We start from the raw sequence: 57671 nt of genomic DNA on the forward strand, positions 1-57671 counted from the left end.
CGCTTAAAGCCTGTGGCAAATGGATGCCGAATCCGCGCACCAGATCCTGGAAATAGGCGGACCAGCCGCTCGCTACAACTGAACAGGCCAGGCCGTATTCCAGAATTAAGTCCCATCCAAGCACCCAGGCAAACAACTCGCCAAACGTTGCATAACTGTAAGTGTATGCACTTCCCGAAGCAGGGATCATAGAGGCGAATTCAGCGTAACATAAAGCTGTTAACGCACAGGCAATCCCTGAAAAAATAAAGGACAGAATAATAGCCGGGCCTGCCGCCTGCGCAGCAACGATACCGGTCAAAACAAAAATGCCTGTTCCGATGACTGCCCCTACGCCAAGCATGGTCAAATCAAAGGGGCCAAGGGCTTTTTGCAGGCTCTTTTTTCCGCGGGCCTGCTTAAGCATGTAATCCATTGATTTTTTCCTGAATAATTCCATCTCGAAAATCTCCTTCTATTTGCAGCCAACCCAGTGATGAAGATGTGATCCAATAATTTTGCCAACGGAGAATTTTCAAATATTTTAAATCTGATTGTTACATCTTTTTATCTCTGAGTTGCATGCACCATTTGAGTTACCTTAGACATTCTACAAAATATGACATGATTTGTAAAGGACAGATAAAACAGAAAATTAAGTTTTGAGAAAGGCGAAAACACGAACATTTTATAGAAAAAATTCATTTTTCCATAAAAGAAAGCGCCATCAAGTGAATGATTGCATGCTGGACCATACGAATTCTTCCTTTTTTGGCTTCCAGGTATGGTATTATTTACAATTTTGTATAATTTTCGTCATTTTGTAAGGGAAAATATTTTTGCAGTGAAGAGAATCTCCGGCATGAATGAAAAATATGTTGCGCACTTGCAGAAAAACTGAAAGGAAAATTTAGAAAAAGCGCCAGCCACAAAACAGATTTCCATATTGCGCAGAAAGAAGACGGCTGACAAACGGTTCCTGATTCTATAAAATAAAAATAGTAAAGCGGAAGGGAGATGGAAAAATGAGGACGGCTATTGTGACCGACAGTACCGCTTATATTCCAAAAGAAGTACGCGAAAAATACTCGATTTACATGATTCCATTGAATGTGATTTTCGGGAAGGAAGAATACCGCGAAGAAATTGACATTACAGCAGAGGCGTTTTTTGAAAAAATGCGCACGGCGGACGAGCTCCCGACATCCTCGCAGCCGTCAATCGGCCAGTTTGTCGAACTGTTTGAACAGCTTAAAAAAGACTACGATGCCGCAATCAGCATCCACTTGTCCAAAAAAATCAGCGGGACATACCAGGGTGCCGTGGCCGCTTCCGGGATGGTGGAAGGGATCAAAGTTTACCCTTACAATTCCGGATGGAGCTGCATGGCACAGGGATTTTACGCGATTGATGCGGCGAAAATGGCGCTTGCCGGAAAAGAACCGGAAGACATCCTCGCCCGCCTCGATGAATTAAAAGCATCCACGAAAGCCTACTTCATAGTCGATGATCTCACCCACCTTCAGCGCGGCGGAAGGCTGTCCGGATCGCAGGCCGTTATTGGCAGCCTGTTAAAAATCAAGCCGCTTTTAACTTTTGTCGACGATGAAATTGTCCCGTTTGAAAAAATCCGCACCCAGAAAAAAGCGCTCAACCGGATTTTTGACCTGCTCGGCGAGGATGCCGCCAAAGGCTTGCCGCTGAAATGCTCCATTATCCATGCTAACCGGGAAGAACAGGCGCTTGAAATCAAAGATGAACTGGAAAAACGGTTTCCAAACGTCGATTTTTCGGTCAGCTACTTCGGCCCGGTCATCGCCACCCACCTTGGCGAAGGCGCGATCGGCGTTGCCTGGATGCTGAAATAAGAGCCAGGCTGTTCCAAATCGCTGGAACAGCCCGGCAAGATGGGATCGTCCGGGATAAACCTGGCATAACAGGCCCGGGGACAAGCCTTGAAACCTGCCGGGCAGCCAATACCTTTTGAGGATTTTAGCGATTAAGCGTATCCTCCCCGGGACAAGCCCTTAACCCCGCCGGCCAATCCGCGATTGAATAAGCAGTTGTAATCCATGCATCCGTACAGGCTTTTTCCCGAATCCGTTTGGAACCGGGCCGCCCCATTTGCCCACCTCCCCCGCAATTGACAAAGGAGTGATCACTTTGCCTTCTGTTTTCTCCGAACAGCTTCAACACCACCTCGCAGGGAGGATCCTGCTCGAACCGGAAATCCCTTTTTCGCCGGAACTGCTCGAACAGCACTTAAAACAAGGCTGGATCCGCGCTGAGCCGGCGATTCAGGGCGAATTCCCGCACTGTGTCTGCTTGCGCTGCGGCAACCGCGCGCCGCATCTTTTTGCCGAATTCCCTTGCGCCCACTGCGGGAAAACGAGCATCTATTGCCGGAACTGCCTGATGATGGGGCGGGTTACCGCATGCAAGCCGCTTTTCACATGGGCAGGCCCTGCGCCCGCATTCCACCCGCCCCGGCACCCGCTCCATTGGGAAGGGACCCTCTCTGAAGGGCAGCAGGCCGCATCCGAAGCGGTCAAAATAGCCATTCTCCAAAAAAATGAGCTCTTGGTTTGGGCGGTTTGCGGAGCAGGTAAAACAGAGGTCCTTTTTAACGGGATTGAAGCGGCGCTTGCAAACGGCGAACGCGTCTGCATCGCGACACCAAGGACAGATGTCGTCCTTGAACTTGCCCCCCGCTTCCGCCGCGTTTTCCCGGATATTCCGATTGCCGCGCTCTACGGCGGCAGCCCTGACCGCCATAAATGGGCGCAGCTCGTGATCTCCACTACCCACCAGCTGTACCGCTTCGCATCTGCTTTCGATGCCGTAATTGTGGATGAGGTGGACGCTTTTCCGTATACTTTCGATGAAACGCTGCAGCGCGCCGTCCAAAAAGCGGCAAAAGATAGGTGCGCCCGCATTTATCTTACCGCAACGCCGGGTGAAACATGGCAACTTGAATGCAAGACAGGTAAGCGCCCGTTTGTCACGATCCCGGCCCGCTATCACCGCAAGCCCCTCCCTGTTCCTGTATTCAAATGGGCAGGCAACTGGCGAAAAAAGTTTGAGAAAGGCAAGCTCCCGGTTCCGGTTGAAGCATGGGTAAAAAAGAGGCTTGAATCCGGAAAACAGGCGCTTCTTTTTCTCCCGAACATCCGCCTCATGAAAAAAGCAGAGCCGGTTTTTAAACAGCTGCATCCAGCGATTGAATCGGTGCACGCAGAAGACCCGGATCGGAAAGAAAAAGTGGAAAGGATGCGCGCCGGCAAAACGCCGCTTTTGCTAACAACGACCATTCTTGAACGCGGCGTCACGTTTCCGAATATTGATGTCTGTGTCGTCGGGGCGGAAGATGCTATCTTTACGGAAGCTGCCCTCGTCCAGATCGCGGGCCGAGCCGGAAGAAGCGCCGATTTCCCAAGTGGGGACGTGACGTTTTTCCATTACGGAAAATCAAATGCGATGGTGAAAGCACAGCGCCATATTCTCTCCATGAATGAAGAAGCGGGAAAGCGGGGGTTGCTCGATGCATGAATATTGCCTGTTCTGCCACCAGCCGCTTACCCGTAAACTGTCCTGGCACAATCTGATTTTTCCGCAGCCCGGGCCGCTTCTTTGCGAAGACTGCCGCGCGCAGCTTGAAAAAATTGCACCGCCCGTCTGCCCGAAATGTTCCCGGCCCCTTGCCAGGCTGGATGCTTCTTATCGGGAGGGGGATCTGTGCCTTGACTGCGCCAGATGGGAACAAGACCCAGAATGGGCGGGCGTGCTGGATGAAAACATTTCGCTTTATACGTACAACGATTTTTGCAAAGATATTTTTACCCGTTTCAAATTTCGCGGAGATTATGCGCTCGCCGCCATTTTTGCGGACGGCATCAAAGAGGTGCTTAAGTCCCGCACATTTGACTGCATCGTACCAGTCCCACTCAGCCCGGAGCGCCTTTCCGAGCGGCTTTTTAACCAGGCGGAGGCGCTCGCCCGTGCCGCCGGGTTCGAAACGGCAAACATTCTTCACCGCGTCCATGCTGAAAAACAATCGAAAAAAACACGGGCTGGCCGCATCCATCAGGCCCAAACTTTTTATATGGAAAAAGACATTTCAATCGAAGGCCGTTCCGTTTTGCTGGTGGATGATATTTATACGACGGGTTCGACCGTCCGCCATGCAGCAAAAGTGTTGCGTGAAGCGGGCGCCCGGAAAATTGTATCGTTAACCGCGGCAAGAAGTTAAACTCAACGGGATTTCTGCCGATATAAAAGATAGAAGACAATGTGCCGGAAAAAGGAGGCGGGCCGAATGGCGGAGTTGGCAAACTGCCCGAATTGCGGAAAATTATATGTTAAAAATCCCGTCCGCGATGTGTGCGAAGACTGCTATCGCGAGGAAGAGGCCGCATTTGAACGGGTTTTTCAATTCTTGCGGAAACGCGAAAACCGTGCGGCAACGATCGAGACAATCGTTGAAAAAAACCATGTTCCGGAAAAGCTGGTTTTCAAATGGGTGCGGAACGGCCGGCTTTTGATTGCGCATTTTCCAAATCTGGCATATCCTTGCGACCGTTGCGGCAAATTGATCCAGTCCGGAAAGCTATGCGAAGAATGTGCAAAAACGATTGCAAAAGATCTCGAACGTTTTGAAAAAGAAAAGAAATGGCAGAAAGAAATAAGAAAAAAGACTTATCACATCAAGTAAACATTGCGCAGCTTTATCCGATATAATAAACATAATGGAACGGAGTCCGTTTGAAAAAGGGGTGAGCTGAATGAAAATCAATCCGGTCAATACTTCAGGGATCAATCCGTATCAGCAGCAGACAAAGCGGGATGTGCGGCAAACCGCCTCTAGCACCCGGAAAACGGATAAAGTGGAAATTTCTTCAGAAGCCAAACAGCTGCAAAAAACGTCCCGGCTTGAGCAGGAACGGAGCCGGAAAATTGAGGCTTTAAAACAACAGGTACAGCACGGAACCTATCAGCCGGATGCGGAAAAAACCGCTGAAGGGATATTGAAATATTTTACAGGCAAGTAAGGAGTGGCGTAAATGTCTGCGGAAAAATTGATCCTATGCCTTGAAAAATTGCAGAAGCTCCATGAAAGCCTGTTCGCCCTTGCCGCCGAAAAAACCGAAGCGGTGAAAAAGCAGGATATCGGGCAACTGCAAAAGATCGTCCGGGATGAACAGGCCCATATCCGTGCAATCGGCGCACTTGAACAGGAACGGGAAACGCTGGCAAAGGCGCTTACCGGCGGCAACGGGACACTGTCGGACTGCATCGCGGCGGCAACCGGGGAAGCACGGACCCGGCTGGAAACGTTGAGGGGAAGCCTGATTGGCATCACAAGGAAGCTGAAAGAGCAAAATGAGCTGAACCAGATGCTCCTTTATCAATCCCTTCAATTTACCCAATTCATGCTGGATCTGATTTATCCGAAAAATGAACCCGCCACATACGGGCCGCCGTCCGGGCAAAAAGCGACGTCCGCCATGCCACGGTTTGACTCAAGGGCCTGAAACAATACGGAGGAGGAGCAAGGTGTCCACTTTCTTTGGATTAGAAACAGCAAAGCGGGCTTTAACGGCCCAACAGAATGCCCTGTACACCGTCGGGCAGAACGTGGCTAATGCCAATACCGACGGCTACACAAGGCAGCGGGTAAACTTGCAGGCGACAGACCCGTACCCCGCTGCTTCGATGAACCGCCCGGCCATCGCCGGACAGCTCGGGACAGGGGTGGAAGCGGGCGAAGTGCAGCGGATCCGCGACAAGTATCTCGATGTCCAATACCGGGAAAACAACAGTGCAGCCGGTTACTGGTCCGCCAAATCAGATGCATTAAGCAAAATGGAAGCCGTCATGGACGAAACCAGTACGGACAGCAGTTTGGCCAACACAATGGAAGCATTTTGGGAATCCCTGCAGGACTTAAGCACGAACCCGGAAGACGTATCTGCCCGATCGGTTGTTTTGGAACGCGGGCAGACGCTGACGGATACGTTCCACTATTTAAACAGCACGCTTTCCCAGTACAAAACGGATGTTGGCAGCGAAATCAGCGTATCGGTCAACGATATCAATTCCACTTTAAAACAGATCAGCGACTTAAACCAACAGATCGCTGTCCTGGAGCCGAACGGTTATTTGCCAAACGACTTGTATGACAAGCGGGACAGCCTTGTTGATAAGTTGTCCAATTATTTGAACGTAACCGTCGAAGTCCAAAAAAGCGGTGGAAATGCAAAAGCAAATGCGGACGGCATTTACAACATTAAAATGACCGCTGCGGATGGCACAAGCGTATACCTTGTCCAAGGTTCAAATTACAATGCAGTTGAAGTACAAGGGGGCACCGACAGCAACGGCGACGGTATCCTCGACGGCCCACCGGCAAACGGGGAAATGACCGGCATCACAATCGGCGGGAAAAATTTTGCTGTCGCGGATACAACCGGCAAGGTCACGTTCCCGCAAGGCAAACTGTTGGGACTGATTGACAGCTACGGTTATCAGTATGCCGGCGCAAACGGCACAGTGGAAGCAGGGGCTTATCCGAGTTTGCTCGACAGCCTGGACAAACTCGCCTACACATTCGGAAACGTATTAAATGCTGTCCACGAAAAAGGGACAGACCTTAAAGGGAATGCCGGGACTGCCTTTTTTACGTTCGGTACCTTAACGGACTACAAAGGGGCCGCGGGTCAAATTGCCGTCAACAGCAGCCTTACATACGACAAAATCGCCGCCTCTTCAAATGGCGATTCCGGCGACGGGCTGAATGCCATTAATCTTGCAAATGTGGTTACCTTTGATTTAAGCAGCCAATCCGTGCAGCTTGAAGGGATCAGTGGCAGGCTTAACATTGCGGCACTCGGTCTGCCGCTTGCATCCGGCACCATCACCAGCAATTACGAAGGCCTCATTGGAAAGCTCGGGGTTGATGCCGAACAGGCAGGCAATATGCAGACAAATACCGCTTCCCTTTTGGATTCGGTGGATATGAACCGGAAGTCCGTCAGCTCGGTATCGGTTGATGAGGAATTAACCAATATGATCAAATACCAACAAGCCTATAATGCTGCAGCAAGGATGATTACTATGACAGACGAAATGCTCGATAAAATCATCAACGGCATGGGCGTTGTAGGCAGATAGGCAGGTGAAAAACGATGCGTGTAACCCAATCGATGCTCGCCAATAATTTCTTAAACAATTTAAACACAAGCTATAGTAAACTCGCGAAATACCAGGAACAGCTGTCTTCCGGCAAAAAGATCAACAAACTCTCGGATGACCCGCTGTCCGCGATGAAAGGCATTTCCTACCGGAGAACCGTCGCCCAGGTGAAGCAATACGAAGACAACTTCGCGGAAGCCAGCACTTGGATTGAATCGACAAATGATGCTCTTGATGAGGCCAATCAGGTGTTGCAGCGGATCCGGGAACTGACAGTGGAAGGGGCAACGGACACGAAGACTCCGACTGACCGGCAGTCGATCGCCGATGAAGTGGAACAGCTTCGCGATCAGCTTGTCAATATTGCCAATACGAAAGTCAATGACAAATATATTTTTAACGGCACCCGGACGACGGAGAAGCCGATCAGTGGCGATATCAGCACGTTTGACGGCTCAACCAGCCTCGGCATGAACACCAATCCGGTAAAAATCGAACTGTCAAAAGGCATTTATCTGCAAGTCAATGCGAACGGAGCAAATGCATTTTCTGATGATCTGTTTAAAGACCTGAACCATTTAATCAGCGATTTAAAATCCGGCACATCGGCAAACGGCTTTGACAGCTATTTGGGCAAAATTGACGGCCATATTGACAATGTGCTGAGCGAACTGTCGGAGGCCGGGGCGCGGAGCAACCGCCTTGATTTGATGAAAGACCGCGTCACCCAGCAGGAAACAACGGCAACGAAGATCATGGCCGGCAACGAAGATGTGGATATCGACAAGGCGTACACGGACTTTTCCGTTGCATCCGGTGCTTATATTGCTGCGTTAAAAGTCGGCGCACAAGTGATCCAGCCGACATTGCTCGACTTTTTGAAATAATACGGGGACACCACCCTGCTTTGCCAGGTGGTGCCGTTTTTTTATCTGAATGTTTTTAAACCGGGCGGGGCAGGAGCGGAACGCCGGTTAGGAGCAGGAAAATGCTGGCGCTGCAAGATTTTTAGAAAGCGCAAAACAATATGACCATCGAAAGGAGAGAAGGCGGTTTTCCCCGGCAGCAAAAGCCGGGGACCCCTCGCTAAACATGATGAAGCTTCAAACAAAATACCACGGCAAAGTGGAAATAGAGGATGCAGATATATGGCTTTTTGAAGGCGGGATTCCGGGATTTCCGGATGAGAAATCCTTTGTGTTGCTGCCGCTTTTGGACGACGGTATTTATATGGTCCTCCAGTCAACGGCGTCCCCCTATGTCGCTTTTGTCGTCACAAGCCCGTTTTTGTTTTTCCGGGATTATGCATTTAACATTGACGATGCCACGCTTGAACAGCTGTCGATTGAAAAAGAGGAAGATGTGCGGGTTTATGCCATTTTGACGGTCCGTGATCCGTTTTCGGAAACAACAGCCAATTTGCAGGCGCCGCTTATTATGAACGAAAAGAATCATAAGGGGAAACAACTGATTTTAAACGACCGGCATTACCACACAAGGCATCCGCTCTTTGCGGACGGGTCGGGCAAGGAAAAGGGGTGAGAAGATGCTGATTTTATCGCGGAAAAAAGGCGAGTCAATCCAAATCGGCGATGACATTGAAATCACCATCGCCGCGATCCACGGCGACCAGGTCAAAATCGGCATCAACGCCCCGAAACATGTTGAAATTCACCGAAAAGAAGTGTACTTGGACATACAGGAAGAAAACGCGAACGCCGCAAAAAATATCGAAGGCCTGCTCCACCTGCTTGCCCAATCCAAGAAAGGCAGCGGGGGCGCGTGATATGGGCAGTTAAAAAAAGTCCGGGGACAATTTGGTTAGCGGTACTTTTTTGATTTTCAATACGGTGCCGGGCTTTTTTGGAGGGAATCGGGCTTGAAAAACGGGTGGGCAAATTTTAGTGCAGGCATGCTCGTGCGGAAGCGGGGAAAAATATAAGAAATGCTGCGGGCGGCAGGGCAGGCAGCAACAGGCCCCAGTATATTTTTGAACCTGTTACTGCACACAACGGGAAATCCTCCCCAAGACAACAGTATCCGCACTTCCCAGTCCCTCAAAAACCAATCCGCACGAAAAAATTTCTTTAAAACTATTAAATCAAATGTTTCCCCATCCGATATAAAGAGTGAGCGGGGGAACAGGGCGGCCGACCTCGAACCCCGTTGATAAATTTCGCCCACAAGGATGTGGGTGCACAACATTCAAGGAGGAAAAACAGATGATTATCAATCACAACATTGCAGCGTTAAACACGTTGAACCACTTAAATGCTGCGAACAACGCACAATCGAAAGCAATGCAAAAACTGTCTTCAGGGCTTCGTATCAACGGTGCTGCTGATGATGCTGCGGGACTCGCAATTTCCGAAAAGATGCGCTCCCAAATTCGCGGTTTGAACCAAGCTATTAGAAACGCACAAGATGCAAGCTCATTAGCTCAAACTGCTGAAGGTGCGTTAAACGAGACAACTGACATTCTGCAACGTATGCGTGAATTAGCTACTCAAGCTTCCAATGATACAAATACATCGGATGACCGTGAGCAAATCCAAAAAGAAATGAACCAATTGACTTCTGAAATTAACCGTATTGGGAACACTACAGAATTCAATAAGCAAAAATTATTGGATGGAAGTAAATCAGCTAACAAAACACAACCAGCACAAGCTGAAACACCTGGTCAAACACCTGGTCAAACACCTGGTCAAACACCTGGTCAAACACCTGGTCAAACACCTGGTCAAGGTTTTAAATTCCAAATTGGCGCTAATGAAAACCAAAGTATCACACTTGAAATTAATGATATGCGCTCAGTTGCATTGGGGATTTCGTCTACGACAAGTGGCACTGGATTTACAGCTAGTAAAACTGTTACAAATGGAACAAATAATACTCCAGAGGAATATGCTCTTGATGTCTCCTCAGCTGATAATGCATCAAATGCGATTACAAAAATTGACGAAGCAATTAAAAAAGTTTCGACTGAACGTGCAAATCTTGGTGCTTTTGAAAACCGTTTAGAACATACAGTCAACAACCTGACAACTTCGTCAGAAAACCTGACTTCTGCTGAATCGCGTATTCGTGACGTTGATTATGCTTTAGCTGCGTAAGCAGTGACAAGCACAGTCGTCCTAACTGGTAACGGTTAGAGATTATGACCGGGTGAATTGCTGGAAAACCCTGAGAGCTTTTCTTGCCACAACGAAGCTGGAAACAGCAGGCGTGAGGGCTTGAAAAAAGAAGAGATTGGGCAATCAGCAGCCAAGCTCCTGTCTCGAAAGAGTGGAGAAGGTTCAACGACTAGGATAAACCGCCTAAGGCGCGTGCTATGGCGATGAAATCCGTAGGTGAGGTGATGCCGTTCAACATTGCCAATCCGAAGTGCCCGGCTCCTTCAGAAAGCTGGAGGATGAAGATATAGTCTTGTCATTTGTGAAAGCAAATGTTCGCACGATGGCGAAAGAAATGTCTGAACAAATGAAGCAATCGATCCTTGCCCAAGCAGCACAAGCGATGCTGGCTCAAGCCAACCAGCAGCCACAGCAAGTATTGCAATTGTTGCGTTAATTTTAGGTTTAGCCAAGGAGGCCTTTTCCAGGGCCTCCTTTTTATATTTGATATTCCATTTCCGGCACTTTTGACCGGCGGAGCAGATTCCGATGTTAGAATGAAGAAACTGGACATTCACTTGGAGCCCGCATTTGGAATTCCATACATTTGATTTGGACAAAGTTCAGGTCAACGTGGGAACAATATAGACGAAGGATAAAAGCGATACCGCCGGCAGCCTATCAGCCTATCCGTGGCTGATGATGCTTTCTGCTGCGGATTACCGGAAAAAGACGATTGGCACGGACATTTTGCAGGAACTGGAGAAATGGGCGATGAATGAGCAGGAAGTATTCACGAAATCAAAGAGTGGGAAAGAGGGAGAGGCTTAAAGAATAGAAGAAAAAAGAAATCCGAAATGGTGATCACCTATGACAAAGGTCGGAAGAAAAAAGAGGAAGCATGTTTACCCCAATGCTTCCTCTTTTTAGCTGCTATATCTATCGATGGTTACGCTGCCACTTAACCGGATCCCGATCAAGCCGTTTCCGTTGCTTGCAATATTCTTTACTCCTCTTTCTCTTCCTTCCTGTCCATTGTCCCGTCTGTCAGTGTTTTGTCAGCCAGCTTCTTCGTTTTCTTCTTTTCATTTTCTTCTTCATTTTTCAACTGTTTATCGGACATGTTTCACACTTCCTTTTTTATATAGTATACCCTTGGATCCGCCATCCGAAACCATGGCGGCAATCGGAAAACCTGCCCGGATCTCGTTCCTGCGTGTTCCTGTTTCGATCCGTTTTAAAAATGTTCACTTTTTGACATGCCGCCATTTTGCAGGAATTCCGACAAAAATGTCGAAATCTTACGGGGAGGGCATTGCCCATATTGGGAGGGATTGCAATGAATCGGGAAGAATACGAAACGGTTTTATCCGTACACCGTGTACCTGTCTCATCATTACGTTCGGAATGCAACCCGGACGAGTTTCCGTTTGAAACGACAGATGATTTAGAAACGCTGCCGAATGAAATGATCGGGCAACAGCGGGCGGAACAGGCGATGGATTTCGGTTTGTCTGTCGAGCAGTCCGGTTACAATTTATTCGTCGTCGGGCCGTCCGGGACGGGCAGAATGACGTATACGCAACACAGTGTCGAAAAGCTCGCATCCGAACAGCCTGTGCCGGATGATTGGTGTTATGTCAACAATTTTGAAAATCCGGACCGGCCGCTTGTCATCAATTTGCCGGCTGGAAGCGGTCTCCGTTTTCAACGCAAGATGGAAACCCTTTTGATTGATATTGAACGGGAACTCCGCGCCACTTTTTCAAATGAAGAAACGGAAAAGAAGAAGCGGAATATCATTGACGCGTCGCAAAACCAGGTCGAGGCACTTTGGAGAGAAACGGAAATGTTCGCGTCCGGGCTGAATTTTAAATTGGAGCGGACCCCGGCCGGCATTCAAACCATTCCGCTTTTTTTCGGCCGGCCGATGGAAAAAGAAGAATACGAGCGGCTTTCCGATGCCAACAAAGAAAAATTGAAAGAACGGGAAAAACAGCTTGAGGAAAAAATCAATGAAACGGTGTACCAGATCCGGAAAATTGAAGAACAGCTCCGGAAAAATCTCGACCGTTTTCATAAAGAGACAGCTGCTTTTACCATTGAAGGCCTGTTCCAGCCGCTAAAAGAAGCTTACCGCGATTTTCCAAAAGTCCTCCGCTATCTCGAAGAATACAACCATGATGTTGTCGAGCATTTTTCGCTGTTTTTAACCGACCAGGAAGAAGGAAACGCCGTCGTCCAGGCGCTGACCGGCAGCAAAGAGCAGCAGCTCCAGCGCTATGCCGTCAATCTCCTTGTCAGCCATAAAAACGGCCAGGGCGCGCCTGTCATCTATGAAACGAACCCGACATACCAAAACTTATTCGGGAAAATCGAGTACCGCGGCGCGTTCGGCAGCTGGACGACCAATTTCACGCTCGTTAAACCGGGCGCAATCCATATGGCGAACGGGGGCTATTTAATTTTGCAGGCTGCCGAACTGCTGTCGCAGCCGTATGCATGGACCCTTTTAAAACGCGCGTTGCAAACGGGGAAAATCCAGATTGAAGACCCGTTTGCTGAAAGAGGCGCTTTCCCGACGAGCGGCCTTAAGCCTGAGCCTGTCCCGCTCAATATCAAAGTGATCATTATCGGGTCTTACTATTTATACGATTTGTTATCAAGCGTGGATGAAGATTTCCATAAGCTGTTTAAAGTGAAAGTCGAGTTTGACACGGTGATGAAGCGGGATGCGGAAAACCGCAGGAAAATGGCTTATTTTATCAAAAATTATGCAGATCGGAAAAACCTTCTCCCGTTCCACCGGCGCGCCGTTGCGAAAGTCATTGACCACAGTGCGCGCCTTGCCGGGGAACAGGAGAAACTGACAGCGCGCTTCCAGGACCTGACAAAAATTCTCGTCGAATCAGGTTACTGGGCGAAAAAAGAAGGAAGCGCCTGCGTAGACAGCCATCATATCCGCAAAGCGCTGGAAGAGCAGGCAAACCGGACGAACCATATTTCCGAACAATACCGCGAAATGATCCATAACGGGACGATTATGGTGGATACGGACGGCGAACGGGTAGGCCAAATTAACGGCTTGGCTGTGATGGGGACAAGGGATGCAACATTCGGCATTCCGACAAAAATCACGGCGCAAACGTTTGTCGGAAAAAGCGGCATTATGAACATTGAACGGGAAACCTCTTTAAGCGGGCAGATTCATAATAAAGGGCTGCTCATTTTAACCGGGTTTTTATCCGGCATGTTTGCCAAAAACAAGCCGATCCCGCTTTCGGCGAGCATCACGTTTGAACAGACCTATTCGCTTATTGACGGGGACAGCGCCTCCAGTACCGAATTGTATGTGCTTCTTTCATCGCTTGCCGGCGTGCCGATCAAACAGGGCATTGCCGTTACCGGTTCAGTGAACCAGTGGGGCGAGATTCAGCCGATCGGCGGTGTAAATGAAAAAATAGAAGGCTTTTTCGCCATTTGCAAAGATCGCGGGCTGACAGGGCGCCAGGGCGTCATTATTCCGCAGCAAAATGTTTGCAATTTGATGCTGCATGATGAAGTCGTGGATGCCGTGAAAGCCGGCCAATTCCACATATGGGCCGTCCGCCATATTTCGGAAGGGATTGAAATTTTAACCGGCGAAAACGCGGGAGCAGAACGCACTTCCGGCGGCCACTTCCCGGACGGCACCATTTTTGCAAAAGTGGAAGCCCGTTTTCAAAAAATGTATGAATCTGTAAAAGAAACGAAACAATAATGTAATCTGGCGGGCAAAGAGAGCCCGCCTTTATTATAATTTTTCGACAAGAACTAGTCTGAAAGGATCATTTCCGTTTTACGCTCTATAATGGTTCCTTCTTTTGCGGTTATAATAATAAAACAGGCAAATGTGAAAAATTTTCATCATCCCGTTTTTCATCGTTTCAAATCCGTATTGCATAAAGGGGGAAGGGGGCGCTGCTGTGGCAATGCAAAAAAGATACAGAGCGTGCAGCCCGGCATCTGCATCGTCGTGTAGAAAGGATTTGAGTTTGAAATTGAGCAAAACATCAAGTGAGGATTTTAAAAAAATTCCGTTGAGTGAGAATCAGATCAGAGGAATTCTCCACTCTTTCATGCATTCGTTTGAATCAATTGAAGTGCAGACAAGCAAAGACAGGCACCGGGAATTGACAATCGAGCAGGCAATCGATTTGCTTGTCCGCAATATGAGCAGGAAAAGTATACTCGATTTTATCCACCAGCTTAACATCATCCGCGAGCGCCGTTCGAGCGTGCTGGCTTATGTGAAATACATTTTGACAGCATTAGTCGTGCGCCTGGAACAAAGCGGAAAAAGGGATATCAATCGTTATAACTAAACTGGAGATGGCTGCCTTTTCCCCGGCTCCGGTAACTGCTGTAACGTAACCGTTATCGCGGCAGGGAAACTCCATTTTTGAATGTGCAAAGAAAGCTTTGAATGGAAAACATTTTTCCATTCCGGTTTATCGTAAGGGAAAGGTGTATAGGTTTTAAAACGAAGGAACCATTGCTGGATGGAAAGATGCGTCTGGTTCCGGATTCCGCAATCGCAGCAGCGTAGCCGTTATCGGTGGTGGGGGTTTTTTAAAAGCGTGCGGGATATCCTTCATTCCGGTTTCCGTTCGTATTGCGCGTAACCGTTATCGTGCAAGGCATGTTTAAAAATACGAAGGAACCATTGCCGGATGGAAAGCTGTTTTTGCATGGATGGGAAGAAGGGGTTTTCGAAGCGTTCGGGATATCAATCGTTCATTGCATGGGAAGAGAGTTCACTCCGGTTTTCGTTTGTGCTCGGCGAAACCGCTGCCGCATGTTTAAGCGCGTGAAAGATCCTTTATTGCACGGAAAGATGCTTTTGGCCGGATACCATATGATATGGAGAAAGGAGTTAAAGTGCCCTTTGCCGGGTATCATTAATGTACGGAAAGTAGCGCCCCATATAGAAAGGAGGCATTCATGTGAGAAAAGCCCCGCTTATGCCTTTGTCGGCGGCTTTTTTTAAAAAAGATACGCTGGAGCTGGCGCGTGCCCTTCTCGGTTGCCTGCTCGTCAAAGAGACGGAAGAAGGAACGGCGGCCGGTTTTATTGCCGAAACGGAAGCATACATGGGTGCATGGGACAGGGCCGCGCACAGTTATGGAAACCGGCGGACGAAAAGAACGGAAATCATGTACTATGGCCCGGGCCACGTGTATACATACCAAATGCACACCCACTGCCTCGTGAATGTCGTCAGCGGCCGGGAAGGCACACCGGAAGCCATCCTGATCCGTGCCGTGGAACCTTTTATTGGAACGGAGCTGATGTTTGCCCGCCGGAAAGTCAAGGAAGCAAAGCAACTCACAAACGGTCCCGGGAAGTTAACAAAAGCATTAGGCATTACAATGGAAGACTACGGGCGCGTATTTTACGAACGCCCGCTCTTTATTGCGGAAGGATACGAACCGGAACAAATCGAAACCGGCCCGCGCATCGGAATCGATAACACCGGTGAAGCCAAACATTACCCGTACCGGTTCTGGATAAAAGAAAACCGTTATGTATCGAGGCGGGCGTAAACAGCAGGGGCGGTGCGTGAAGGAAGTGCCGAAGTGAAAAAAACACCGGCATTTAGCCGGTGCCGGGCGATTATATGAAAACGGATTCTTTACGCCTTGTGTCCAACGACCATCGCTTATTAAAACCAGCAAATGATCCGCTACTCTATTTCTTAAACGGGAGGCCGGCGCAAAGTTGAAATCGGCTTAAAGGCCGGCTTCTTGCGTCGGACTACCAGAAATAGCCGTAGCCGCCGTACGGGAAGCCGTAGCCGCCGTAAAGCGCAGGTGCGAGCAATGCCGATGTTGCCAGGCCGCCTGCAAACCCTCCGAGGAACGGGCCAAAACCGAATCCCCATGGCCTGAATCCCCATGGCCTAAAACCCCATGGCCGGAATCCGAAGCCTCCAAATCCCCACGGCCGCAATCTTACATCTTCTTGGTGAAATGTTTCATAGTAAGGAACTCCCTGATAATCTGTATTCAAAGTTTTTTCCTCCTCAACCCCATTATTTTTTGTACGATAAAGCATATGTGAAAAACCCGGTGTCTGTATGGGTATCTGCCTTTTATCCCAAAAATTTGCCTTGCATCCCCCGTGCGGCTCAAGTAAGGCATTCGCCAAAGTGAAATTTTAAAGCGGCGGATGTTAAAAACGGCTGGAAACATCCGATACAAATAGTAGACAAAAAAGCGGTTTTGTTCCGCCATGAAACAAGGCATGGCGGGAACGCCGGAACATAAGGAGAACTTGCTATGATTGGAGCGACGCAGTGGCAGGCTGCGCATCCGCCTCTTGCAACCAGTACACCGCAGGCACAAAAGGCAACCGGGGCGGATCAGGCCAGGCCAATTGTGACAAAACAAACCAGGGAACAAATCCTTCCCGCCAATGAAGAAACGAAAGAAAAAGTGAAAAAAGCGGTGGACCAGCTGAACCATTTCCTGTCCGGATCCTCCACCCATTTAAAATTTCAATTTCATGACCAGCTAAAAGAATATTATGTTACGATTATCGACGACAAGACGGACCAGGTGATTAAAGAAATTCCGCCGAAAAGGATTTTGGATACATATGCCGATATGCTGCACTATGTCGGGATTCTGGCCGATGAAAAGGTATAAAGGAGGGGATTGAATGACATCCATACAAAGAATTACAGGGCTTGCGAGCGGCATGGACATCGATTCTATTGTCGAAAAAATGATGACCGTGGCAAAACAGCCTTTGGTCAAACTGCAGCAGCAAAAGCAAATTTTGGAGTGGCAGGAAGAAGACTACCGGACGCTGAACCAAAAATATTTTGACTTCCGCTCCACGCTGTCCAACATGAAATTGACTTCCAAGTACAGGGCACGCACGACGACTTCATCAAATGAAAGCTATGTAACGGCAACAGCGGCGAATAATGCATCGCTGGGGTCAACGACAATTCAAAGTGTAAAACAATTGGCGACGGCAGCGACGAGGGTAGCCAAAGCCCCAATTTCAACAGATTCATCCAATAAGGTTGATTTGAATCAATCCTTATGGAAACAGTCAGGAAATTTCAGCGGGTCAATCAAATGGAGCCAAGGGGGAGTAATATCGGATACCATAACAGCCAAAGGGGACTCCACAGATCCAACATCTGTTACGTTTGACTTAAAGGGCACACTTAACAGTAATATGCCAATGAATGTAAAAATGAACGGAAAAACTTATGAAGTGGTGAAAGATCCGTCCGTTACGCTCAGTGATAACCAGGTTTTACTTACAACTGCTGGCGGGCAGGCAACATTAAAATTTAATTCAAATATTTCCGCCGGGACGAGCATTAGTGTTGAATACGTGGTGGATAAAGCAACAAAAAGTGCAACCGTCTCGTCTGATACGAAATCAATACAATTGGACTTTGGGGACATTATCACCGATTCATTTACTATGACAGTTGGAAACAATAACGTCTCACTCTCCCAAGGCACGGACGGAAATATGAATTTATTCATTGGTTCGACCCAGATCGGCACCCTTAATCCGGAAACGGGAAAAATTGATTTTAATAGCGATTTCGGGTCAATTTATAGCGGTTCTGCTATCCAAATCAGCTACCAGCAAAATTACACTTCTTTTAACTTAAAAACGTATACTTCAAGCGGGCTGGTGAACGGCAATTTTTATATCGGCGCGGATAAAACGTTAAATGATGTCATTTCTAAAGTGAACAATTCAAACTTAGGTTTGACAATGTATTATGACGAATATAAAGATATGTTTACGCTGACGAGAAAAGAGACCGGTAATTTTAATTCGTCTTCATCTGTGGATAACGGTAATGAAATCATTATTTCTTCTGATACAGATACTTACGATTTTTTGCGGGATACATTAAAATTTAGCGGCAGCACTGAATACGGTGGTACGAATGCCGTGTTCAACATAAATGGGTTGGATACCGAACGGACAACCAACACGTTCGCCATCAACGGCGTAACGTACACCCTTAAAAGCAAATTTGATACACCCGTCACGGTTACGGTCTCTAACGATACGGACACCATTTTCAAAAACATCAAAAATTTCGTGGACCAGTATAACAGCCTGATTGATGCCGTGCAGTCGAAGCTGAATGAAGACCGCTACCCGGATTATGCGCCGCTTACGGACGACCAGCGCAAGGAATTGACGGACACGCAGCAGGACCAATGGGATAAAAAAGCGAGAAGCGGCCTTTTAAGGAATGATATGACGCTGAAAAGTTCCCTGTCGAACATGCGGTCATTGATTTATTCAAAAGTAAATAACGCCAATATTTCATCCGAATACAGCCAATTATCAAGCATCGGCATCACAACGACTTCCGACTGGCTTAAAGGCGGCAAGCTAGAAATTAATGAAGACAAGCTGAAGGCCGCGATCCAAAACGATCCGGATTCGGTTGAACTGCTGTTTCGCGCGACCGGCAGCACAACATCGGAAAAAGGCATTGTCCAAAGGCTGTACGACAGCGTCAATAATACTTATAACACGATCGTTGACAAAGCCGGGAAATCCACTTATGTGAACACCCAGTTTACGATCGGGAAAAACATCAACGATTTGACGGATAAAATCCGTGACATGAACGACAAACTGGGCAAGCTTGAAGACCGTTATTATGCGCAGTTTACATCGATGGAGCAAGCAATCCAAAAATACAACAGCCAATATACTTATCTATCCAGCTTTTTCAGCAATAGTTAAAGGAGGGGCCGCAAATGGCAACACGTAATCCATACCAGGCGTACCAGAACAACTCGATTGCAACCGCATCGCCGGGTGAGCTGACATTGATGCTGTACAATGGCTGCCTGAAATTTATCCATTTGGCGAAAAAAGCCATTGAAAACAAAAATTTTGAAGAAAAAAATCAAAATATCCAAAAAGCGCAAAACATCATCCGCGAATTGATGATGACGCTCGATACGGGCAAATTTGAAGATGCAGAAAAGATGCTTTCCCTTTACGATTTTATCCTGCGCGAACTGATCCAGGCCAATGTGAAAAATGATATGTCAAAACTCGATACAGCGGAAGAGTTGGTAACGGGTTTCCGCGACACCTGGAAGCAGGTCATCCAGGCAAACCGCCGGCAAACATACGGGCAGGGCGGCAAAGTATGATGGGCGATCTAGCCGCCTGCCTGGAGCTGACGGAAGCGCTGCTTTCGGAATTTCATAAAGAACAGCCGAGGGAAACCTTGATCCAAAACGTCCACCGGCTCCTCGACCGGCGCGGGGCGCTGCTTGCTGCCATGAAACCGCCTTTTTCCGCTGAAGCGCAATGGCTTGGAAGAAAAATCATGGATCTTGACAAACAATTGAAGCCCCTGATGCAGGAAACGCTGTCCGGCATCCGGAACGATATTCAGCAAGCTGCGAAAAAGAAAACGTCCATGAAGCAGTATATAAATCCGTACCAGTCCCTGCAGTTAAATGATGGAAGGTTTTATGACCGGAAAAGATAGAAGTTCTGATCGATGCAGAACTTCTTTTTTTCGGGAAAGGCCATGTAAACCGGCATGATGGCTGCTTTTTACAGCGGCAACAGGGGGATGACAAATATTTCTAAGAAAAATTCGCCAAAAAAGAAGGAATTTAGACAGGAAATGTGTAAATATATAAGTGTAAGATTATTAGAGAAGGCAGCGCTTTTACCGTGCAAAGTGAAAGTACGAGCATACCGCGGTATGCAAGGGGCTGCCAGTTGATGAGGAGGGGTCCACATGATGAACTACAACATTCGTGGCGAAAACATTGAGGTAACTCCGGCGATTCGGGATTATGTTGAGAAAAAAGTGAACAAGTTGGATCGGTATTTCGTAGAAACGCCAGACACTTCCGTCAATGTAAAACTTAAAGTCAATCCGGATAAAACTTCCAAAGTGGAAATTACAATTCCAATGCCGCAGCTCGTATTGCGCGCGGAAGAAACCAATGAGGATATGTACGCGGCAATTGACCTGATTGCTGACAAATTGGAGCGGCAAATCCGCAAACATAAAACAAAAGTAAACCGGAAACTGCGTGAAAAAGGAAGCACGAGGGAACTGTTCACTCCGGACGCCGTACTGAAAGAAAAACAAGCCAGGAAAGAAGAAGACTCAGAACTGCAAATTGTGCGGACCAAACATTTTAACTTAAAACCGATGGACAGTGAAGAAGCAGTGCTGCAAATGAACCTTTTGGGCCACAACTTCTTCATTTACACCGATGCGGAAACAAATCATACGAACATCGTATACCGCCGCAAAGACGGCAAATACGGGCTGATTGAAACAAAATAAGGGAATGGCGAAGCAAGCACCCGCGGTGAATCCGCGGGTGCTTTTGCAGCATGGGCCTATCCGGTGAAAGCAAAGCGGGCCGGGGGGCGGTTTTTTAGCACACAACGCGAGCTGGCAAGGAACGCGGCTCCGGCAGAAAGGTGAAAACGAGCCGGTGCCTATGTTCAGGATAGAAGACCTAATTAGACAATTCGCCCTGCTTCGCCGGTGGTTTTGTCAATTGGAGCTTCTATCGGGACAAAACCCTTGGCAGACATGGCTCTTTTGTCTAATGAGCCGCCATGCTGCAGTGGACGCGGCCCCGGCAGAAAGGTGAAAATGAGCCGGTGCCTATGTTTAGGATAGAGAAGAAAAAAGGCAAGCAGGAAGCGAGAAAAGCCCGGATGGCGGACTGGAAACCGGGAGGCGGGCAGCCGGCAAGGCATCCGCTTGCAGGAAAGGCCAGTGCAGGGACAGACATTTCTATACGAGGGGGAAAGATGATGGACCTGGATTACTTGTATCATCCTTATGTATCCACCAGAAATACCGTTTTTGCCAAAAAAGGAATGGTTGCCACTTCACAGCCGCTAGTTGCCCAGGCCGGCCTTGAAGTTTTACAAAAAGGCGGCAATGCGATTGATGCCGCTATTGCCGCAGCCGCCGCCTTAACGGTCGTGGAGCCGGCTTCGAACGGCATCGGTTCAGATGCATTCGCCATTGTTTGGGCGGGCGGGAAGCTGCATGGTTTAAATGCAAGCGGGCCCGCACCGCAGTCGATTTCCATTGAGGCCGTGAAAAAACAGGGGTATGAAAAAATGCCGGCTTATGGTGTGGTCCCGATTACGGTGCCGGGCGCGCCGGCAGCATGGGCGGCGCTATCGGAAAAATTCGGTCGGCTCCCTCTGACAGACGTTCTGCAACCGGCAATCCGGTATGCGGAAGAAGGGTACCCGCTTTCGCCGGTTTTGGGAAAATACTGGGAAAGGGCATTCCGCCGTTTTCAAACGATTTTTAAAGAAGAAATGTTCCGGCCATGGTTTGACACGTTTGCGCCGGACGGCACGGTGCCTGCAATAGGAGAAGTGTGGAAATCGCCCGGGCATGCCGCGGCATTGAAGGAAATTGCGGAAACGAAAGCAGAAAGTTTTTACAGGGGGCCGCTTGCAGAAAAAATCAGTGCCTTCATCCGGAAATGGGGCGGTTTTTTAAGCAGGGAAGATTTGGAAGCCTATCATCCCGAATGGGTGGAGCCGATTTCCACCAGCTACCGCGGCTATGAGGTGTGGGAAATGCCGCCGAACGGCCAGGGGCTTGTTGCGTTGATGGCGCTCAATATTGCGCGCGGATTTGAATTCCGTGAAAAAGACTGCGTGGATACCTATCATAAACAAATTGAGGCAATGAAACTCGCTTTTACGGACGGTAAAGCGTTCATTACAGATGCCGGGGAAATGAAGGCGGACATTGCACATTTGCTTTCGGAAGGCTATGCTGCAAACCGGCGCAGGTTGATCGGGGATCTGGCGCTGGATCCGGAACCGTATGAACTGCCAAAGAGCGGCACTGTCTATTTGGCGGCGGCGGACGGGGAAGGAAATATGGTTTCTTATATCCAAAGCAATTATATGGGATTCGGCTCCGGTATTGTCGTTCCGGGCACAGGCATTGCCTTGCAAAATCGGGGGCATGATTTTTCTTTGGATGAAACGCATGTGAATGCATTGAAAGCCGGCAAAAAGACGTATCATACGATTATTCCCGGCTTTTTAACAAAAGATGGGGAAGCCATCGGACCGTTTGGCGTAATGGGCGGCTATATGCAGCCGCAGGGCCACTTCCAAGTGATCATGAACACGATTGATTTTCATCTTCATCCGCAGCAGGCGCTGGATGCCCCGAGATGGCAATGGACGGAGGGGAAAAAAGTGCTGGTAGAACCCCATTTTCCGAATCACCTTGTGCAAGGGCTGATCCGAAAAGGGCATGATGTTCAAGTGGCTGCGGATACTGGCGGTTTCGGCCGCGGCCAGATCATCTGGCGGAATCCGGACACGGGCGTACTGATGGGCGGCACGGAATCGCGTGCGGACGGCATGGTGGCGGCCTGGTAAAACGCTTTTCCAATTCCAAATGGGTGCTCAGGCCTCTTCATTTTTTTTCAGACAGCGGCCCGGGCATGCCGAACCGGGAAAGCCGGAATCTCCCTGGAGGTTAAAAACCGGTTGCCCGGCATGGATTTTAAAGGACGATATAGACGATATACCTGAAGTTGTGCATCAGCCCCGGGCGTCCATTTGCATGGCGATGGCTTTTTGCAGCAGGCAACAGAGCGGCAATATTTTGTTTATTTTTTATGGGATTTTTAGCCTTAAGCACCGGCAGCCTGTCTCCGGGTTCTTTTGTTGTATGCGCTCCGTTTCAGTGTTACAATACAATAAGGTATATTTCAGAAAACAAAATACACGCACCCGGCAAATCCTGGGCTGTATCATCGGAATTTTCCCCAAAAAGCATGGAAACCCTGGTTTAACATGGCCGGGAAAACCCGGCGGAAAAAGTGACGCAGAAAAGAAACTGTGCTATAATTAAAATTTAAAAGTCATGGCAATTACAATGATAGGGCCGAAACAGTCCTGTTTTGATACTGAAATAAAGGAGCGTTTTGAATGGTGGCTTTTTTGGACAAAGTTTTTGATGCCAACAAACGTGAACTGAAACATCTTGAGAAGATCGCAAACCAGATTGAAGAATTGGCGTCGGATATGGAAAGGCTGTCGGATGAGCAGCTGCGCGACAAAACGGAAGAGTTTAAGCAGCGTTACCAAAACGGCGAGAGCCTTGATGACCTGCTTGTGGAAGCTTTTGCGGTTGTCCGGGAAGGCGCCAGGCGTGTGCTCGGGCTTTATCCTTATCATGTCCAGCTGATGGGCGGTATTACGCTCCATGAAGGAAATATTGCCGAAATGAAAACCGGTGAAGGGAAAACGCTGACCGCCACGATGCCGGTTTATTTGAACGCCTTGTCCGGGAAAGGCGTCCATGTCGTCACGGTGAACGAATACCTGGCGAAGCGGGATGCCGAGGAAATGGGCGAGCTGTATAAATTTCTCGGGCTTACTGTCGGCCTGAATTTAACCAATATGTCGAACGAAGAAAAACAGGCCGCATATGCAGCAGATATCACATACGGGACGAACAATGAATTCGGCTTCGATTATTTGCGCGACAATATGGTGCTTTACCATGAACAAAAAGTGCAGCGGCCGCTTTATTTTGCGGTCATTGATGAAGTCGACTCGATTTTAATCGATGAAGCGCGGACGCCGCTTATAATTTCCGGACAAGCTGAAAAATCGACAGCACTGTATACACAAGCGAATGCATTTGTGCGTACATTGGAAAAAGAAAAAGATTACACTTATGATGTGAAAACGAAGAGTGTGCTGCTGACGGAAGAAGGCATCACGAAAGCTGAAAAATATTTTCACATCGACAACCTGTATGATCTCCGCAATGTGACGATCAACCACCATATTAACCAGGCACTGAAAGCCAATGTTGCGATGCACCGGGATGTCGACTATGTCGTGCAGGACGGGGAAATCATCATCGTCGACCAGTTCACCGGCCGCCTGATGAAAGGCCGCCGGTTCAGTGAAGGGCTGCACCAGGCGATTGAAGCAAAAGAGGGCGTGGAGATCCAGAACGAAAGCATGACGATGGCCACGATCACGTTTCAGAACTATTTCCGGATGTATGCGAAGCTAGCCGGGATGACCGGTACGGCGAAAACGGAAGAAGAAGAGTTCCGCAACATTTATAACATGCGTGTTGTCGTGATCCCGACAAACCGCCCGATCATCCGCGACGACCGGCCGGATTTGATTTACAAAACGATGGAAGGCAAGTTCAGGGCTGTTGTCGAGGATATTAAGCAGCGCCACGACCTCGGCCAGCCGGTGCTTGTCGGGACGGTTGCGATCGAAACGTCTGAATTGATTTCCCAAATGTTGAAAAAGAGAGGCGTCCCGCATAACGTGTTGAACGCGAAAAACCATGCGCGTGAAGCGGAAATCATCAAACAGGCAGGGCAAAAAGGCGCGGTTACGATTGCGACAAATATGGCCGGGCGCGGTACCGATATCAAGCTTGGCGAAGGTGTCGTGGAACTGGGCGGCCTTGCCGTCATCGGAACCGAACGCCATGAATCAAGGCGGATCGACAACCAGTTGCGCGGGCGTTCCGGACGCCAGGGAGATCCCGGGGTAACACAGTTTTATCTGTCAATGGAAGATGAACTGATGCGCCGCTTCGGATCGGATAATATGAAGAGCATGATGGAACGGCTCGGTATGGATGATACGCAGCCGATCCAGAGCAAAATGGTGTCGCGCGCCGTTGAATCCGCACAAAAACGGGTGGAAGGCAATAACTTCGACGCCCGGAAACAACTGCTCCAATATGATGATGTCCTCCGGCAGCAGCGCGAGATCATTTATAAGCAGCGCGATGAAGTGCTGACGGCGGATAATTTGCGTGAAATCGTTGAAAAAATGATCCGTTCGGTCGTAGAACGCGTTGTAAACGCCAATGCGCCGCTTCATGAAGATGAGGAAGAATGGAACTTGCAGGGCATTGTCGATTATGTCCTGACCAATCTGCTGCGTGAAGGCGACATCACACGGGAAGATTTGCTCGGAAAAGAACCGGACGAAATGGTTGACCTTATCATGGCAAAAGTGAAGATGCGCTATGATGAAAAAGAAGAAGCATTCGGGCCGGAACAGATGCGCGAATTTGAAAAAGTCATTTTGCTGCGCTCCGTTGACTCAAAATGGATCGACCATATTGATGCGATGGACCATCTCCGTGAAGGGATCCACTTGCGTGCGTATGGCCAGATCGACCCGCTGCGCGAATACCAGTCGGAAGGCTTTGCCATGTTTGAAAATATGGTTGCATCCATCGAGGAAGATACGGCAAAATATATTATGAAAGCAGAAATCCAAACCAACCTGGAGCGGCAGGAAGTGGCAAAAGGCCAGGCTGTCGTGCCGGGCGGGGAAGAAACCGCTGTGAAGAAAAAACCGGTCCGCAAAAAAGTGCGCATCGGCCGGAATGACCCTTGCCCGTGCGGCAGCGGCAAAAAGTATAAAAACTGCCACGGCCGGCTTGAGGCTTAAAATCAGGCAGGCATACGCAAAAAAAGAAGGGGCAAAACGCCGCCCTTCTTTTTTGCGGAAAACAGCAGAAAAATTTAATGAGGTGAATGGAATGGAATTATCGGAAATCAGAGCAGAATTGGAAAATACAGCTAAGAAATTAGCGGGTTTCAGGGGGTCTCTTTGAATTAGAAGAAAAAGAGACGCGCATTGCCGAATTGGAAGAAAGAATGCTGGAGCCTAACTTTTGGGACGACCAGCAGGAAGCGCAGAAAATTATTAATGAATCCAATGCTTTAAAAGAAATGGTAAACGGCTACCGTGAACTCGAGTCGCAACAGGAGGATCTCGAAGTCACGTACGAACTGGCCAAAGAAGAAAATGACCAGGAACTGAAAGAAGAGCTTGAAGCTGAGCTTGAAGGGTTTACGGAAAAATTAAATGAATACGAGCTGCAGCTGCTTTTAAACGGGCCGTATGATGCGAACAATGCGATCTTGGAACTGCATCCCGGCGCGGGTGGTACGGAATCCCAGGATTGGTGTTCCATGCTGCTCAGAATGTATACACGCTGGGGCGAGAAAAAAGGCTTTAAAGTCGAAACCCTCGATTACCTCCCGGGCGACGAAGCCGGTGTGAAAAGCGTCACCCTCCTTTTCAAAGGGCATAACGCGTACGGTTATCTTAAAGCGGAAAAAGGCATTCACCGCCTTGTCCGGATCTCGCCGTTTGATGCAGCCGGCCGCCGCCACACTTCGTTCGTCTCGTGCGAAGTGATGCCGGAAATAGACGACAACATTGAAGTGGAAGTCCGGCCGGAAGATTTGCGTGTCGACACATACCGGGCAAGCGGGGCAGGCGGCCAGCACATTAACAAAACGTCTTCGGCTGTCCGGATTACCCATATTCCGACCGGAATTGTCGTCTCCTGCCAATCGGAACGTTCGCAAATTCAGAACCGCGAACAAGCCATGAAAATGCTGAAAGCGAAATTGTACCAAAAAGAAGTAGAAGAGAAAGAGAAACAATTGGCGGAAATCCGCGGCGAACAGAAAGAGATCGGGTGGGGCAGCCAGATCCGTTCTTATGTGTTCCATCCATATTCCATGGTAAAAGATCACCGGACAAATGTTGAAACAGGGAATGTCCAGGCGGTGATGGACGGCGAAATTGATCCGTTCATTGATGCTTACCTGCGCTCACATATTTCGTAATAAGAAAAAAGTTTTCCTGAAAATTGAACGCATGACAGGCCCGGATGCCACAATGCCGGAAAATATATGAGGGGTGCGAAACAAGCGGTCCTGTATATTGGTGTGTGGCATCCGTTTTTTTATGAAAAGGGGGATGGACATGGCAAAGAAAAGGAGAAAACCGGCGAACAAATACCGGACGATGATGATGGAATATGGATACATACTTGCCGGGTCGGCAATTGTCGCGATTACATTTAATGTTTTCCTGCTTCCGAATAATATTGCGTCCGGCGGCGTCAGCGGGATCAGCACGATTTTTCACGGGCTGTTCGGATGGAAGCCGGCCTATGTGCAATGGGGGCTTAACATTCCGCTGTTTCTTGCCGGCCTCATTTTTTTAGGTTACCAATTTGGTGTCAAAACACTTGTTGGCACCGTGTTTTTGCCGTTTGTTGTTTTTTTGACGGAAAATTGGCAGCCGTGGACGCATGATGCACTGCTGGCCGCACTGTTTGGCGGGATCGGCGTCGGGGCGGGGCTCGGGATTGTGTTTCTCGGCAGGGCTTCAACCGGCGGAACCGATCTGGCCGCGCAAATTATCCATAAATTTACCGGCATCTCACTCGGAAAATGTGTGCTTGCGATTGACGGGCTAGTTGTCCTGTCAGCAGCTGTTGTTTTCGATATTGAAAAGGGTTTGTATGCAATCATCGGGCTGTTTGTCACAAGCAAGACCATTGACCTCGTCCAGGTCGGCCTGAACCGTTCGAAAAATGTGCTCATTATTTCCGACAAATACGAGGATATCCGGAAAGAGATTTTGTTCCAGATCGACCGCGGGGTTACAAGGCTCCATGCATATGGCGGATTTACCGATCAGGAAAAACCGATTCTGATGTGTGTCGTCGACCAGTCTGAATTTATTAAGTTGAGAAACCTTGTCAAAACCATTGACGGGAAGGCATTTGTTGTTGTGATGGATGCCGCCGAAGTGCTGGGCGAAGGTTTTAACATGCCGTAGCCGCGCGTTTACGCGTTTTTCGTATTTCTTGCCAAGCCCGGGCGGCCATCCGGTATAATGGAAGAAGAATGTGCACAGGAGGGAGGGCTTCGTGTGAAAAAATGGTGCGCAGCTTTGGCGGCGGTTCTGCTTGCAGCCGGGCTTGCTGCCTGCGGGAACGGGTCTCCATCATCAGGCGGCGGGAAAAACACGGCAAGTGGCGGCGATGCCGAAAAACTGGCAGACCAAAAATGTTCTGCCTGCCATGGCGACCAATTGCAGGGGAACGTCGGACCGAATTTGCAGCATATCGGTTCTAAGCTCAGTGAAAAACAGATTTTAAATGTCATTGAAAACGGAAAAGGAGACATGCCAAAAGGGCTTTTAAAGGGAGATGATGCCCAAAAAGTCGCGAAATGGCTCTCCAAGAAAAAATGACAAAAACGGGCCGGTTTCCGGCCCGTTTTTTTTAATGCGGGTCTTAGAAACGGTCTGCTCTGTAACATCTGAAAAAATGCCGGTCCAGTAAGAGATAAGAAGCGAGCGTAACGCAATCTTTTTGAAAAAAATGAAAAAATAAAATTCGCTTATTAGGAAATTTGAAACAAAACTGTAATGTCGCTTAAGGCAAGGGATGCTATAATAGTTAATGTGCGAATTTCGAGCAATTATGCGGATTCTCGCGCGTTGAAAAGAGAAAAAAGTCAAATTTTATGCAGAAAGGCTTTTACGCAGCCTTTTCTTACAGCAAATCATCCCGTGCGGATCTTTTACTGGGACGGGTGTATGGGTATTGCAAAAATTGGCGTTTTTTGCCGGTGTCGTTGACACATTTTTCATTTCGGCACGCTACATTGAAAAAGCCAGGTGAGGAAATGATAGAATTAAAGGACGTCTATAAAAAGTACCCGAACGGCGTCATGGCCGTGAGCGGGTTAAATATAAAAATCAACCAGGGCGAATTTGTTTATATCGTTGGCCCGAGCGGCGCAGGCAAATCCACGCTCGTCAAACTGATTTACCGCGAAGAAAAGCCGACAGCAGGGGATGTCATCGTGAACGGCGTCAATCTTTCAAAGCTCCGGGACAAACGGATTCCTTATTTCCGGCGGCAGATCGGTGTCGTATTCCAGGATTTTAAGTTGCTGCCGACATTGACTGTATATGAAAATATCGCGTTTGCCCTCGAAGTGATCGAGCAGGAACCTTCCTATATCCGGAGCCGCGTTATGGAAGTACTCGACCAGGTCGGGTTGAAAAATAAAGCAAGAATGCTGCCTTCTGAGTTGTCCGGCGGTGAACAGCAGCGGGTTTCCATCGCCCGTTCCATCGTCAACATGCCGAAAGTGGTCATTGCGGACGAGCCGACTGGAAACCTCGATCCGGAAACTTCATGGGACATTATGAAAATCCTCGAAGACATCAACGTAACCGGGACAACGGTTGTCATGGCTACCCATAACCGTGATATTGTAAACACAAACAAGCACCGCGTCATCGCTATTGAAGGCGGGAAAGTGGTACGCGATGAGCAGCTGGGAGGTTACGGTTATGAAGATTAATACGCTTAAACGCCACTTCCGGGAAAGTTTTAAAAGCCTTGGCCGGAATGGCTGGATGATGTTTGCATCGGCAAGTGCCGTAACGATTACCCTGCTTCTGGTCGGCGTATTTTTTGTCATCATCCTGAACATGAATAAATTTGCTTCCGATATTGAAAACGACGTGGAAATTCGCGTCCATATTGATTTAGCGGCAAAGGCTGCCGACAGGGAAAAATTGAAAAGCGAGATTGAGAGCCTGGATGCCGTCAATTCTGTCAAGTTTTCTTCTAAACAACAGGAATTAAAAGAATTGATTAAAAGAATGGGTGATGATTTTAAACTGTTCCAGCAGGACAACCCATTGTATGATGTATTTATTGTCAAAACAAAGCAGCCGACAGACACGCCGAAAGTTGCAGCACAAATTCAAAAAATGGACCATGTCGAATCCGTCATTTATGGTAAAGGAAAAGTGGAAAAGCTGTTCCATGTTTTAAGTATCTGCCGCAATGTCGGGGTTGTGTTAATCATTGCCCTGCTGCTTACGGCGATGTTCCTTATCTCGAATACGATTAAAATTACGATTTTTGCCAGAAGAAAAGAAATCGAGATTATGAAACTGGTAGGGGCGACAAACTGGTTTATCCGCTGGCCTTTTCTTCTCGAAGGGCTCTGGCTCGGGATCCTGGGGTCCATTCTGCCGATTATGCTGATTTCCTTCGGCTATTACTCCGTTTATAAAATCGTGGAGCCGAAGCTTCAAAACAATATTATCCATATGCTTGATATCAGCCCGTTCATTTACGGCATAGACGGCCTGCTGCTCGTGCTTGGCGTCTGCATCGGAATCTGGGGCAGTTCGATGTCGATCCGCCGTTATTTGAAAGTGTAACGGGAACGGCAGGGATGTATTCCGGTCCCGTCCGAACGGTCCCTGATTTTTATGCTATACCCTTTTCCGTTCGTTTTAAAACATAGGAAAAACGGGGCGTTGCGTCCCCGGATACATAAAACAAAACCATATTGCTCTGAGGGGGAAAAAGATGAAGAAGCGTTCCATTCTGCCTGCTGCCGTTGTATGCACGCTCAGCTTGGGCGGCCTGTTCGGCTACCAGTCCAATGCGAGTGCGGCAGGAGATTTGCAGCAGAAAAAAAGCGAGATTGAGAGTAAACTTTCCAATGTCCAATCCGAAATGGACAAAAAAGACAACCAGATTTCCAACATTCAAGACAAGCAGGCTTCTCTCGGCAGCCAGCTTGAGGCGATTGAGTCTAAAATTCAATCGGCGAACAAAAAAATCAGCGAGCAGGAACAGAATATCAGCACAACGAAAAGCCAGATTGCTGATCTGAAGAAAAATATCGCCGAAATCAAAAAGCGGATTGAAGACCGAAACGCCATTTTAGAAGACCGCGCCCGCGCAATGCAGAAAAACGGCGGCGGTTCGGTTAATTATTTGGATGTTCTTTTGGAAGCGAAAAGCGTCGGTGATTTTATTGACCGCTTTTCGGCAGTGAAGACATTGGTTGAAGCAGACCGGCAAATTTTGGAAGAACAGAAAAAAGATGAACAGGATTTAAAAGACAAACAGGCATCAGTAGAGAAGAAACTGTCCGATTTGGAATCGATGCTGTCTGATTTACAATCATTAAAAGACAGTCTGAAACAGGATGAGAGCGAGAAATCGGCATTAATCAAAAAGCTGGAAAAACAAAAAGACAGCCTTAAAGAAGAGAAAATGTCGCTGAGTGAACAAAAGAGCATCCTGGCTGACCAAAAAGCTTCCATTGAAAAAGCCATTGCGTTTGCGAAAAAGCAAGCGGAGGAAGAAAGAAAGGCTGCAGCAAAAGCAGATGCAGCAGCAAAGGCACAAACGAATGCAGGATCAACAGGATCAGCAGGATCAAACGCAGGGACAACCCGCTCTGCATCGGTCAAGTCAAGTTCCGGGAGCCATTCCGGCGGATCCCTTCCGCAAGTATCTTCCGGGTCCTTTACGCGACCGGCATCCGGATATATTTCATCTGAATTCGGCGGGCGTTCCGGCGGGTTCCATCCGGGCATTGACATTGCCAACAGCATCGGGACACCGGTTGTCGCTGCAGCCGACGGTGTCGTGTTCAGGGCGTACCACTCTTCTTCATACGGGAATTGCGTCATGATCACCCACTATATTAACGGGAAGTTGTACACGACCGTTTATGCCCATTTGAGCTCGTACAGCGTCAGCACCGGGCAGCACGTCAGCAAAGGACAGCAGATCGGCGCAATGGGAAATACCGGGGAATCAACAGGGCCCCATCTTCACTTTGAAATTTATAACGGCCGCTGGACACCGCCGCCACATGCCGGTGCCCAAAACCCGAGAAACTACGTTAACTTTTAATAAAGGCGCGAAAAAGAACCGTATCTATTGGTGCGGTTCTTTTTGCATGCAATGGCAGGGAAAGTGCTGTATGATAGGTAAGACGCAAATATTATGGTATGATACAATTGTTATTTTTGCTGCGCAAACATATCCTATATCAATTTCAAAACACTTCACCGTGTTCCCGGATACCGGCCGGGAACAAACCTACAATAGGAACAAAGGGTGTACGAAAAGGAGAACGCAATGATTGTAACGGTACTATTGGTTATCTTGTTTCTTTTGAATTTTATTCTGGCAGGAACCGTTATTTTCCTCGAACGGCGGGATGTCGGCGCAACCTGGGCCTGGCTTTTGGTGCTGCTATTCCTGCCGATTGCCGGCTTTATCCTGTATTTGGTATTCGGGCAAAATTTAAGCCGCCGGAAAATTTTTGACTGGAAGGTACAGGAGAAGATCGGCATTAAGGAAATTTCCCAGCAGCAGATTGAACTGCTGCGCGAAAACCGGTTTCCGTTCCATGATGAGCGGACAGCCCAGTATAAGGATCTCGTTTATATGCTGCTGATGAATGACGGGGCGATCCTTTCCCAGGACAATCACGTCGATATTTTCACAGACGGCAGGAAAAAATTCCAGGCTTTATTTGAAGACATCCGGAATGCAAAAGACAGTATTCATCTTGTATATTATATTTTCCGGAATGACCGTCTCGGCCATGAATTGATTGACCTGCTGTCCCAAAAAGCAAGAGAAGGCGTAAAGGTGCGGCTGCTTTATGATGATATGGGATCGCGGATGCTGTTCCGCCGCAAATTTTTCCGGCCGCTGATTGAAGCCGGAGGGGAAGTGGCGGCCTTTTTTCCAGCCCGTATCCCGCTCATTAATTTGCGCGTCAACTTCAGAAACCATCGGAAATTGGCGATTATCGACGGACGGGTCGGTTATATCGGCGGTTTTAACGTCGGGGATGAGTATCTTGGCCTGAATAAAAAATTTGGTTATTGGCGGGACACGCATTTACGGATTTCCGGGAGCGCTGTTTATGCCATGCAGACCCGCTTTATTTTAGACTGGAATCAGGCATCGCCGCATGATGTGAAAAATGAAGAACGTTATTTCCCGGTCATCCCGCCGCAGGGGGAAACCGATATCCAGATTGTCTCAAGCGGCCCCGATTCCGAATGGGAGCAGATTAAAAACAGCTATATTAAAATGATCAATTCCGCCAAAAAATATATTTATTTGCAAACACCGTATTTTATTCCGGATGACAGCCTCCTGAATGCGCTGACGCTTGCCGCCTTATCCGGAGTGGATGTCCGGATTATGATTCCAAATAAACCGGACCATATGTTTGTCTACTGGGCGACGCTTTCCAACATCGGCCAGCTGTTAAAAACGGGCGTCAAAGTGTACATTTATCAAAATGGGTTCATCCACGCGAAAATGATTGTCGTAGACGGGAAAATTGCTTCCGTCGGCACGGCCAATATTGATGTGCGCAGTTTCCGCCTCAATTTTGAAGTGAACGCCGTGCTGTACGACCGCGAGCTTTCCGGCACACTTGCCGGCATTTTCCGGGACGACATGGCCAAATCAACCGAATTAACGCTCCATGTTTACCAGAACCGGCCGCTTTATGTACGGTTTAAAGAGTCCATTTCCCGGCTGTTGTCGCCAATTTTGTAGAAGAAAAAGAAAATTTTTTCAAAAAAGGTTGACGGTTTGCCATTGGTCTTCTATAATCTTAAACAATAAGTCATTCAAAATTGAATTATGAAAAGAAACTCTTATCGAGAGCGGCGGAGGGACTAGGCCCTGCGAAGCCCGGCAACCTTCAGGCATTTGCCTGAAAAGGTGCTAATTCCTACAGACATGCGTCTGAAAGATAAGGGAGGAACTTACATACATTGTAACCCTCTTCCCTTACGAAGAGGGTTTTTCATTTCCTCTTCCATCTTTCGCGGGAAAATTTTAAAAAATCGGGAGGCTTTAAAAATGACACAATCATCATTACAACCGGAAACTTTATTGCTGCACGGGGGCCAGGAACCGGACCCGGCGACAGGCTCGCGCGCCGTGCCGGTATACCGGACGACTTCTTACGTTTTTCCGGATACAGAACATGCAGAGGGCGTCTTCAATTTATCAAAAGAAGGTTTCATTTATTCCCGCCTCGGCAATCCGACTGTGGATGTGTTTGAAAAACGCGTTGCCGCACTGGAAGGCGGAACGGCGGCTGTCGGTTTGTCATCCGGCGCGGCGGCCATTGCCTTCTCCATTTTGAATATTGTGCGTGCGGGCGACGACATCGTATCCGCCAGCAATCTTTACGGCGGCACCTATAATTTGTTTGCCGTGACATTGCCGAAATACGGCATTAACGTCAAGTTTGTGGACGGGTCTGACCCTGAAGCGTTCCGCCAGGCGATCACCCCGAAAACGAAAGCATTGTATGCGGAAATTATCGGCAACCCAAGCCTGCAGGTGCTCGACGTGGAAAAAGTGGCGGAAGTTGCCCATGAAAACGGCATTCCTTTGATTGTCGACAACACGTTTGCTTCTCCGTTTGGCTCGAATCCGATCAAATGGGGAGCGGACGTGGTTGTCCATTCGGCGACAAAATGGATCGGCGGGCACGGAACGGCGATCGGCGGTGTTGCCGTTGACGGCGGGCATTTTGACTGGAACACAGAGAAATTTCCGGACTTCAGCGAACCGGATCCGAGCTACCACGGCTTGCGCTACGGCGTCGACACGGCACAGGCTGCGTTCGCCACAAAACTTCGCGTTCAGCTTTTGCGCGACTTCGGGCCGGCTTTAAGCCCGGACAACGCCTTTTTATTCCTGCAAGGGCTTGAAACGCTGCATCTGCGCGTGGAAAGGCATAACGAAAATGCGTTGAAAGTCGCGGAATTTCTGAAAAACCATCCGGGTGTTGCATGGGTCAATTATCCGGGCCTTGAAGACCATCCGTCCCATGAGCTGGCGCAAAAATATTTGAACGGCGGCTACGGCTCCATTGTTAACTTCGGTGTGAAAGGGGGCCGGGAAACAGGGAGGCGCGTGATCGACAATATCAAGCTGTGGTCGCATGTAGCGAATGTCGGCGACGCGAAATCGCTGATCATCCACCCGGCAACGACTACGCATTCGCAGCTGAGCGATGAAGAACTGGAAAAGTCAGGGGTCACGGGTGATTTGATCCGCTTGTCTGTCGGGCTTGAAGCCGTCGAAGATTTGACAGCCGACCTCGATCAAGCCATTACAAAAGCGACGGCCGTTACAGCCCGGTAAAAGCAGGTAACGGGCCAGGCAGGTTCGTGCGAAGGCCGCCACGGCGAATGCCAACAGGCGATCCGGAAAACTTGCACGGGATCCGTTCCGGGCTGATCCCACTATACAATTTTGTTGGCACGGACGGCCTGCACACCTGTTCCGGATCGGGAGCTTATGGGTGCCGGCTGCACCGGAGACCGCCGGGCCGCTTGATGTTTCACATGAACAAAACGCTTCAGAGGCGAATAGCGCTATATTGCAGGGAGGTTTTTGGATAAATGAGGGTGATTAAAGCAGCGCTGCTCGGCTTTGGGACGGTCGGCCAGGGCGTGTATGAAGCCGTCCGGACCCACCGGGAGCAGCTGAAAGAAAAGCTGCATGCCGAGGTAGAGATTGCAGCGGTTCTGATCAAAAACCCCCGTAAAAAGCGGAACATTGACAGTTCTGTGCTCGTCACGACGGACTTCCGGGAAATTCTTGCCATTCCCGGCCTTGAAGTCGTGTTTGAAGCGATTGTCGGGGAAGAACCAGGCTTTTCTTACTGTTTACAAGCGATTGAAAAAGGCTGCCACGTCATTACTGCCAATAAAGTCATGTTTGCAAGATATGGGAATGTGCTGCTTGAAAAAGCGAAAGAAAAAGGCGTGTTTGTCGGTTATGAAGCGACAACCGCAGGCGGCATCCCTGTGATTCGGACGATTTCCCAGCAGCTTCAGGTCAATGACATCCAGCGTGTGCAGGCGATTTTAAACGGCACATCCAATTTTATTTTATCGGAAATGCGCGAAAAACATCTTCCGTTTGAAGAAGCGTTGGAAATCGCCAGGCAGCACGGCTATGCAGAAGCTGACCCGGGCAATGATGTGGAAGGGCAGGACGCTTTTTGCAAGCTGATGATCTTAAGCCGGCTCGTATTCGGAACCCAGCCGGACTGGGAGAAAGTAGAAGTTGAAGGTATAGGCGGGCTCTCGCTTGCGGATATTGAAAAAGCGGATCGGAAGGGGCTCCGTTATAAGCATATTGCGGACATATACCGTGACGGCGGCACGCTGAAAGCATCCGTTAAGCCTGTCCTTATTCCTTCCGAACATGCCCTTTATGCGGTGGAAGGCGTCAACAACGCCGTCACAATTTACGGCAGCCTGGTTGGAAAAATTACCCTTACCGGCCCGGGTGCCGGAAAATTTCCGACAGCCAGCGCCATGATTGAAGACTTTGCAGCAGGTTACCGGCCTGTTCCGCAATTGGATGCCGTTTCGTGAACCGGTTATCCGGGCGGATTTAAGTTCCTTTGTGATTCTAAGATAGCATTTCAGCGAGGGGAGAACCCCTCAACCTCTTTTCGGCTTCTTCCGTTTTCGCTTGCTCGGCTTGGCGGGAGAGGCTTCTTTTTTTTACCTGTTTTGAATCCAATTGGCGAGAAAGTGACGGTTTACCCCGTTTGAAACTAATTGTTTATGGCCTCATCCGCCGTTCGTGCCGTTTCGTGGACAGCATGGCCATGGCCGGATGGCGTATCCCTTAAAGAAACCGGAGCCCGTTTGCAACACCCATTTTTTCGCTTCACGGCAGCCTGTTTTGCACCTTCTGCGGGACTTTCACCGGCTTTTTCCGCTGCCCGGCATATGCCCCCCGGCTTGTACATATATTGAATTATCGAGAGGAAGAGCCCCGCTTTTTGGCGGCGCTTCTTGTACAAGGAGGGCATCACCATGAAACGAAAATGGCTGGCGCTTGCGATTTCGGGATCGCTGCTTGCCGGTGCAGGCGGCGGCTATACGGCGGGCCAATGGTTTTCACAAAAGGACAAGGCAGCCCCCGCCCGCCAGGAAACAACCGGCGGGACAAGCAATATGCCGGATCTCACAAAAATTGCCCAGGCATACCAATTAATTAAAAGTTCCTATGTCCGGAAAGTTGACGAAAAAACACTCGTGGAAGGCGCAATCAAAGGCATGGTCAGTACATTGGACGATCCGTATTCCGTCTATATGGACAAAGAGACAGCTGCGCAATTCAACGACACGCTGGATTCCTCTTTTCAAGGCATCGGCGCTGAAATCACCAAAAAAAACGGAAAAATACTGATTGTTTCTCCTTATAGAAACTCCCCGGCCGAAAAAGCGGGACTGCGCCCGGAAGATGTAATTACAACAATCAACGGAAAAAGTACGGCAGGCATGGACTTATATGAAGTGACAACACGAATTAGAGGGAAAAAAGGCTCCAATGTAAAGCTGGGCATTTCAAGGGCCGGTTCCGGCAAACAGATGACAGTGACGGTCAAACGTGATGAAATTCCGCTTGACACGGTCTACTCGAAAATGAAAAAGGCAAACGGGAAAAAAATCGGTTATATTGGCATTACCCAGTTTTCAACAGATACGGCAACAGATTTTGCGCAGCAGCTCGAAAAACTTGAAAACCGCGGCATGGAAGGGCTTGTCATTGATGTACGGGGAAATCCGGGCGGCCTTCTTTCCAGTGTTGAAGCGATTCTCAAGCAGTTTGTCACAAGGAACAAGCCGTATTTGCAAATTGAGGAACGGAGCGGGCACCGTGTCCAGTATGTGTCCAAACTGAAGAAAAAAAAGGCTTATCCGGTTGCGGTCCTCGTCGATAAAGGTAGCGCAAGCGCTTCTGAAATTATGGCGGCAGCGCTTCATGAAACGGAAAATTATCCATTAATCGGCGCCAGGACATTTGGCAAAGGGACGGTGCAGGAAGCGGTGCCGATGGAAGATGAGAGCATCATCAAACTGACCATGTTTAAATGGCTTACGCCCGACGGCCACTGGATCCATCATAAAGGCATTGCCCCGACGATTGAAGTGAAACAGCCGGATTATTTCGACGCCCAGGCTTTGCAAATCAGCCGCATGTTGAAAAAGGATATGAACAACGCCCAAATCAAAACCGCCCAGCAAATGCTAAAGAGCCTTGGCTTTTCGCCGGGCAGGGAAGACGGTTATTTCGATATCCAGACGGAAAATGCCGTTAAGGCGTTCCAGTTTGATAAAGGCCTTCCGGCAACCGGCAGCATCAATCAAAAAACGGCCGACGAATTGGAAAAATCGCTGTACAAAATGGCGCGCGCGGAAAAAAATGATTTGCAGCTGCAAGTGGCGTTAAAGGTTGTCAGCAAATAACGCCGCTTCAGCGGGCCGGGCTGCAAGCCAACATTCAGCAAATTTGCTTCTTCCTGCTCTCGCTCCTCATGTTTTTGCCAATTTCTGGTTTGCTTCAGCTTTTTGCATGGCGCGGTGCCGGCATGAGGATATTCCCGGAGCAGTTGCATAAGCGGTGATGCCGGTTTGGACAGAAAATCTGTGAGCCTGGAAAAAAACCCGGAATTTCGGAGAGTTTTTCGCCAAAATCTGCTAAAATAATACTACAAATAGGTACGTGCAGGGGATGGTGTTTCGGTTGGAACAGATTTGGTTCACTGAAGTGTTGAAGGGCATCGGAAGATTTTTTCTCCATCCGGTATTCTATTATGCGCTGTTGCTCGCGCTCGTTTCAGGCGCGGCAAGAGTCAAGCGGGAAAGAAACGATTTTCATATCAGGGTTTATAAAAGATCGCTTGAACTGCGGTCTTTATTTCCTGCCGGGCTGATATGCGGGCTGATCCTTTCCGCTCTCTCAGTGGCGGCAGGGTTTCAAGTGTCATGGCCCGTTCTTGCTGTGGTGGCGGCTGCGACGATTGTATTTTCGCTCGTGGGGCAGTTCCGGCTTCTTTCACCGGCATTTACCATAGGCATTCCGGTGCTCCTGTTTTTTGCTTTCACAAGGATGCCGGTTCAGCTGCCGGATTGGATGGGCGGCACAACCGATGCGATGGTTGCAGGGCTTTCCGTGTTGGCAGGCCTTCTTTTGTTAGCGGAAGGCGTGCTGTTGAGGACAAACGGCACGAAGCATGTTTCCCCGAAACTGCGGAAAAGCCGGCGCGGTTTGAATGTCGGCGCATTTGTGGCCAAAAAACTCTGGCTTGTGCCGGTCGTTTGTTTTCTGCCCGCAGGCCCGCTTTCGGTCAACGCTTCATGGTGGCCTGTTGTGAACTGGGGTGGGCATACGTTTTCACTGGTGCTTGTCCCGTTTTTAATCGGTTTCCAGCACCAAATCCAGAGCACTTTACCGCAGTCTGCATTGAAGCGGATCGGAACCTGGGTTATTTGGGCGGGCATCATGACGACCGCAATCGGAGCAGCAGGGCTCTATTTTCCTTATTTTCCTGCAGTAGCAGCCGTTTTTGCCATTGTCGCGAGAGCATGGATCTCCATTCACCACCGGATGCGTGAAAACAACGCGCCGTATTATTTTACACAGCAGAACAACGGCATGATCATTTTAGGGATCATACCGGGATCAAAAGCGGAAAAAATGGGGCTTTCCATCGGTGAAGTGATTTCCAAATGCAACGGTGAGCCCGTTCGCAATATGGATGAATTTTACCGTGCCCTGCAAAAAAGCCCGGCTTATTGCAAACTTGAAGTCATCGATACGAACGGGGAGATGCGCTTTGCCCAGGGCGCGCTTTATGAAGGCGAACATCATGAACTTGGCATATTGACCGTAGAAAATAACATCAACTGGGATCCGGACCAGGCGGGATGACCGGAAAATAGAAAGCGGCGGAAACTTCCAAAAGGAGGTCCCGCCGCTTTTTTCATCGACACATCGTAACCACAATTGCGTTTGTCACTGACCATCTCGTACGGAGGCGATTTCAAAAGGCCGGTTGCGTTTTTCGTTGACTATGATCCTTGCAATTCTATCTGTCAAAATTCAAAACCTGTTTTCTATGGAAAACACGTTAAAAATATTGAAAACTTAATTGACAATGATTCTCACTATCAATATAATTATAATTGATAATGAAAATCAATTGCAACGAGCTGACAAAAGGAACGGGGGAGTACGAATGGAATGAAAAAAAGATATTTAGTGCCCCTGCTTGCCGTGCTGTCCATCATTTCGATTTTTATCGGCGCGGAAAATATCAGGCCGGCGGATATGCTCCATTTAAGCAGGGAGCAGACAGAAATTTTGCTGGCAAGCCGCCTGCCGCGCCTGATCAGCATCATCATTGCGGGCGTGGGCATGAGCATCTGCGGCCTTGTGATGCAGCAGCTGACGAGAAATAAATTTGTCTCCCCGACGACAGCCGGCACGATGGACTGTGCCCGGCTCGGCATTTTGGTTGCGATCATCCTGTTTTCTGCGGCAAGCCCGCTGATCAAAATTGCGGTTGCTTTTTGCTTTGCGCTGGCTGGCACCTTGCTGTTCATGAAAATACTGGGCCGGATTAAATGGAACGATACAATTTTCATCCCGCTTGTCGGGCTGATGTTTGGCAATATCGTAAGCTCTGTATCGACTTTCTTTGCGTATAAATTCGATTTAATCCAGAGCCTGTCCTCATGGCTGCAAGGCGATTTTTCAGGCGTGCTGAAAGGGAAGTACGAGATGCTTTATTTAGCAGTTCCGGCCGTTTTGGTCGCGTATGTGTTTGCCAACCGGTTTACGGTCGCCGGCATGGGGGAAGATTTTGCCAAAAATCTTGGCCTGAATTACAAGCAGGTGGTCAACCTCGGCCTTGTCCTTGTCGCGCTGATTACTTCGGCAACGGTACTGACAGTCGGCACCATCCCGTTTCTGGGCTTAATTATTCCAAACATTGTGTCCATTTACCGTGGCGACCATATGAAAAAAAGCATTACGGTGACGGCGCTGCTTGGGGCGGTGTTCCTGCTGTTTTGCGATATTTTGGGGCGCATTGTCATTTATCCGTATGAAGTGCCGATCAGTTTAACAGCCGGCATCATCGGGAGCGGCATTTTTGTATATTTGCTGCTGAGGAGGCACGCTTATGCATAGCCGTTCCAAACTGCTTATGCTTGCCGTAATCGCATCAGGCCTCATTGCAGCATATATTTGCATCGGATCTTACTGGGATTTCAACTATATTATCCCGTCAAGAATCCGGAAAATTTCCGTCATCATCCTGACTGGCTGTGCGATTGCCTTTTCGAGCCTTATTTTTCAGACGATTACGAATAACCGCATTTTAACGCCGAACGTGCTCGGGCTGGATTCCCTTTATCTCATGATCCAGACGGCGGTCGTTTTCGCCATGGGGGCCAAAACGCTAACGATAATGCAGAGCCATGTCAATTTTGTGGTTTCACTCGTGGCGATGGTGCTGTTTTCCGCCGTTTTGTTCCACTTAATTCTTCGCCGGAGCAGGCAAAATATGTATTTTCTGCTTTTGATCGGGATGATTTTTGGCACTTTATTCGGCAGTTTCACTTCTTTTATGCAAATGCTGATCGATCCGAATGAGTTTCAGGTGCTGCAGGATAAAATGTTTGCCAGCTTCAACAATGTGAATGTCCATTTGCTGTGGGTTTCTTTTGTGCTTGTTGTATTGTGCGGGTTGTATTATTTGCGTTTTGCCAAGTTTATGGATGTGATGCTGCTCGGGCGGGATCAGGCGGTCAACCTTGGTGTTGATTATAACCGGGTAGTGCGGCATCTGCTTTTGATTGTCGTCGTCCTTGTCTCCGTCTCGACGGCGTTGGTCGGGCCGATCACATTCCTCGGCCTGCTCGTTGTCAACGTCGCTTATCAATTTTTTGATACATACCGGCATATCATTCTTATACCGGGTGCGATGCTGATCAGCGTTGTCTTCCTCGCAGGAGGGCAGCTGCTTGTGGAAAGAGTCTTCCAGTTCTCTGTTCCGCTCAGCGTCATCATCAATTTTGCCGGGGGCATCTATTTTATTTACTTACTTTTAAAGGAGAGTCGCGCATGGTAAATGTGATGAATGTCTTAAAAAGCTATGGGAGCAAGAAGGTCATTGACCATGTGTCTGTTAACATTCCAAAGGGAAAAATCACTTCTTTTATCGGGCCAAATGGTGCCGGGAAAAGCACCCTGCTTTCGATCATCAGCCGGCTTGAATTTTCGGATGAAGGGGATGTATACATAGACGGGGAGGCCGTCAGCCGTACAAACAGTAAAAAGCTGGCGAAAAAAATATCCATCCTGAAGCAGTCCAATCATATGAACATCCGGCTGACAGTAAGGGAACTTGTCGCATTCGGGCGTTTCCCGCATTCAGAGGGGCGGCTCACGGATGCAGACCAAAAAATAATTGATAAAGCGATTTGTTATATGGAATTGGAAGAATACGAGAACCGGTACTTGGATGAACTGAGCGGCGGGCAGCGGCAGCGCGCTTACATCGCGATGGTGCTGGCCCAGAACACCGAGTATATTTTGCTTGATGAACCGTTAAATAATCTCGATATGAAACATTCGGTCCAGATTATGAAAGTGTTGCGCAAGCTTGCCGATGAGCTTGGGAAAACCGTTTTAATTGTCATTCACGACATTAATTTTGCATCGTTTTATTCGGATTACATTGTGGCGATGAAAGACGGGAAAATTGTAAAACAGGGAAAAACGGATGACATCATTCGCCCGTCTGTTTTAAAGGAAATTTACGATATGGATATCCAAATTCAGGATTACTGCCAAAATAAATATTGCTTATATTACGGATGAAAAGGGGATTCGCGATGAGAAAGCGCTATTTAGCTGGAGTCATGATTTTGCTGTTAGCGGTATTTGCTGCCGGGTGCGGAACGAAAGAAAGCGCCGGGGGCAGCAGTGCCTCATCAAAGAAAATAACGGTAAAGCATGAACTCGGAACCACAAAAGTTCCGGAAAATCCGAAGAAAGTCGTCGTGTTTGACTTCGGCGTGCTGGATTCAATGGATAAGTTGGGCATTAAAGTGACGGGCGTACCGCAGGACAATCTTCCGCCATATTTGAAAAAATACAAAAGCAGCAAGTATGAAAATGTCGGCGGCCTCATGGAACCGGATTTTGACAAGATCAGTGAAATCCATCCGGACCTGATCATCATTTCCGGCAGGCAGCGGGACAACTACAATGAATTTAAGAAAATTGCCCCGACCGTTTATATGGGGCTGGATACAACGAAGTATATGGATTCCTTTAAACAGAATATGAAAACGCTCGGCAAAATTTTCAATAAAGAAAATGCCGTGAAAAAGCAATTGGCCGATATTGACGATTCGATCAACAGCCTGCATGCAAAAGCGGAAAAAGTGAACGGCAAAGCGTTGATTGTCCTGACGACCGGCGGAAAAGTGAGCGCGTTCGGACCGGGTTCACGGTTTGGCCTCATCCACGACGTATTTGGTGTACCGGCTGCGGACAAAAACATTAAAGCATCCATTCACGGGCAGAATGTGTCATTTGAATATATCATGAAAACCAATCCCGACTATTTGTTTGTCATTGACCGCGATGCAGCCATCGGGCAGGGCGGAAACGCAAAGAGCGTCATCGAAAACGACCTCGTCAAGAAAACGAATGCTTACAAGAACAAACATATCGTTTATCTTGACCCGGGTTACTGGTACCTTTCCGGCGGCGGGCTCGTCTCCGTATCCGAAATGGTGAAGGAAGTTCAGAACGCGATTGATTAAGCCGTGCCAACGCCCGGTTTTAAAAATAACCCCCGCATATGGTGCGGGGGTTATTTTTACTCTGAATAAAATTTGCGGGCTTTTTCCAGGAAGGCCATATCCTCTTCTTCCAGTTCTTCTTCATGATAGATGGCTTCTACCGGACAAACTGCCTGGCAAGCGCCGCAATCGATGCAAATATCCGGGTCGATAAAGTACTGGTCTTCCCCCTCGGCAATACAATCCACGGGGCATACATCCACGCATTCGGCCGCTTTTTCGCCGATGCACGGTTGGGTAATTACAAATGCCATTTTCCAGATCACCTTTTTCCTATATGTTAATCATTATCCGTCTAGCGTTGCGTTTATATCCATCCATTTTGCCAGCCGGACATCCCCAGGCCGGCAGGGTGACAATACGCAATATTCGAAGCCGGGCGTCCATGCTTTATCTTTTAACGATCATTTTTAATATAACAAAATGGTACGAATCTTTCAATCAAAACTCTCTGCGTGTGGGAAGGAGATTTAAAAAACACGCAACAAGAGACGTCATAAAAGCAGGACATTTTATGACGGAGGCTGAATATAACAATAAAGAAAAGGAGGGGGCAAAAATTGAAGGCATATGCTGTTATAACCGGAATGATCATTGCTGCGGCTGGCATCATTGCAGGGCTGTTTACCAGGGATTTTTCAAAAACCTATTGGATCTGCGGGATAGCGGCAGCAATTGGGATTGTTTTCTCCGGCATCACGATGGGGGCGTTTGTGGGCGGCATGGAGACACGGGCTAACTATTTTTCTGAAACAAAAGAACATCACCAATCAAGATTCAGCCTGACGATGCTTTTTTCCTGTTCGGATTGCCGAATCTTATTGCCGTTCTGGCAGTATTTCTCATCCAAATGTACGCTTAACATTTACATATTTTCCGGTCGCGCGCGGAATGCTTGAAATCCGGCTTTACAATGGAAAAGCAGGCACGATACAATGAAGAAAAACAAGTCGGGGAGCGGGGCTATAACAGATGGCTAAAAAAATTTTGGTTGTGGATGATGAACCATCCATTGTGACCCTTTTAAAATTCAATCTCGAGCAAGCCGGTTTTGAAGTGCTGACTGCCAGTGACGGAAACGAGGGATATGATACAGCGAGGAGAGAAAAACTTGATGTCATTATTCTCGATCTGATGCTTCCGGGCATGGACGGCATGGACGTTTGCAAGCAGCTGCGGCTTGGGAAAATCAATACGCCCATTTTAATGCTGACAGCCAAAAGCGATGAACTGGATAAAATTCTCGGCCTTGAACTCGGGGCAGACGACTATATTACAAAACCGTTCAGCCCGCGGGAAGTGGTGGCCCGCGTGAAAGCGATCCTGCGGCGGGCAGAAACAAAAACAGAAGAAGAAACCGCTGATGCGATTAAAGTGGGCGATCTGCGCATTTTACCGGAACAATTCGAAGCCTATTTTAAAGAGAAAAAACTGGAGCTGACCCCGAAAGAATTTGAACTGCTATTGTATTTGGCAAATCACGCCGGGAAAGTGCTAAGCCGCGACCAGCTGCTGGCTGCCGTTTGGAATTTCGATTTTGCGGGCGATACAAGAATCGTCGACGTGCACATCAGCCACCTCCGCGAAAAAATGGAAGAAGATACGAAACAGCCGCAATATATTAAAACAGTCAGGGGTTTTGGCTATAAAATGGAAGTGATGTAGCGGGAAAGGGCTTTGCGATGAATAAATTATGGATCCGCATTTTTATTGCATTTTTATCGATTTTGGCTGCCGTATTGCTGGCCATCGGCTTTTTCGTTGCCGATATGATTCAACATACATATATGGACATGGCGCGCACGCAGCTTTCCCAGGATGCAGATCTGCTGATGAAAACGATCCGCCCGCAAACGTTAAAAGACAAGCCGGATATACTGCAAAAAAAAGTTCGGCATTATTATTCCAACCACGAACCGCGTATTACCATAATCGATACAAACGGGAAAGTGCTCGCAGATTCGGACGATGATCCGGCAAAAATGGAAAATCACGCAAACCGGCCGGAATTCAGGCAGGTGATAACGCAGCATAAAGCAAGCGGCGAGTCCATCCGTTCAAGCCATACGCTCGGGTACAATATGATGTATGTCGCAAATCCGGTAAAAGAAAATGGGAAAGTTATCGCAGTCATACGGACTTCCATTGCGCTTAACCGGATTGATGCTGTGCTAAAAGGATTGTGGTTCAGCCTCGGGCTTGCAATGGCGGTGGCTTTCCTCATTTCCGGCTGGATCAGCTATGTGCTGGCGCGGAAATTCACGCGCCCGATTGAAGCAAGCATTGAGGTCAGCAATCGCTTGATTGAAAAAGATTATGACAGCCGCGTCCATGTAAATGCAAGCGGGGAATTGCAGCAGCTGGCAAAAGCCATTAATAATCTTGCCCATAACTTAAAGCAGCAAATGGACGAGATTGATGAAAACGAGCAGCAGCTGACCGCCGTATTGGAAAATATGGACAGCGGGGTTATGCTTATTCAGACATCGGGGCGGATCATGCTTGTGAACCGGGCAATGGAGGAAATGACGGGTTTGTCGTCCGGCGAATTGATTGGAAAGCGCCATATCGAAGCGGGAAAAAGTTTCGGACTCAGCCAGTTGATCGATCGTTCATTAAAAACGGGTGAACGGTTTCGGGACGAGGTCCATCTTTATTACCCGAAAGAGCGCATTCTCGATGCCCATATTGCGCCGTATGTCGGGGAGAGCGGAGAGCTGCGCGGCGTTGTCGCGGTCCTGCATGATGTAACAGAAACGAGGCGGCTTGAGCAAATCCGCAGCGAATTTGTCGCAAATGTCTCCCATGAATTGAAAACGCCCGTCACCTCTGTCAAAGGGTTTGCGGAAACGTTACTAGACGGTGCCATGTATGATGAAGCGACACTCAGGGAATTTTTAAAGATCATCTATGACGAGTCCGACCGGCTGCACCGGCTCATTTCCGACATTCTCGATTTGTCCAGGATCGAGCAGCACCGCATTCCGTTGAAAATGGAACAGCTCAATGTGGTCGATGTGATTACAGAGACCGCCCAAACGATGCGGAAGAGAATAGAAAAGAAACAGCTGGAACTTGTCCTGCCACAAAAGCGGCACGTCATGATGGAAGCAGACAAAGACCGTCTCCGCCAAATCCTGTTGAATCTGGTAACGAACGCGATTGCCTATACGCCGGATAAAGGCAGGATTGAAATCAGCCTGATCGAAAGGGAAAATGAACTGGACTTGATCGTAAGCGATACAGGCATTGGCATTTCTGAAAAGGATTTGCCGCGCATCTTTGAACGGTTTTACCGGGTCGATAAAGCCCGGTCAAGGCAGTCCGGCGGTACGGGGCTCGGCCTTGCAATCGTTAAGCATCTTGTTGAATCGTACCATGGCAAGATCCGAGTGGAAAGCGAGGAAGGAAAAGGCAGCACCTTTATAGTCACCCTGCCACGGACGCAAACCAGGCCGGACGCTGTTTAAAAGCGCCCGGCCTGTTGCTTTTTGCGGATATGGGAGGTGTTCATAACCGGGATGAAGGACAAAAAGGGGGGAACCGCAGGCCGAAATGTCCTTCATAAGCGGGATGAAGGACAAAAAGGGGGCGAACCGCAGGCCGAAATGTCCTTCATAACCGGGATGAAAAACAAAAGGAGGCGAACTGCAGTCAGAAATGTCCTTCATAAGCGGGATGAAAGACAAAAGGAGGCGAACTGCAGGTTGAAATGTCCTTCATAACCGGGATGAAGGACAAAAAGGGGGGAACCGCAGGCCGAAATGTCCTTCATAAGCGGGATGAAAGACAAAAGGAGGCGAACTGCAGGCTGAAACGTCCTTCATAAGCGGGATGAAGGACAAAAGGGGGCGAACTGCAAATTTTGTCCATTCGGCAATACATGATTTACACATTTAAACTGCCCTGCTCCCTTAGTTTTTCCATTACCTTTCCCGCCGTTTCTTTTCCATTCATGATGCAATCGGCGATACCGACGCCGTAGTAAGAGCAACCGGCAAGCACCAAGTTCGGGTCGCTTGCTGACAGCTTTTTGGTTAGCGCTTCTACCCTCTGACGGTGGTGCAAATCGTACTTCGGCATCTTGCCCAGCCATTTTGTCACTTCCGCTGCCACCGGCTGTGCACTGATCCCGAGCGCCTGCCGGACATCTTTCAGTGCCGTTTCAATCAGCCCCTCCTGATCCATAGCATTCAGCCGGTTAAACAGTGCGGCATCCGCGTCTTTATAAAACAAGCGCAACAGCAGGCGCCCGTTTTTCGATGTGTGCGGCCATTTCCGGCTTGTCCATGTGCAGGCATTGCAAGCGAGCCCGCTTCCGCCGGAAACAATAAAGCCCGTCCCGTCTTTCGGCAAGACTGCATCCGGCACGTCAAAACCAAGATAAACGGTGATCACCGAAGCGGCCTTAAATTGCCCCCATTCCTCATCCAACGCAGGGTCCGCAAGCAGTTTCTTCGCTGCAGCATGTGGTACGGCAAGCACCACCACATCTGCTTCAAGCCTGCGCCCGTCCGACAATACAACAGTATAGCCTTTTTCGTGCCGTTCAAGCACATCTGCTTTTACCCCTTTTATGATGTCAGCGCCCGCTGCCTTTTCCTCGAGCCGGCCAGCCAGTTCGGCCAAACCGTTTTTAAACGATACAAATTTTTTCTTCTCAGGAGACAAGAAAGTTTGCTTATGTTCGGACAAACCTTTCATGATGCTGCCATACTGGTTTTTATAATCGACAAGAAACGGCATCGTTGTCGCCAATGTCAGTTCATACAAATTGCCGGAGTAAACGCCGGACAGCACCGGCGCAATTTGTTTCTTCACCAGTTCTTTGCCGAAAAAAGCCTCCAAAAATTCCCCGGCCGAACTGTCTTTTGTAAAAGAATGGTTTTTCGTAAACAAATCTTTCAGCGCTGCCAGCTTCCCTTTTGTTGAAACAAGTTCGCTGCCAAAAAGCGCATCCAAACTTGCCGGAATGCCAAACACTGCCTCTGCCGGAATCGGTTTTAACCCGTCTTCCCGGTAAAGATACGAGATGCCGGTAGCATTGTGGCGGATCCGGTTTTCAAGCCCGAGTTCTTTCAAAAAGCCGGCTACCCCTTTTTTGCGGGCAACGATTGAATCCGCCCCCGTTTCCATAATAAAGCCCTCTTTCCGGACGGTACGGAGCTTTCCGCCGGCTTCCGGATTTTCTTCCACAAGGGCTAAGGTTGCCTGTGCACCTGTTTTTTGGATCTGTTTATGAAGCTCGTACAATGTGGTAAGACCCGTAATGCCCCCGCCAATAATCACGACCGATTTCAATTTTATACCTCCGTTCAGTCTCTGTTACCTCTATTATAAACAAACCGGTTTCTTCTATTTTTAATGTTTTTGCCTAAAATGTGACAATCACTCTTTAAAATCTTACACCTGGTTCTATCATCTTTACAAACTCTTAACATTCCATTCATATCTGCTTAATACCGCACGATTATCTTTAAAGGTGCAAGGAGCAAACCAATAAAAAACAGGGGGCAAAAAAATGAAGAAAAAGTTTGCAGCGCTATTTGGCTTATTAACGATTTTCGCGGTGATTGCTGCCGGGTGCGGGAATGCAAAAGGGACGGCAACATCCGGCAACGGCACAAAACAGGAAAGCATCACGGCAGTCGGTTCCACCGCGCTCCAGCCGCTCGTGCAGGAAGCCGCGGCACAATATATGAATGATCATCCGGGCGCAACCATTAACGTACAGGGCGGCGGCAGCGGAACCGGATTGAGCAAAGTTGCGGAAGGCGCTGTCCAAATCGGGAATGCTGACGTTTTTGCCGAGGAAAAAGACGGCATTGATGCAAGCAAGATTACAGACCATAAAGTTGCCGTTGTCGGGTTTGCGCCAGTTGCAAATCAGGACATCGGCGTTGATAACCTGACAAAACAGCAGCTGATCGGCATCTTCACCGGCAAAATTAAAAACTGGAAAGAAGTCGGCGGAAAAGACCTGAAAATCGTTGTGATTAACCGTGCAGAAGGATCCGGCACACGGGCCGTCTTTGAAAAACAGGCTTTAGACGGCGCTACTGCATTGAAAGCGCAGGAACAGGACTCTTCGGGTACCGTGCAAAAAATTGTCAACGAAACACCAGGGGCTATCAGCTATCTCGCATTCTCTTATATAAACAATAAAGTCAAAGCTTTAAAAGTGGACGGTGTTGAACCGGCGGAAGAGAATGTCAAAACAAATAAATGGAAAATCTGGGCTTACGAACATATGTATACAAAAGGAAAGGCAACGGGCTTAACGAAAAAATTTATTGATTACATGCTTTCTGATGAAGTACAAAAAAACCTCGTTCCAAAACTTGGGTATATGCCTATTTCTGAAATGCAAGTTGAACGGGATGCCGGCGGAAACGTGACAACAAAATAAAGCGGCACACACTTAAAACTTTGTGGGGCTGCGAACTGCGCAAGCAGCAGAATGATCGCCTGGACGATACGATTTCCAAAGTTGCCGAAATCTTGCCTGTTTTGAAAATTGCAACCGTAAAGAATAAAACAACGTGAACGAACAAGCAGTCGAGCAGGCAGCGCAGGCCGCCCGCAAAGCAGAAATGCGTTCGAAAATCAACGTTGCCGGTCTTGCCTGCTTTTGAAAACTGCACCCGGAAAGGCCTGCAGAGCAGAAATTTTATCCGGAAACTAAAGCGGCAATCTTGCCCGTTTTTAGAAACCTAACCGGAAGGGGATAGAACAACGTGAGTGAAAATGCACTCAAATGGACAGAACAGGTTGTCAAAAATCAAGCAAAACCGCGTTCGAAAATCAAAATAGAACGGCGCGGGAAAATGATGACGCTGATTTGCATTGCTTTGATGGCGGTTGTTGCCGCATCGATTTTTATTTTTGTCGCATCAAAAGGGCTTGCCCTTTTCTTTGAACATCACGCCAGTGTCATTGAATTTTTCACAGGAAAAGACTGGAACCCGGGCAAAAAGGATGCTGCCGGGACCCCAGTTGCGGGCGCTTTGCCGATGATAACCGGTTCCTTTGCCGTAACATTTCTTGCCGCTATCATTTGTGCGCCGCTTGCAATCGGCGGGGCTGTATTTATGACAGAAATTTCCGCTAAACGGGGGCAAAAAATGTTGCAGCCGGTCATTGAATTGCTTGTCGGCATTCCGTCGGTTGTTTATGGATTTATTGGATTAAGCGTCGTCGTCCCGTTTCTTCGTGAACATGTATCAGGAAGCGGATTTGGCATTGCGGCAGGAACCATTGTGCTTGCGGTCATGATTTTGCCGACTGTGATGAGTTTGTCGGTGGATGCCATCCGCGCTGTACCCGATTCGCTCCGGGAAGCCTCGCTTGCGCTTGGGGCGACGCGCTGGCAAACGACTTACAAAGTAGTGCTGCGGACGGCGCGGCCGGGCCTGTTAACGGCTGTTATTTTCGGGATGGCCCGGGCATTCGGTGAAGCGCTCGCGGTGCAGATGGTAATTGGCAACGCAACGGTGATGCCCCGTTCATTGCTCGAGCCGGCATCCACTTTAACAAGTATTTTAACGATGGGCATGGGCAATACCGTGATGGGAAGTGTGGAAAATAACGCGCTCTGGACGCTGGCGCTCGTTTTGCTCCTCATGTCGCTCGTCTTCATCATCATCGTCCGTTTTATCGGCCGCAGGAGGGAAGCAGCATGAAAGCAAAAATAGCAGACCGTATCGCAACATCCGTTTTTTACTTCATTGCCGTGTTTATCGTCGCCATTCTTGCGGGGCTCGTCGGATACATTCTTGTAAAAGGGCTGCCGCATATCAGTTGGTCATTCATTTCATCCCCTCCCCAAACATTTAAAGAAGGCGGGGGAATCGGGCCGCAGTTGTTCAATTCCTTTTATTTACTCGTGCTGACAATGGCGATCAGCATGCCAATCGCACTTGGCGCAGGCATTTATATGGCAGAATATGCACGGAAAAACCGGCTGACGGATTTGCTCCGGACGGCGATTGAAGTGTTGTCTTCGCTGCCGTCTATTGTGGTCGGGCTGTTTGGTTTTCTATTCTTTGTCCTGTCGATGGGCTGGGGATTTTCGATTTTGTCCGGCGCGTTTGCATTGGCGCTTTTCAATTTGCCGCTGCTGGTCCGGGTCGTGGAAGATTCGCTTCGTGCCATTTCGCCGGCGCAAAGGGAAGCAGGCCTTGCACTTGGAGTGTCAAGATGGGAAACGATTCAATCGGTGCTGCTTCCGGCTGCGTTGCCGGGGATCATCACCGGGATTATTTTGGCCTCCGGGCGCGTTTTCGGCGAAGCGGCAGCCCTTATTTATACAGCAGGCATGAGCTCGCCAAATCTTGATTTTTCAAACTGGAACCCGTTCAGCATGAACTCTCCGCTGAACCCGCTCCGCCCGGCTGAAACATTGGCCGTGCACATTTGGAAAATCAACGGGGAAGGCCTCATGCCGGATGCCGCGTCCGTATCAAGCGGCGCGTCCGCAGTGCTGATCCTGTTTGTGCTCATCTTTAATTTTTCAGCAAGGTTTGTCGGCAAATGGCTCCATAACCGGATGACTTCGCAATGAAGGCGCCGTATCCATCTGGAAACGCGCCATGTCTGCTTTAAATCGGTGCATTTGCAACAGCTTCACAACCGGATGAATGAGGGTGCACGGGATCCGCGTCTATTTGGCACCATATCTAGCTTTTTTATACTTTATTTTCAGCGGGAATGATCACAACCGGGTAAATAAGGGTGCCCGGAAACAGGGCAGGCGTTTGTATCAAGCCCGTTCTTGCGCGCGCTTCACTTTAACAAGAAAAAAACGGACCCTTACTGATTTCACAATAAAAGGAGGAATGCCCCATGGCAGTATCGATGCTGGTACGGAATGAAAAAATGGTGCTACCCGCGGTTGAAATTCCCGGGCAGATGCCGGAAGCACAGCACATTATCATCGAAACAAAAAATTTAAGTGTTTTTTACGGGGAAAAAGCGGCGATCCAAAATGTTAGCCTCGCGTTTCCCGAACATCAGGTGACGGCATTAATCGGCCCGTCCGGATGCGGAAAATCGACCTTTTTGCGGAGCTTGAACCGCATGAATGATGAAATTGCGGGCTGCAGGATGTCCGGCGGGATTTTTTATAAAGGAGCCGACATCACCCTTTCGTGCGCGGATGTTTTTGAAATCCGAAAGCATATCGGCATGGTGTTCCAGCGCCCGAATCCGTTCGCAAAATCGGTTTTTGAAAATGTCGCGTTTGGCCCGAAGCACCATGGCGTGAAGAAAAAAGCATGGCTGGAAGAAATTGTCGAAGAAAGCTTAAAAAAAGCTGCATTATGGGATGAAGTGAAGGATCGCCTGCATACGTCCGCGCTTGCCCTGTCAGGCGGCCAACAGCAGCGGCTCTGTATCGCAAGGGCGCTCGCCATGAACCCGGATGTCCTGCTTCTTGATGAACCAGCATCGGCGCTCGATCCGGTCTCAACCGGTAAAATTGAGGAACTGATACTCGAACTGAAAAAAGATTATACCGTTGCCATTGTCACGCACAATTTGCAGCAGGCCGCCCGCATTTCTGACAAGACCGCCTTCTTTTTCATGGGCGCGCTGATCGAAGCGGGGGACACGGCGAAAATGTTTACCAAACCGGAAAACCAACAAACAAGGGATTACTTATCCGGCTTTTTTGGCTAAATCTTGGTGGGAAAGGAGATATGCAAAATGGCAACAGTATTGGAAAAACGGGCAGACAACCAAACGGCTATCCGTGCCGAGCATGTAAATGTGTTTTATAAAAACTTCCAGGCCCTTTATGATATTAATCTGGCATTTCCGGAAAAGCATGTGACAGCACTGATCGGCCCGTCTGGATGCGGAAAATCCACGTTTTTGCGCACGTTGAACCGGATGAATGACAACATCCCCGGTTTCCGAATGGAAGGCCATATTACGATTGGAGGCGAAAATATTTATGCGCCGAAAACGGATGTTGTCCAATTAAGAAAAAATGCCGGCATGGTCTTCCAACGCCCGAATCCGTTTCCAATGTCCATTTACGATAATGTCGCGTACGGACCGCGCATCCACGGCATTAAAAACCGGCATGTGCTTGATGAAATCGTAGAAAAATGTTTGATTCAGGCTGCGCTGTGGGATGAGGTGAAAGACCGCCTTCATACGTCTGCCGCGGGGCTTTCCGGCGGGCAGCAGCAAAGGCTTGTGCTCGCAAGGGTGCTTGCTGTTGAACCGGGCATTATTTTAATGGACGAACCGGCATCGGCGCTTGATCCGGTATCGGCAGCCAAAATTGAGGAATTGATCCTCAAGTTGAAAGCGCAATACACCATCATCATCGTCACCCATAATATGCAGCAGGCGATGCGCGTGTCCGGACATACCGCTTTCTTTTTGAATGGCAGGGTGGTGGAATTCGCTGAAACAACCAAAATGTTTACGAATCCGGCATCGAAGCAGACAGAAGACTATATTTCAGGGCGGTTCGGCTAATCCTTTCCGCCGCTTAAAAGGTGAAGGAAAGCCACATTTCTCATTCAAGTTCAGCTGAGAGGGCAGCCGTGCTGCGGGCATTTCTGTTTTCTTGATCCTGAAATGCGCAAAAAAGCACGTTAATGAAACGTGTTCTTTTCGCGTGCCCGATGAGCGGAGGAACCATGGCAGCAAAGTGGGAAAAAATGTCTCGGGAAATCCGGGAAAATCCTGAAACACTCTTTCACTACAATTTCTCTTCGTGCTATAATAGTTCAGTACTGTATGGCGAATGATAAAATCAGTAATGATTTGGAGGAGCAGCAATGAAAACAGCCGTCTTGGTTCCTTGTTATAACGAAGAACTGACGATTGCAAAGGTGATCCGGGACTTTAAGAGAGAATTGCCTGATGCGGACATATATGTTTATGATAATAATTCAACGGATCGTACATATGAAATTGCCCGGGAAAACGGGGCCATTGTAAAAAAAGAACCGCGCCAGGGAAAAGGCAATGTCGTAAGAGCCATGTTCTTTGAAATTGATGCAGATTATTATGTAATGGTAGACGGGGATGATACGTATCCTGCTGAATTTGTACATCAATTGTTAGAGCCTTTAAAAACAGGCGAAGCCGATATGACCATTGGGGACAGGCTGTCAAACGGCACTTACGAAAAAGAAAATAAACGAGCTTTTCATAACCTGGGAAACAATTTGGTAAGAAACTTAATCAACAAACTTTACAAAAGCAATATCCAAGATATTATGACGGGATACCGTGCATTTAACCGCTTATTTGTACGTTCTTTTCCTGTGGTAAGCAAAGGTTTTGAAATTGAAACAGAGATGAGCATCCATTCGCTCGATAAGGGATTTAAAATCAAAGAAATTCCCATTGATTACCGCGACCGTCCGGAAGGGAGCGAGTCAAAACTCAACACTTTTTCTGACGGCGTGAAGGTCATCAAAACGATTTTTACGCTTTTTAAAGATTACAAACCGATGTTGTTTTTTTCGTTTTGGGCAGTCATTTTGCTTATTCTCGGGCTCGTAGTGGGCGTGCCGGTTATTGTGGAATTTTTTCACACCCATTACATTACAAAAGTACCGTCAGCGATACTGGCAGTCGGCCTTGTCCTGATGGCCATGCTTTCTTTTGCCAGTGCGCTCATTCTGGATACGGTTGTCAGCCACTCCCGTAAGCAATATGAAATGGAGCTTCACACCGTTTACGAAGAATTAAAAAGAGAAAAGGAATGGAGCAGGTAATGTTTGGACATCAAAAGACCATGCATGCGGTACTTAGTTTCGTGATTGGCATCCTAGCAGGGCTCGGTTTTCTGCTTTTTTCTTATTCCTTTAAAAGCGTGCCCGGCTGGTATCCGGTTTTTTTCGCGCTGGCCGGTAGCTTTCTGGCATACGGTGCCATTTTTTGGAATATTGGCTGGATGAAGCGCCCTTTGAAATGGGCTTCTTTTCTTTTTTCTCTTGTACTCTCGGTCATTGTCACATTTGCCTTAAAAGGGCCGCAGCAGCATCTGGCGCACCAGCCCTTTTTGATAAACTGCCTTATTTATCTTGCAACTGTTTTGTTTTTACTGTTTGCCATGCTGCTGGCGATCAAAATACTGTATGCTTTAACAGAGAGCCGGGCAGAAGGGGATGTTCCCAGGAGGCATATTCTTTATTTTTCAATCCTGCCTTTATTGATTTCCCTTCTGTACTTCTGGGCTTTTTATCCGGGCATTTTAATGGCTGATTCTGTCAATCAGTGGCAGCAGGCGCACTCCACTTTTTACAATGACTGGCACCCTGTTGTGATGACATGGATGATCAAGCTGGCGGCCCAAATATGGGATACGCCTGCCTCTTATGTGATTTTCCAGTTCGTTCTGGCAGCGCTGATTACCGGATATGTCTTTTATGCATTTGAAAAATTAAGGGTCAAAAAGCCGGTTTTATGGCTGGGATATGCGTTTTTCTGCTTTTTGCCGCTTATCCCGCTTTATTCTGTCGTGATTTGGAAAGATACGTTGTTCAGTTACTTTCTGCTGGCGTTTACGGTCATGCTGATCCAGATCATTGATTCGAACGGCAAATGGCTGCGGTCGTTCCCCCATTTGCTGTTTCTGTACTTTTCCGTTTGCGGTGTCATTTTTTACCGGCATAACGGCTGGCCGGTGCTGCTTGCAACGATTGTCATTTTTCTTTTTTCCCTGCGAAAACGGTATTTGTATATGTATGGCGTTTTCGCGCTTGCGGTCATCACGTTTCTGGTTGTGACAGGCCCGGTTTACAAGCATTATAAAGTGTTTCCGGCTGATGAAACGGAATCTTACTCCATTCCTTACCAGCAGATTGGAAGGATTTTGAAGGAAAACGGGCATATAACGCCTGCGCAAAGAGCCGTGATCAACCAGGTGATGCCAATTCCGGACTGGAAAAAATACTATCATCCGACAGATGTTGATATGATAAAGTTTAGGCCGCACTTTGACCGTGCGTATATTAAATCCCATAAAAAAGCCTTTTTCAGTACGTGGTTCGCGCTATGCCGGCAAAATCCTAAGCTTGCTTTGGAAGCTTTTTACGATCAGGAAAAGCTTTCATGGAAACTGTATATTCCCGACGAAGATTTGCGCCGCCCGATTTTCCGGAACAAGGATTTTGAGAAGTACCGTCCCGTTTATTTTATGACACAAAAGAATGTGCAAAAATATCATGTCCATTATAAATGGTTTTACTATAAAGATTATGGATCGGATCTGGCGAATAAGACGCTTTCGTCGTGGATTACGCAAATCAACCAGCGGTTTTCGCATGGGATTCTCCGTGTGCTTTTGATGCCTGCGTTCTATTTGTATCTCATCCTTTTGTTTTTGTTTACCACCATTTTAAAAGGAAACTGGCGGCTTGTAATCGCGGCGGTTCCGATGTTTTTAAATCTCGGTTCCATGTTCGCGGCGATTCCGGCCCAGGACATCCGCTACTTTTTTCCGAACTTTTTGCTGGCGGTGCCGTTTTTCTTCCTTGCCACATTAACAAGCAGAAAGCGTGATAGCCATGGGTAATTCTATTTTTCAATCGATCCGTAAAAATAAAACGGGCATTTTGCTGATTGTGCTTGCGGCATTTTCCACCTCTGTCGGACAGATGCTGTGGAAAATGTCCGGGCATTTTTTGGATGCATACTTTGTGACCGGCTTCTTTCTCTATTTTTGCGGCGCATTGCTGATGATAGTTGCGTTTCGTTTCGGGGATCTTTCTGTCCTTCACCCGCTTTTAAGTATGGGGTATATTTTTTCCCTTTTCCTGGGGAGCATTTTTTTGGGAGAACATATGACGCCTTTCAAAATCATCGGCACTTGCATCATTTTTGCAGGGGCAACGCTGATAGGGGGCGGGGATGCTGATTAAACTTGTACTTCTTCTATGCATGACG

General features: G+C 48.3%; 56 protein-coding genes, 1 pseudogene and 1 riboswitch (2 of these 58 cut by a window edge). Of the genes and pseudogenes, 53 read left to right on the top strand and 4 right to left on the bottom strand.

Annotation, left to right across the window (positions count from 1 at the left end; all coding sequences use genetic code 11):
• Positions 1-439, bottom strand: the beginning of a protein-coding gene (locus NSU00_RS03705) for an amino acid permease (protein ID WP_035180264.1). 986 nt of this gene lie to the left of the window's left edge; only the first 439 of its 1425 coding nucleotides appear in the window; the start codon lies at positions 437-439; its stop codon lies beyond the left edge, outside the window.
• Positions 440-1004: 565 nt separating this feature from the next.
• On the opposite strand from NSU00_RS03705, the gene NSU00_RS03710 reads away from it, so the two are divergent.
• The 19 genes and pseudogenes from NSU00_RS03710 (at position 1005) to NSU00_RS03785 (ending at position 15871) form a co-directional block, all read left to right on the top strand.
• A complete protein-coding gene (locus NSU00_RS03710) occupies positions 1005-1847 on the top strand; it encodes a DegV family protein (RefSeq protein ID WP_340703439.1) in 843 nt (280 codons plus the stop codon).
• 295 nt (positions 1848-2142) lie between these two features.
• On the top strand, positions 2143-3528 hold the full coding sequence (locus NSU00_RS03715; protein ID WP_328014175.1) for a DEAD/DEAH box helicase: 1386 nt from the start codon (positions 2143-2145) through the stop codon (positions 3526-3528).
• Positions 3521-4228: a ComF family protein gene (locus tag NSU00_RS03720; RefSeq protein ID WP_340702375.1), complete on the top strand. Its 708-nt coding sequence runs from the start codon at positions 3521-3523 to the stop codon at positions 4226-4228. The genes NSU00_RS03715 and NSU00_RS03720 overlap by 8 nt, the downstream gene beginning before the upstream one ends.
• A 66-nt stretch (positions 4229-4294) precedes the next feature.
• Entirely contained in the window at positions 4295-4690 is a 396-nt protein-coding gene (locus NSU00_RS03725; protein WP_061564851.1) for a TIGR03826 family flagellar region protein, read from the top strand.
• Positions 4691-4760: 70 nt separating this feature from the next.
• Entirely contained in the window at positions 4761-5027 is a 267-nt protein-coding gene (gene flgM / locus NSU00_RS03730) for a flagellar biosynthesis anti-sigma factor FlgM (protein ID WP_013858611.1), read from the top strand.
• A gap of 12 nt (positions 5028-5039) precedes the next feature.
• Positions 5040-5510, top strand: coding sequence for a flagellar protein FlgN (locus NSU00_RS03735; protein ID WP_340702376.1), 471 nt, complete (start codon positions 5040-5042; stop codon positions 5508-5510).
• A 22-nt stretch (positions 5511-5532) separates the two neighbouring features.
• Positions 5533-7149 carry a flagellar hook-associated protein FlgK gene (flgK, locus tag NSU00_RS03740; RefSeq protein WP_340703440.1) on the top strand — a complete coding sequence of 539 codons (1617 nt, stop codon included), beginning with the start codon at positions 5533-5535 and terminating at the stop codon, positions 7147-7149.
• A gap of 14 nt (positions 7150-7163) precedes the next feature.
• The gene (flgL, locus tag NSU00_RS03745; protein ID WP_326244085.1) at positions 7164-8057 is read left to right on the top strand and encodes a flagellar hook-associated protein FlgL; all 894 of its coding nucleotides are present in this window, start codon (positions 7164-7166) and stop codon (positions 8055-8057) included.
• A 205-nt stretch (positions 8058-8262) separates the two neighbouring features.
• Positions 8263-8712: a flagellar assembly protein FliW gene (fliW, locus tag NSU00_RS03750; protein ID WP_017553664.1), complete on the top strand. Its 450-nt coding sequence runs from the start codon at positions 8263-8265 to the stop codon at positions 8710-8712.
• 4 nt (positions 8713-8716) lie between these two features.
• Positions 8717-8956 (top strand): carbon storage regulator CsrA, encoded by a 240-nt coding sequence (gene csrA / locus NSU00_RS03755; RefSeq protein ID WP_013858616.1) that lies wholly within the window; start codon positions 8717-8719, stop codon positions 8954-8956.
• Between the two features lie 118 nt (positions 8957-9074).
• Entirely contained in the window at positions 9075-9164 is a 90-nt protein-coding gene (locus tag NSU00_RS16020; protein ID WP_160330826.1) for an SEC-C metal-binding domain-containing protein, read from the top strand.
• 228 nt (positions 9165-9392) lie between these two features.
• A pseudogene (locus NSU00_RS16025) lies at positions 9393-9752 on the top strand (flagellin N-terminal helical domain-containing protein); the annotation flags it as partial.
• Between the two features lie 49 nt (positions 9753-9801).
• Positions 9802-10194 carry a hypothetical protein gene (locus tag NSU00_RS16030; protein WP_445684499.1) on the top strand — a complete coding sequence of 131 codons (393 nt, stop codon included), beginning with the start codon at positions 9802-9804 and terminating at the stop codon, positions 10192-10194.
• Positions 10128-10286: a flagellin gene (locus NSU00_RS16035; protein ID WP_445684500.1), complete on the top strand. Its 159-nt coding sequence runs from the start codon at positions 10128-10130 to the stop codon at positions 10284-10286. Before NSU00_RS16030 ends, NSU00_RS16035 begins: the two co-directional genes overlap by 67 nt.
• Before the next feature lie 322 nt (positions 10287-10608).
• The gene (locus tag NSU00_RS03765; RefSeq protein WP_437177752.1) at positions 10609-10743 is read left to right on the top strand and encodes a flagellin; all 135 of its coding nucleotides are present in this window, start codon (positions 10609-10611) and stop codon (positions 10741-10743) included.
• 242 nt (positions 10744-10985) lie between these two features.
• Positions 10986-11117, top strand: a complete 132-nt coding sequence (locus tag NSU00_RS03770) for a hypothetical protein (protein WP_013858618.1) — start codon at positions 10986-10988, stop codon at positions 11115-11117.
• Between the two features lie 508 nt (positions 11118-11625).
• Positions 11626-14046 carry a Lon protease family protein gene (locus NSU00_RS03775; protein WP_340703443.1) on the top strand — a complete coding sequence of 807 codons (2421 nt, stop codon included), beginning with the start codon at positions 11626-11628 and terminating at the stop codon, positions 14044-14046.
• Between the two features lie 280 nt (positions 14047-14326).
• Positions 14327-14650: a hypothetical protein gene (locus tag NSU00_RS03780; protein ID WP_265115577.1), complete on the top strand. Its 324-nt coding sequence runs from the start codon at positions 14327-14329 to the stop codon at positions 14648-14650.
• A gap of 639 nt (positions 14651-15289) precedes the next feature.
• Positions 15290-15871, top strand: coding sequence for a DNA-3-methyladenine glycosylase (locus tag NSU00_RS03785; RefSeq protein ID WP_181980979.1), 582 nt, complete (start codon positions 15290-15292; stop codon positions 15869-15871).
• 211 nt (positions 15872-16082) lie between these two features.
• Here the strand turns inward: NSU00_RS03785 and NSU00_RS03790 are convergent, their stop codons facing one another.
• Positions 16083-16337, bottom strand: a complete 255-nt coding sequence (locus NSU00_RS03790) for a hypothetical protein (RefSeq protein WP_340703444.1) — start codon at positions 16335-16337, stop codon at positions 16083-16085.
• Positions 16338-16606: 269 nt separating this feature from the next.
• On the opposite strand from NSU00_RS03790, the gene flaG reads away from it, so the two are divergent.
• The 22 genes from flaG (at position 16607) to NSU00_RS03900 (ending at position 43715) form a co-directional block, all read left to right on the top strand.
• The gene (gene flaG, locus NSU00_RS03795) at positions 16607-16975 is read left to right on the top strand and encodes a flagellar protein FlaG (protein ID WP_195850612.1); all 369 of its coding nucleotides are present in this window, start codon (positions 16607-16609) and stop codon (positions 16973-16975) included.
• Between the two features lie 13 nt (positions 16976-16988).
• Positions 16989-19073, top strand: coding sequence for a flagellar filament capping protein FliD (gene fliD / locus NSU00_RS03800; protein WP_340703445.1), 2085 nt, complete (start codon positions 16989-16991; stop codon positions 19071-19073).
• 14 nt (positions 19074-19087) lie between these two features.
• The gene (gene fliS / locus NSU00_RS03805; protein ID WP_029143081.1) at positions 19088-19492 is read left to right on the top strand and encodes a flagellar export chaperone FliS; all 405 of its coding nucleotides are present in this window, start codon (positions 19088-19090) and stop codon (positions 19490-19492) included.
• Complete coding sequence (locus NSU00_RS03810; protein ID WP_340703446.1) at positions 19489-19836, top strand: flagellar protein FliT; 348 nt, start codon at positions 19489-19491, stop codon at positions 19834-19836. The genes fliS and NSU00_RS03810 overlap by 4 nt, the downstream gene beginning before the upstream one ends.
• 258 nt (positions 19837-20094) lie before the next feature.
• Positions 20095-20655, top strand: coding sequence for a ribosome hibernation-promoting factor, HPF/YfiA family (hpf, locus tag NSU00_RS03815; RefSeq protein WP_013858626.1), 561 nt, complete (start codon positions 20095-20097; stop codon positions 20653-20655).
• A 482-nt stretch (positions 20656-21137) separates the two neighbouring features.
• Positions 21138-22748 carry a gamma-glutamyltransferase family protein gene (locus NSU00_RS03820; protein ID WP_340703912.1) on the top strand — a complete coding sequence of 537 codons (1611 nt, stop codon included), beginning with the start codon at positions 21138-21140 and terminating at the stop codon, positions 22746-22748.
• Between the two features lie 555 nt (positions 22749-23303).
• Positions 23304-25820, top strand: a complete 2517-nt coding sequence (secA, locus tag NSU00_RS03825; RefSeq protein ID WP_017553902.1) for a preprotein translocase subunit SecA — start codon at positions 23304-23306, stop codon at positions 25818-25820.
• Between the two features lie 91 nt (positions 25821-25911).
• Positions 25912-27013 (top strand): peptide chain release factor 2 gene (gene prfB / locus NSU00_RS03830; RefSeq protein WP_148256237.1). Its coding sequence is split into 2 segments (ribosomal slippage): positions 25912-25983 and positions 25985-27013, totalling 1101 coding nucleotides; the frame shifts between segments, so codons are not numbered across the junction.
• Between the two features lie 139 nt (positions 27014-27152).
• The gene (locus NSU00_RS03835) at positions 27153-28016 is read left to right on the top strand and encodes a YitT family protein (protein ID WP_340703447.1); all 864 of its coding nucleotides are present in this window, start codon (positions 27153-27155) and stop codon (positions 28014-28016) included.
• A 57-nt stretch (positions 28017-28073) separates the two neighbouring features.
• Positions 28074-28433 carry a cytochrome c551 gene (gene cccB / locus NSU00_RS03840; RefSeq protein ID WP_013858631.1) on the top strand — a complete coding sequence of 120 codons (360 nt, stop codon included), beginning with the start codon at positions 28074-28076 and terminating at the stop codon, positions 28431-28433.
• Positions 28434-28870: 437 nt separating this feature from the next.
• The gene (ftsE, locus tag NSU00_RS03845) at positions 28871-29557 is read left to right on the top strand and encodes a cell division ATP-binding protein FtsE (protein ID WP_029142511.1); all 687 of its coding nucleotides are present in this window, start codon (positions 28871-28873) and stop codon (positions 29555-29557) included.
• Complete coding sequence (gene ftsX, locus NSU00_RS03850; RefSeq protein WP_340703448.1) at positions 29547-30431, top strand: permease-like cell division protein FtsX; 885 nt, start codon at positions 29547-29549, stop codon at positions 30429-30431. Before ftsE ends, ftsX begins: the two co-directional genes overlap by 11 nt.
• A 151-nt stretch (positions 30432-30582) precedes the next feature.
• Positions 30583-31926 carry a murein hydrolase activator EnvC family protein gene (locus tag NSU00_RS03855; protein WP_340703449.1) on the top strand — a complete coding sequence of 448 codons (1344 nt, stop codon included), beginning with the start codon at positions 30583-30585 and terminating at the stop codon, positions 31924-31926.
• A gap of 228 nt (positions 31927-32154) precedes the next feature.
• Positions 32155-33600 carry a cardiolipin synthase gene (gene cls / locus NSU00_RS03860; protein ID WP_340703450.1) on the top strand — a complete coding sequence of 482 codons (1446 nt, stop codon included), beginning with the start codon at positions 32155-32157 and terminating at the stop codon, positions 33598-33600.
• Between the two features lie 98 nt (positions 33601-33698).
• A riboswitch (SAM riboswitch) is annotated at positions 33699-33806 on the top strand.
• A gap of 103 nt (positions 33807-33909) precedes the next feature.
• A complete protein-coding gene (locus tag NSU00_RS03865; protein WP_340703451.1) occupies positions 33910-35208 on the top strand; it encodes an O-acetylhomoserine aminocarboxypropyltransferase/cysteine synthase family protein in 1299 nt (432 codons plus the stop codon).
• Between the two features lie 260 nt (positions 35209-35468).
• The gene (locus NSU00_RS03870; RefSeq protein WP_013858638.1) at positions 35469-36452 is read left to right on the top strand and encodes a homoserine dehydrogenase; all 984 of its coding nucleotides are present in this window, start codon (positions 35469-35471) and stop codon (positions 36450-36452) included.
• 450 nt (positions 36453-36902) lie between these two features.
• Positions 36903-38339, top strand: coding sequence for a S41 family peptidase (locus NSU00_RS03875; protein ID WP_017553914.1), 1437 nt, complete (start codon positions 36903-36905; stop codon positions 38337-38339).
• A 277-nt stretch (positions 38340-38616) separates the two neighbouring features.
• Positions 38617-39804 (top strand): PDZ domain-containing protein, encoded by a 1188-nt coding sequence (locus NSU00_RS03880; protein WP_340703452.1) that lies wholly within the window; start codon positions 38617-38619, stop codon positions 39802-39804.
• A gap of 312 nt (positions 39805-40116) precedes the next feature.
• The gene (locus tag NSU00_RS03885; RefSeq protein WP_207368310.1) at positions 40117-41067 is read left to right on the top strand and encodes an ABC transporter permease; all 951 of its coding nucleotides are present in this window, start codon (positions 40117-40119) and stop codon (positions 41065-41067) included.
• Complete coding sequence (locus tag NSU00_RS03890) at positions 41060-42010, top strand: iron chelate uptake ABC transporter family permease subunit (protein WP_340703453.1); 951 nt, start codon at positions 41060-41062, stop codon at positions 42008-42010. The genes NSU00_RS03885 and NSU00_RS03890 overlap by 8 nt, the downstream gene beginning before the upstream one ends.
• Positions 42004-42762: an iron ABC transporter ATP-binding protein gene (locus NSU00_RS03895; protein WP_340703454.1), complete on the top strand. Its 759-nt coding sequence runs from the start codon at positions 42004-42006 to the stop codon at positions 42760-42762. The genes NSU00_RS03890 and NSU00_RS03895 overlap by 7 nt, the downstream gene beginning before the upstream one ends.
• A gap of 14 nt (positions 42763-42776) precedes the next feature.
• Positions 42777-43715 carry a siderophore ABC transporter substrate-binding protein gene (locus tag NSU00_RS03900; RefSeq protein ID WP_340703455.1) on the top strand — a complete coding sequence of 313 codons (939 nt, stop codon included), beginning with the start codon at positions 42777-42779 and terminating at the stop codon, positions 43713-43715.
• Positions 43716-43771: 56 nt separating this feature from the next.
• Here NSU00_RS03900 and NSU00_RS03905 read toward each other — a convergent pair whose 3' ends face one another.
• The gene (locus NSU00_RS03905) at positions 43772-44008 is read right to left on the bottom strand and encodes an indolepyruvate ferredoxin oxidoreductase subunit alpha (protein WP_026104642.1); all 237 of its coding nucleotides are present in this window, start codon (positions 44006-44008) and stop codon (positions 43772-43774) included.
• Between the two features lie 306 nt (positions 44009-44314).
• Here NSU00_RS03905 and NSU00_RS03910 point away from each other — a divergent pair, with 306 nt between their 5' ends.
• From NSU00_RS03910 to pnpS, 3 genes are all read left to right on the top strand, one after another.
• Positions 44315-44653, top strand: coding sequence for a DUF5316 domain-containing protein (locus NSU00_RS03910; RefSeq protein ID WP_328192586.1), 339 nt, complete (start codon positions 44315-44317; stop codon positions 44651-44653).
• A gap of 73 nt (positions 44654-44726) precedes the next feature.
• Positions 44727-45419 (top strand): response regulator transcription factor, encoded by a 693-nt coding sequence (locus NSU00_RS03915; protein ID WP_019721718.1) that lies wholly within the window; start codon positions 44727-44729, stop codon positions 45417-45419.
• Positions 45420-45436: 17 nt separating this feature from the next.
• Positions 45437-47224 carry a two-component system histidine kinase PnpS gene (gene pnpS / locus NSU00_RS03920; RefSeq protein ID WP_340703456.1) on the top strand — a complete coding sequence of 596 codons (1788 nt, stop codon included), beginning with the start codon at positions 45437-45439 and terminating at the stop codon, positions 47222-47224.
• Positions 47225-47642: 418 nt separating this feature from the next.
• On the opposite strand, the gene hemG is transcribed toward pnpS, so the two are convergent.
• Positions 47643-49055 (bottom strand): protoporphyrinogen oxidase, encoded by a 1413-nt coding sequence (gene hemG / locus NSU00_RS03925; RefSeq protein WP_340703457.1) that lies wholly within the window; start codon positions 49053-49055, stop codon positions 47643-47645.
• A gap of 220 nt (positions 49056-49275) precedes the next feature.
• Here hemG and NSU00_RS03930 point away from each other — a divergent pair, with 220 nt between their 5' ends.
• The 9 genes from NSU00_RS03930 to NSU00_RS03970 all read left to right on the top strand — a co-directional run.
• Positions 49276-50163 carry a phosphate ABC transporter substrate-binding protein PstS family protein gene (locus NSU00_RS03930; protein ID WP_340703458.1) on the top strand — a complete coding sequence of 296 codons (888 nt, stop codon included), beginning with the start codon at positions 49276-49278 and terminating at the stop codon, positions 50161-50163.
• Positions 50164-50581: 418 nt separating this feature from the next.
• On the top strand, positions 50582-51436 hold the full coding sequence (gene pstC, locus NSU00_RS03935) for a phosphate ABC transporter permease subunit PstC (protein ID WP_237342276.1): 855 nt from the start codon (positions 50582-50584) through the stop codon (positions 51434-51436).
• Positions 51433-52317, top strand: coding sequence for a phosphate ABC transporter permease PstA (pstA, locus tag NSU00_RS03940; protein ID WP_285957885.1), 885 nt, complete (start codon positions 51433-51435; stop codon positions 52315-52317). The genes pstC and pstA overlap by 4 nt, the downstream gene beginning before the upstream one ends.
• A gap of 281 nt (positions 52318-52598) precedes the next feature.
• A complete protein-coding gene (gene pstB, locus NSU00_RS03945; protein ID WP_445684485.1) occupies positions 52599-53432 on the top strand; it encodes a phosphate ABC transporter ATP-binding protein PstB in 834 nt (277 codons plus the stop codon).
• 27 nt (positions 53433-53459) lie between these two features.
• The gene (gene pstB, locus NSU00_RS03950; RefSeq protein WP_340702397.1) at positions 53460-54245 is read left to right on the top strand and encodes a phosphate ABC transporter ATP-binding protein PstB; all 786 of its coding nucleotides are present in this window, start codon (positions 53460-53462) and stop codon (positions 54243-54245) included.
• 305 nt (positions 54246-54550) lie between these two features.
• Positions 54551-55498 carry a glycosyltransferase family 2 protein gene (locus NSU00_RS03955; RefSeq protein WP_340702398.1) on the top strand — a complete coding sequence of 316 codons (948 nt, stop codon included), beginning with the start codon at positions 54551-54553 and terminating at the stop codon, positions 55496-55498.
• Positions 55486-57300 (top strand): DUF6020 family protein, encoded by a 1815-nt coding sequence (locus tag NSU00_RS03960; protein ID WP_340702399.1) that lies wholly within the window; start codon positions 55486-55488, stop codon positions 57298-57300. Before NSU00_RS03955 ends, NSU00_RS03960 begins: the two co-directional genes overlap by 13 nt.
• Positions 57293-57646, top strand: a complete 354-nt coding sequence (locus NSU00_RS03965; protein ID WP_133535962.1) for an EamA family transporter — start codon at positions 57293-57295, stop codon at positions 57644-57646. The genes NSU00_RS03960 and NSU00_RS03965 overlap by 8 nt, the downstream gene beginning before the upstream one ends.
• Positions 57636-57671: the beginning of an EamA family transporter gene (locus tag NSU00_RS03970; RefSeq protein WP_118499038.1), read on the top strand. Its footprint extends 294 nt past the window's final position; 36 of the gene's 330 nt are visible here — the first part of the coding sequence; the start codon lies at positions 57636-57638; its stop codon lies off the right edge, out of view. Before NSU00_RS03965 ends, NSU00_RS03970 begins: the two co-directional genes overlap by 11 nt.

The organism is Weizmannia sp. FSL W8-0401, from assembly GCF_038009125.1.
GTDB classification, from domain to species: Bacteria; Bacillota; Bacilli; order Bacillales; family Bacillaceae_C; genus Weizmannia; species Weizmannia coagulans.

Excerpts from the sequence above, each read along its gene's own strand:
- NSU00_RS03710 (WP_340703439.1), top strand. The coding sequence starts at position 1,005 with ATGAGGACGGCTATTGTGACCGACAGTACCGCTTATATTCCAAAAGAA.
- NSU00_RS03720 (WP_340702375.1), top strand. The coding sequence starts at position 3,521 with ATGCATGAATATTGCCTGTTCTGCCACCAGCCGCTTACCCGTAAACTG.
- NSU00_RS03725 (WP_061564851.1), top strand. The coding sequence starts at position 4,295 with ATGGCGGAGTTGGCAAACTGCCCGAATTGCGGAAAATTATATGTTAAA.
- flgM (WP_013858611.1), top strand. The coding sequence starts at position 4,761 with ATGAAAATCAATCCGGTCAATACTTCAGGGATCAATCCGTATCAGCAG.
- NSU00_RS03735 (WP_340702376.1), top strand. The coding sequence starts at position 5,040 with ATGTCTGCGGAAAAATTGATCCTATGCCTTGAAAAATTGCAGAAGCTC.
- flgL (WP_326244085.1), top strand. The coding sequence starts at position 7,164 with ATGCGTGTAACCCAATCGATGCTCGCCAATAATTTCTTAAACAATTTA.
- fliW (WP_017553664.1), top strand. The coding sequence starts at position 8,263 with ATGATGAAGCTTCAAACAAAATACCACGGCAAAGTGGAAATAGAGGAT.
- csrA (WP_013858616.1), top strand. The coding sequence starts at position 8,717 with ATGCTGATTTTATCGCGGAAAAAAGGCGAGTCAATCCAAATCGGCGAT.
- NSU00_RS16030 (WP_445684499.1), top strand. The coding sequence starts at position 9,802 with ATGGAAGTAAATCAGCTAACAAAACACAACCAGCACAAGCTGAAACAC.
- NSU00_RS03770 (WP_013858618.1), top strand. The coding sequence starts at position 10,986 with ATGATGCTTTCTGCTGCGGATTACCGGAAAAAGACGATTGGCACGGAC.
- NSU00_RS03775 (WP_340703443.1), top strand. The coding sequence starts at position 11,626 with ATGAATCGGGAAGAATACGAAACGGTTTTATCCGTACACCGTGTACCT.
- NSU00_RS03785 (WP_181980979.1), top strand. The coding sequence starts at position 15,290 with ATGCCTTTGTCGGCGGCTTTTTTTAAAAAAGATACGCTGGAGCTGGCG.
- flaG (WP_195850612.1), top strand. The coding sequence starts at position 16,607 with ATGATTGGAGCGACGCAGTGGCAGGCTGCGCATCCGCCTCTTGCAACC.
- fliD (WP_340703445.1), top strand. The coding sequence starts at position 16,989 with ATGACATCCATACAAAGAATTACAGGGCTTGCGAGCGGCATGGACATC.
- fliS (WP_029143081.1), top strand. The coding sequence starts at position 19,088 with ATGGCAACACGTAATCCATACCAGGCGTACCAGAACAACTCGATTGCA.
- NSU00_RS03810 (WP_340703446.1), top strand. The coding sequence starts at position 19,489 with ATGATGGGCGATCTAGCCGCCTGCCTGGAGCTGACGGAAGCGCTGCTT.
- hpf (WP_013858626.1), top strand. The coding sequence starts at position 20,095 with ATGATGAACTACAACATTCGTGGCGAAAACATTGAGGTAACTCCGGCG.
- NSU00_RS03820 (WP_340703912.1), top strand. The coding sequence starts at position 21,138 with ATGGACCTGGATTACTTGTATCATCCTTATGTATCCACCAGAAATACC.
- secA (WP_017553902.1), top strand. The coding sequence starts at position 23,304 with ATGGTGGCTTTTTTGGACAAAGTTTTTGATGCCAACAAACGTGAACTG.
- NSU00_RS03835 (WP_340703447.1), top strand. The coding sequence starts at position 27,153 with ATGGCAAAGAAAAGGAGAAAACCGGCGAACAAATACCGGACGATGATG.
- cccB (WP_013858631.1), top strand. The coding sequence starts at position 28,074 with ATGGAAGAAGAATGTGCACAGGAGGGAGGGCTTCGTGTGAAAAAATGG.
- ftsE (WP_029142511.1), top strand. The coding sequence starts at position 28,871 with ATGATAGAATTAAAGGACGTCTATAAAAAGTACCCGAACGGCGTCATG.
- ftsX (WP_340703448.1), top strand. The coding sequence starts at position 29,547 with ATGAAGATTAATACGCTTAAACGCCACTTCCGGGAAAGTTTTAAAAGC.
- NSU00_RS03855 (WP_340703449.1), top strand. The coding sequence starts at position 30,583 with ATGAAGAAGCGTTCCATTCTGCCTGCTGCCGTTGTATGCACGCTCAGC.
- cls (WP_340703450.1), top strand. The coding sequence starts at position 32,155 with ATGATTGTAACGGTACTATTGGTTATCTTGTTTCTTTTGAATTTTATT.
- NSU00_RS03865 (WP_340703451.1), top strand. The coding sequence starts at position 33,910 with ATGACACAATCATCATTACAACCGGAAACTTTATTGCTGCACGGGGGC.
- NSU00_RS03870 (WP_013858638.1), top strand. The coding sequence starts at position 35,469 with ATGAGGGTGATTAAAGCAGCGCTGCTCGGCTTTGGGACGGTCGGCCAG.
- NSU00_RS03875 (WP_017553914.1), top strand. The coding sequence starts at position 36,903 with ATGAAACGAAAATGGCTGGCGCTTGCGATTTCGGGATCGCTGCTTGCC.
- NSU00_RS03885 (WP_207368310.1), top strand. The coding sequence starts at position 40,117 with ATGAAAAAAAGATATTTAGTGCCCCTGCTTGCCGTGCTGTCCATCATT.
- NSU00_RS03890 (WP_340703453.1), top strand. The coding sequence starts at position 41,060 with ATGCATAGCCGTTCCAAACTGCTTATGCTTGCCGTAATCGCATCAGGC.
- NSU00_RS03895 (WP_340703454.1), top strand. The coding sequence starts at position 42,004 with ATGGTAAATGTGATGAATGTCTTAAAAAGCTATGGGAGCAAGAAGGTC.
- NSU00_RS03900 (WP_340703455.1), top strand. The coding sequence starts at position 42,777 with ATGAGAAAGCGCTATTTAGCTGGAGTCATGATTTTGCTGTTAGCGGTA.
- NSU00_RS03905 (WP_026104642.1), bottom strand. The coding sequence starts at position 44,008 with ATGGCATTTGTAATTACCCAACCGTGCATCGGCGAAAAAGCGGCCGAA.
- NSU00_RS03915 (WP_019721718.1), top strand. The coding sequence starts at position 44,727 with ATGGCTAAAAAAATTTTGGTTGTGGATGATGAACCATCCATTGTGACC.
- pnpS (WP_340703456.1), top strand. The coding sequence starts at position 45,437 with ATGAATAAATTATGGATCCGCATTTTTATTGCATTTTTATCGATTTTG.
- NSU00_RS03930 (WP_340703458.1), top strand. The coding sequence starts at position 49,276 with ATGAAGAAAAAGTTTGCAGCGCTATTTGGCTTATTAACGATTTTCGCG.
- pstC (WP_237342276.1), top strand. The coding sequence starts at position 50,582 with ATGATGACGCTGATTTGCATTGCTTTGATGGCGGTTGTTGCCGCATCG.
- pstA (WP_285957885.1), top strand. The coding sequence starts at position 51,433 with ATGAAAGCAAAAATAGCAGACCGTATCGCAACATCCGTTTTTTACTTC.
- pstB (WP_445684485.1), top strand. The coding sequence starts at position 52,599 with ATGGCAGTATCGATGCTGGTACGGAATGAAAAAATGGTGCTACCCGCG.
- pstB (WP_340702397.1), top strand. The coding sequence starts at position 53,460 with ATGGCAACAGTATTGGAAAAACGGGCAGACAACCAAACGGCTATCCGT.
- NSU00_RS03955 (WP_340702398.1), top strand. The coding sequence starts at position 54,551 with ATGAAAACAGCCGTCTTGGTTCCTTGTTATAACGAAGAACTGACGATT.
- NSU00_RS03960 (WP_340702399.1), top strand. The coding sequence starts at position 55,486 with ATGGAGCAGGTAATGTTTGGACATCAAAAGACCATGCATGCGGTACTT.
- NSU00_RS03965 (WP_133535962.1), top strand. The coding sequence starts at position 57,293 with ATGGGTAATTCTATTTTTCAATCGATCCGTAAAAATAAAACGGGCATT.